Source organism: Adlercreutzia shanghongiae (genome assembly GCF_035830635.1).
GTDB lineage: Bacteria > Actinomycetota > Coriobacteriia > Coriobacteriales > Eggerthellaceae > Adlercreutzia > Adlercreutzia shanghongiae.
Genome location: NZ_JAYMFI010000015.1, coordinates 57672 through 110066, shown reverse-complemented (window position 1 = coordinate 110066; position 52395 = coordinate 57672). Strand labels below are relative to the sequence as shown.

Genomic DNA, 52395 nt, shown 5'->3' with positions numbered 1-52395 from the left:
AGCACTGAAAGCCCCCCAGCCACCATTGAGCGAGAACGAGAAAGGAACCGCCATGCGAAAGGCATTCAAGCTAGAGAACCTGGACTGCGCCAACTGCGCCGCGAAGATGGAAGCCGGCATCAGCCAGCTGCCTGGCGTGAACAAGGCCACTATCAGCTTCATGACGAGCAAGCTCGTGATCGACGCCGATGTCGACGATGCCGAGGCCTTCGCCGCCATCGTCGACGCCGCCCAGCAGGTATGCACCAGCTACGAGAAGGATTGCGTCATCAAGCGCTAGCACTCCCTCAACCCCGTAAGAGCAGTCGGCGGGCGCGGGGCGTGCCTCCGCGCGCAGTTCCGCAGCGCCCCCAGCCTACTGTTCTCTCAACCCCGTAAGAGTAGCTTCCGATCAGGGGGCGATGCTCGACGCGCAGTTCCGCAGCGAACGAAACAGCCCAGTGGGCTGTTTCGCCGAGCGAGGACTGTCTGAGCATCGAGTATTGCCCCCTGGTCAGAAGCGGACAACGAAGGACCCCACCATGAGCCCCAAACAAAAGCGACTCCTCACCCGCATTATCGTCGCCCTCGTCATCTTCTTCGCCATCATCGTCGTGGAGAACATGGGCATCTTGCGCGCCGCCTTCGGCACCCCCGGCGACGTGTACGCCGAGTTCGCGCTCTTCCTCATCCCCTACCTTATCGCCGGCTACGATGTCATCGCCGGCGCCTTCCGAGGGCTCGCGCGCGGACACGCGCTCGACGAGGACTTCCTCATGACCGTGGCCACCTTCGGCGCGTTCGCGCTGGTGCTGTTCCCGCACACCGAGCCGCACATGGCCGAAGGCGCTGCTGTGATGCTGTTCTTCCAGGTGGGCGAGCTGTTCCAGAGCTACGCCGTGGACAAGTCGCGCAAGTCCATCGCCGACATGATGGATATCGCACCCGAGTTCGCCAACGTGATAGAAGAAGGGAAGCTCAAGCAGGTGGATCCCTTCGAGCTGGCCCCCGACGACGAGTTCATCGTCATGCCCGGCGAGCGCATTCCGCTGGACGGCGTCATCGTGTCGGGCGACAGCCAGGTGGACACCGCAGCGCTCACCGGCGAGTCAGTGCCCCGCACGGCGCGCCCGGGCGACGAGGTCATCTCGGGCTGCGTGAACCTCACGGGCAAGATCGTCGTGCGCGCCACCAAGCCCTTCGAGGACTCCACCGTCAGCCGCATTCTGGAGCTGGTGGAGAACGCCGCCGAGAAGAAGGCCCGCACCGAGAACTTCATCACGCGCTTCGCCCGCGTGTACACCCCCATCGTCGTGGGCGTGGCGGCGCTTCTGGCCGTGGTGCCCCCACTGCTGTTCGGCGGCGACTGGGCCGACTGGGTGTTGCGCGGCCTGACCTTCCTCGTGGTGTCGTGCCCCTGCGCGCTCGTCATCTCGGTGCCGCTGTCGTTCTTCGGCGGCATCGGCGGCGCCTCGCGTTTGGGCATCTTGGTGAAGGGCTCGAACTACCTGGAGGCTTTGGGCTCCACCGAGGTCGTGGTGTTCGACAAGACCGGCACGCTAACCGACGGCACCTTCGCCGTAACCGAGATTGCCCCGGCCGCCGACTTCACCGAGGACGAGCTCATCGCCACCGCGGCGCTGGCCGAGTCCTTCTCGACCCACCCCATCGCCGCCTCGGTGCGCGAGGCCTGCAGCACCCCTCTGGACGCGGCCCGCGTGAGCGACGTGGAGGAGATCAGCGGCCAAGGCGTGGCGGCGCTTGTGGACGGCAAGCCCGTGCTCGTGGGCAACGGGAAGCTCATGGGTGCCCGCAACGTGGCCTTCCAGGCGACCGACGCCGCCGGAACCGTGCTTTACGTGGCCATAGACGGCCGCTTCGCCGGGCACGTAGTCATCGCCGACACCGTGAAGCCTGAGGCCAAGCGCGCTATTGCCGATCTGCACGCGGCCGGCGTGAAGCGCACGGTCATGCTCACCGGCGACCGCGCCGCCGTGGCCCAGGCCGTGGCAGCCGACCTCGGCATCGACGAGGTGCACGCCGAGCTGCTGCCCCAGGACAAGGTGTCCCAGGTAGAAGCGCTGCTGGCCGCCACCGAGCGCGACACGCGCGGCAAGGGCAAGCTGGCCTTCGTGGGAGACGGCATCAACGACGCGCCGGTGCTCACCCGCGCCGACATCGGCATCGCCATGGGCGCCATGGGGTCGGACGCCGCCATCGAGGCCGCCGACATCGTGCTCATGAACGACAACCCCGACGACATCGCGAAAGCCATCGACCTGGCTCGCCACACCATGCGCATCGTGTGGCAGAACATCGTGTTCGCGCTCGGCATCAAGTTCGCCGTGCTCATCCTGGCGGCCTTCGGCATCGCGAACATGTGGATGGCCGTGTTCGCCGACGTGGGCGTGGCCGTCATCGCCATCTTGAACGCCATGCGCGCCATGAACGTGAGAGAGTAAATCAGCATTTCGGCAACCAGAAGTTCACAGACTTACCCATAGCCCTCCGAATCAGCCTCGGGGGGCTATGCTCTTTTTACGCGCCGACGAGCTTTACCGAGCACGGCCTTCTGCAAGGCGGCCCCGCGGGCCCTGGCGACGCGTCGCAACACCGCACCCGACCACTATGGAGGTTTCGCCATGAAAGACGAGAAGGAGACACAGCGCAAGACCCACGAGAGCATTCACGTGATGGAGAGCTTCGACCCCTCCATTCTCTCCAACGTGCCTGCGCCGGTCGTGTCGCTGTATATTCCCGTGCACCACACCGAGCGTGAAGAGCGCCGCGACATCTGGGACCGCGACATGTTCAAGGACCTGATGAAGGATGCCGAGCGCACCCTGGCCGAAAGCTACGACAAGAATGCCTATGCGGGCATCGTGAAGCGCGCCGACTACCTGCTGGAACATCCCGACATGCCGCTGTGGCTGCACGCTGGCGAAGGTCTGGGCTTCCTCATGAGCAACGACGACGTGTACGTATACAACCTGTTCTTCGCCCCCGATCCCATGGTGGCCGCCGGCGACACCTACTTCGTGAAGCCGCTGCTGCGCAACTTCCAGTACGGCACCGAGTACTACGTGCTGGAGCTTTCCAACGACCGCTTCAGCTGGGTGAAGGGCGACCGCACCCACGTGGAGCGTCAGCAGCTGCCGCAGGAGGTGCACGACTTCTTCAGCGAGCTGTTCGCCAACAGCGACGACACCGCCGCCGACATGAAGAAGGACGAGCTGGGCGCGCTGGACTATATCACGCTCGAGGGCCACATGGGCCAGTACCACGACCATCAATCGCGCAACGACGTGAAGAAGGAAGACGCCGCCCAGTGGTTCCGCTACGTGAACAAGACCGTGAATGACTACCTGGTGCGCGACGACACCACGCCCATCATCCTGTGCTGCGATCCGGAGTACGTGAACGACTTCCGCAAGATCTGCACCCTGCGCCACCTGCTGCCCGTCGGCATCAAGAAGGACCCGGCCGGCCTTGACGGCAAGGCGCTCTTGGAAGAATCGCTGGCCGTGATGGACGGCATCCGCGACGCGAATATCAAGGAGACTGCCGAGAAGTTCGGCGCTGACGCGGCCCACGGCAAGGCGTCGGACGACTTCGACGCCATCGGCATGGCGCTCGCCGAGCGTCGCGTGGGGGCCCTGTTCATGGTGAAGGGCAAGATTCTGCCCGGCGGCTTCGACATCAACACCGGCACCGTCACTTTCGATCCGAACCCGAATCCCACCGATGACGGCTACATCGACCCGGCCGCGCCCGACATCACCGACGCCTTCGCCCAGGCGGCGTTGGCGCAGGACGCTCACATCTACATCGTGGAACAGGACCAGATGCCCACCGACAAGTCCGTCGCCGCCCTCTTCCGCTACGCGGAATAGTCGGCCCGGCCCGCTAGGGCAAACCGCTATACTGAAAGGGAGCTCACTTTTGGGCTCCCTTTTTTCGTGGAGAGAAAGCCGCCGTCATGTCCGATATGTCCCCCACCGCTTCCCGTGTCGACCGCGCCGCCATGGCCATCAACCAGCCCGATGTGGCGCTTATCTTCGAAGGCGGCGGGATGCGCAACAGCTACACGGCCCCCATGGTGGTGGAACTGCTCGCGCGCAACGTGAACTTCGGACGCGTCTACGGCATCTCGGCGGGCTCGAGCCACACGGTGAACTATTTGGTACGCGACCCTCAGCGCGCCCGGGCCAGCTTCGTGGAGCTGGTGCAATACCCGCGCTTCGGCGGCTGGGGCAGCTTCCTTGCCGGGCACGGCTACTTCAACGGACCCTATCTGTACGAGGAGCTCATCGAAACCGCGCCTGCGGGCGACCCCATGGCCTTCGACTGGGACACCTTCCGCGCGAACCCCGCCGAGGTGCACATCGAGGCTCTGGACTGGGATACCGGCGAGACGGTGGCCTGGACGAAAGCCGACATGAAGACCGCCCACGACGTGGGCCTTATGGTACGCGCGTCGTCCACCATGCCCATCTTCATGCCCCCTACCACCATCGGCGAGCGCACCTACGTGGACGGCGGCATGGGCGATAGCTGGGGCATTCTGCTGAACGCCGCCCGCGCCGACGGCTTCGAGCGCTTCTGCATCATCCGCACCCAGCCCCGCGGCTACCGCAAGCGCCCCATGGGGCGCGGCGCCCAGACGCTCTTCCGCGCGGCCTTTCGGTCGCACCCCGTGGTGGCCGAGCGCACCATCGCCCGCTGGCAGCCCTACAACGCGCTCTGCGACGAAATTGAGGCGCTGGAGAAATCGGGGACGGCCTGGGTATTCTATCCCGACGTCATGGAGGTCAGCAACAAGACCACCGACTACGACGCCCTCGTCCGCTCCTACGAGACCGGCAGCTCCCAAGCCCGCCGCGACATCGCCTCCCTGCTGGAGTGGCTCGGCTAGATTCCCGGGGTCGCTCTTTTGCTTTCGAAACGACGGGTAGCGTAGTCTCGCGAGCGGATCACGCAAGCTCACATAGGAGTTTTCCCAGGTCGCGATTTTCGCGACCGCGCTTCTTCGCCCCGAAAACTACGCTACCCGTCGTTTCGAAAGCAATCCGCGACGACTCACCCCCCTCCCGCAAAAAAAGAACCCCGCTCGTAGGCGGGGTTCTTGGCAGTCCCTTGAGGGGAGAAGTGTTCGCGAAAACGAATTTACTTCAGGGTCACAGCGGCGCCAGCTTCCTCCAGCTTGCCCTTGATCTCCTCGGCCTTGTCCTTGGCAACGCCCTCGGCCACCGGCTTCGGAGCGCCCTCGACGACCTCCTTGGCCTCCTTCAGGCCCAGGCCGGTGATCTCGCGGACAACCTTGATGACGGCGATCTTGTTGTCGCCGAAGCCCTCGAGCACGACGTCGAAGTCGGACTTCTCCTCGGCAGCGCCACCCTCAGCCGGAGCAGCACCAGCGGCGGCCACGGCCACCGGAGCGGCGGCGGACACGCCGAAGGTCTCCTCGATGTCCTTCACGAGCTCGGAAGCCTCGAGCAGGGACATCTCCTTCAGAGCCTCAAGAATCTCTTCACGAGTAACAGCCATGTTAGTTTCCTTTCAAAGGGGGCCGGCGCCTCTTCGTGCCGGCCAAGTTTCTTTTTGCGTTACGCGGCCCGTCTCAGGCCGCCCGAGCTGTTAGGCAGCTTCCTTCTGATCGGCCACGGCCTTGACGACCTGGGCCATACCGCGCGGCACACCGTTGATGGTGGTGGCCAGACCACGAGCGACGCCAGAGATGGCACCGGCGATCTGAGCCATGAGCTGCTCGCGAGAGGGCAGAGAAGCGATAGCCTCCACCTCCGCTGCAGACACGGCAGCGCCTTCCATCAGGCCGCCCTTGATCTCAAGGTTCTCGTTGGCCTTGGCGAAGGTCTTCAGGGCCTTCGCGGAAGCGGCCACGTCGTTGCCGGAGAACACGAACGCGCTGGGGCCGGCGAGCATGTCGTCGAGCGTCGGCAGCTCGGCCTCGGACAGCGCCAGGTGAACCAGCGTGTTCTTGTAGACCTTCAGCACCGAGCCAGTCTCGCGAATGTCGCGACGCAGCTGCTGCATCTCCTTCACGGTCAGGCCGCGGTAGTCCACGACCCACATGGCGGAAACGCCGTCGAGATCCTCCTTGATGCTGGTGAGCATCTCCTTGTTCTGAGCGTTGGGCATCTTTGTCGTACACCTCCTTCTCAAAGCTTTCCGGGTTCCGCACCTGGTTGGGTGGGCCGCAAGCCTTAAGAAGGAAAACGACCCCCGCCCATAAGACGGAGGCCGCAGAAATTCACGGTTGCGAATCTTCGACCACCTCGGCGGGCCGCTTGCGCGATTAAACGGTTGCCCTGCGGGCCCCGTACCTGCTGTCTTAAGTAGCGGAACATATCTGTTCGTTGCACTGCTCTTTTGAGCAGCTTGTCTAGTTTAATGCGCCCGCGCCCGCTGTCAATGGGAAATTCCCAAAAGGTCGAAAAGTTCCTTGCGGGAGTTGATGCCCATCTTCTCGTAGATGTGCCGGGTGTGGGCCTTGAAGGTGCCCTCGGCGATGAAGAGCTCCTGCTGAATGACGCGGCCGGTCTTCCCCGCGGCCAGAAGCGCCAGCACCTCCTGCTCGCGCGGGCTCAGGCGGTAGGTGCGCGAGAGCTCGTCCACGCGCTCGGCTGCGCGCTCCTCCTCGGCCGTGCGCTCGATGAGGCCGCCCGTATCCAGGATGGACACGCCCCATTTGCTGGCGAGCTCCTTCTCGGAGAACAGCAGAGCCGTGGCCGCCAGAATGAGCACCGACACGATGACGGTAACCGTCAGCGCCTCGGTGGACGCGGGCAGGCCGAGGGCACCCAGCAAGCCCGTCGCTTCGCCGCCGGCCACCTGCAGCAGCTGCTCGGCGTTCTTGATGGCCATGAACGCCACAATGGCCACGCCCAGGCGCTTCGAAATATCGAAGAGCAGAAACATCACGAGGAACGACATGAGCGAATAGCTGATGGCGATAAGGTAGCCGGACACCGCCGCACCGAACAGACTTTCCGCCGGCACCAGCAGGAAACCGCACACCATGAGCACCACCGGCGACCGGTACAGAAGCCCAATGTTGAACCGCTTCGACGCGAAATAGGCCGTGGCGAACAGCACCGCCATGAGGATGAACGTCGATACCGACGAGTGTCGCCCGGCACCGGCCACCAACTGGTTGGCCCGCATGCCGTAGGCGAAAGCGTACAGGCCGTACAGCGCAAACAGCTTCCACGGGTAAGAGAACTTCGGCACACCGCGCTTGGGTCGGTCGGCTGTCGGAACGTGGTAGTAAGCGCCTCGCAGATAGGCGCCCGCGAGCACGGGCAGAAGCACCAGCATGGCCTGAGCCTGAACGCCAGCAAGCCCCTCGCAGAAGAACGTGATAACCGAGCCCAGCACCATAGCGCCCGACAGAAACAGGAAGATGCGCAACAAGCTGAAAGTCGCGAGCACTTCGGCGGCCAGTAGCAGGAAGAGCCCGTAGCCCACGCCCGCCGCCAGCGAGCCGCCCACCATCAGCGCAAACGACGCCTCGGGCACCCACGCCGCCGCCACACACAAAAGCGACGCCGCAACCATGCACCCAAAGGACGCGGCTTTCACCGCACGATTCTCATTCAACGGCACGAACCGTCGGAACAGCAGCACGAGCAGGATGCTCACGGCAATGTAGGCCACATCGAAGGTGAAATGCGGCTCGAACGACCACGGCGCCGCATCCAACACGCCCGCGCCTGCAGTCGCACCCGTGAACGTGAGCGTCGCCCAAGCCCGGGCGCACCCATACGCGCAAATATAGCGTCGCCCGCCCTTCAAAAGCGCACGGCGATCTTCTTGCATTTCGCTTCCCAAAGGCCATCCCCTCTCAAAAACAGCAAGCGTCATATATTGTCTTCTTTTTTACCAAAAAGTCGAGTTGGTAGAGTCTGCAAGAGCTGGGGAGGCCCAAAATGGGTCTTTCTTACTCAAATGGGACGCTTTTTTCAGTCGATATCCCTTGTTCAGACTCTACTAACTCGGGTTTTTAGAATTGACGCCTATTGCGGTGAAAAAGGTGCAGGCGCAGCAAAGCCGGCGCCCCATACGGAGCGCCGGCTTGAGGGAGGGTATCAGTTGGCGGCTTTCCGCGGCAGGCCAAGCCCGCACTTCAGTGCCGAGCGCGAACCCGCGCGGCTTCTACAGCCCGGCCACGTAGCGGCCCGTGGCAAAGCCGGTGGTGATGGCACGGCCCACCGACAGGCCCTCGATGTCCATCGGGTAGTTGCTGTTGCCGAAGAAGGGGCCCGAGGCGTTACCCACGGCGAACAGGCCGGGGATGGGCTGCATGTCGGCGTCCAGGCACTGGAAGTTGTCGTCGCACCACAGGCCGTCCACCAAAGCGTCGATGTTGTTCGCACCGCGCGGCACCGCGTAGCAGGGGGCCTCGATGGGCACCATGTACTCGTCGCGCTTGCCGAAGTCGGCGTCGCCCTCGCCGGCAGCCACCAGCTCGTTGTAGCGGTTGATGGACTCCACAATGGCCTCCACGGTGTAGTCGTGGGCCCAGCCCTCCTCGTCGGCATAGGCGATCATGTTCGCGGCCAGCTCCTCCAGGGTGTCGCCTTTGATCCAGGCCTCCGGATCCACATTGCGGTAGGCGTTGTGGATGGAGATGTCGGAGAAGGGCTTCCAGGCCTCGTAGTGCTCCTCCCAGTTCGTGGGCACGATAGAGAAGAACTTCGCGGCGGTGGACTCGGCGAAATCGACCTCGGCCAGGTACTTGTTGGTGAACTCGTTCAGGTAGCCCATGCGGCAGCAGCCCTCATCCATGAAGCGCTTGCCGTGGCGGTCCAGGAACAGGTACGGCATCTCGAAGCGCACCTTCGGGCCCTCGCCGTGCACCATCTTGGTGTGCGAGGCCGGGCACATCTGGGCGCCGACCCACATGGCGGCCTTGAGGCCGGTGCCGTTGCGGAAGTCCACGGCCTGATGCAGGCCCTTGGCGTCGGGGGTGTAGTAGTACAGCATCTCGGAGTCGCCCACGTAGTCGCCCGAGGCCATGATGACGCCCTTGGCGGCGCGCAGCAGCACGTGGCTGCCGTCCTTGGCCTCGCCGATGGCACCGGCCACGCGGCCGTCCTCCATGTACAGCTGCACGCAGGGGGTCTCGAAGAAGATCTCGGCGCCCTCTTCCTGCACGGCGTCGCCGATGATGAGCGCGCCCTTCTGGTGGCCCTCGTCATGGAAGTAGGTGTTGGCGTGGAAGTACACGTCGTGGCCGTTGCAGTTCACCACGTAGTCGTAGGGCTTCGACTCGCTGCCGCCCTTGGCCGCGGCCTCGGCCCACCAGGCCAGCGCCTCCTGGGAGTTGCGGGCCCAGGTTTCCACCTGGCCCATGTTGGCGCGGTAGTCGCTCTTGTAGTTGATGAAGGACAGCGCCGCCTTGATGCCAGCCTCGCTCGTCTTGGTCAGGTCGATAGAGGCGCCCATGTTGCCGGCGGTCTGCACGATAGACAGGCTCTGGAGCACGCCCACAGTAGCACCGGTCTCCAGGGCCGCGTGAATGGCGGCCAGGCCCGACTCGCCGGCACCGACCACCACGACGTCGAAGTCGTGGGTCTCGGCGAAATCGGTGATCTCGGCGGGCTTCTGCAGGAAGCTCGGGCCCACATAGGCGGAGCCGTCGCCGGCGGCAGCGGCATCGCCCGTGCCGGCGAGCTTGGGCTGCCCGCAACCGGCAAGCGCTCCGGCGGCGGCCACGCCCATGGCGGCCACGCCACCGAACTTGAACAAATCGCGACGAGAAACATTCATAGCGTTCTTCATGATGGGTTCCCTTTCCCTCTCTCGTGGCGCCGAGCCCTTGACAAGGCTCGGCCGCAGCCTCCGTGCTGCCTTGGTTCGCGGCGAAGCTCCCTCGCCCGCCGCTGCAGCTCGCTGGCTGCACCACGCACTATGGACGCGGCGGAAAAACCGTGCATCGACCACCGAGGAAAAAGAAGTTTAAAGCTTTAAACCACCCTATAAACCTAGTGATTGATCTGGGAAAACGAAAAACGGACGAGATTGATCCCGTCCGCTTTAAACCGTTGCCGTTGTTGCGAGAACCTACGCCACCTGCTTGGTGTCGTCGCCGGCGGCCACCTCCTCGGGCGTCTGCGCGGCGCCGTTTTGCTGAACGACGTCGTCCTCGGGCTCGCCGGAGGCGTTCTCGTCGCCGGCGGCAGCCTGCGCAGGGGCAGCGTTGCCAGCCGAGCCTTCGCCCGCAGCCGCGTCGATGCCGGCCGCCTCAGTACCGTCGCCCGCGGCATCCTCCGCCGCCGGAGCCTTGCCGCCCTCGCCCAGAATCTCGTAGGCCGGGCTCACATTGGAACCGGCGGCTTCCACGTAGGTGAAGCTGATCTCGTCGCCCACCTTGTAGCCGACGATATCCAGCAGGCCGGGCAACGCGAAGTCGAAGATGGCGCCGTCCTCCCCTTCCACGGTCACGTAGAAGTGGGTGTTGCCCTCGATAACCGCCTGGTTCAGCGAGCGAATGACGCCCTTCACCGTGACGACGTCGGTGGTGCCGCCCTCGCCCTCGGCCACCACGCCGTTGGTGGCGAGCAGCGCCTCGTAGGCCTTCTGGGTGTCGGCCACGGTATCGCCCACGGCCACGTTCTGGTAGCGCTGGATGTCGATCATGGCGAACTTCTTCACCAGGCCCGCGCCGTCCTTCAGGGCCATGAAGTAGGTGGGCTGGTTCCCCACGTTGATGAGCAGCGGGAACGTGGAGGTGTAGCGCAAGTTCTGCACCTGGCCCTCGGCCGATTCCATGGCCGAGTCCTCGGTGGCGCCGGCCACGGAGTAGAAGTGCGATTCCTGGGTGCGCTGGTTCACCAGCACGAAACCGATGATGGAGTTGTCGGCCGTGGCGGAGGTGACGCCGGTGTACACCCACACGTCGTCGTCCTTCGCGATGTAGTTGTAGCCGAGCGTGCCGTCGGTGCCGGGGGTCGTGCGCACCACGCCCTCCTGACCGAGGAACGAGTTCAGCCAGCCGTTGTTGTAGGCGCCCCACCAGTTGTACTGCTGGATGAGCAGCTCGGCCGGGAACACGCGGTCCACCCACTCGGGGCACTCCTCCAGCGACAGATCCTGCGTCTCGCCCGTAGTGGCGTCGCACAGCACCACGCGGCTGATGGTCTCGCCGCCGAAGAGCCCGATGGTGAAGTCGCGCACGGGGCAGATCCACCAGGGATGGCCGTCCTCGTCAATCTCGAAGGACTTCTCGCCGAACATGTAGAAGGGGTACTTCAACTGCACGTGGCGGTCTATGTTGCGGGCGAGCGGCTCGGAAGCCGAGTAGTAGATGGGCGAATCGCCCAGGCGCACGATCTCGGCGTCCTGGGTGGTCATGTTCACGAGCGCGTAGGCCGGAATGCCGCCGTCGCGGTTGGTGAACCACTTGAACAGGTCGGCGTAACCCAGCGGGCTCACGCGCACCGGCGTGCCCTGGTAGTTGATCTGCGAGTACAGGTTCGACACCTCGAACTGGCTCACGTACTCGGGGATGGAGCCCATCTCGCGGTTGCCCAGCAGAATGGCCGAGTCACGGTCGATGACGGGAATCTCGGAGTAGTTCACTTCCTTAATGTCCTGGGCGAACTCCAGCGTGTCGGTCTTCAGCACGTTGGAGTACTTCTCGGCGTTGCCCGGAAAGATGGCCATGGACATGACGGCGCCGATGGCCACGAGCGCCACCACCGCCACCGGCACGAAAGACAGCACGCGGAACGTCTTGGCCTTGCCCTCGTTCTTCACCACTTCTTTGGTGCCGTTTCTGTATTGGCGCGAGCGCGTCCAGAGCACAAGGAACACCGGCAGCAGGACGACGATGAAGACGATGCTCCAGAAGTCCGTCGAGTGGATATTGATAGCCGGATGGAACCACCAGTAGGCGCCCGCGATGACGAGCAGCGCCACCACGATGATGAGCGCGAGCCACTTTTTGGAGGGCAGGTGGAAATCGTTAGCGAGAAACTCGAAGTTCACCGGCGTGGCCCCATCGCCGCCCGAGCCGCCATGGCCCTTGCCGCCACCGCCGCCGACACCGCCGCCGAAGCCTCCAAACCCGCTGAAGGGGAACCCGCCGAAACCGCCCACGCCGCCGCGCGAGCCCGACGCGCCGGAGCCGCCGGCCGAGCCTGCGCCCGAGCCTGCGCCCGAACCGCCCGGCGTCTGCGGACCAGCCGAGCCGGCGCCGCCGCCCGCACCCACGTTGTCGGTGTTCACGCCCGATTGGCGCAACGCCTCCAGCAGGGAATCCAGACCAGATTGTGCCACTGAAATCATCCTCTCCAAACGCTGCCCGCCGCACGGCCCCTCGCCGTGCCCAAGCTGGCAGCCCCTTCATTTCCCAGGGGCGACTTCCCGCCCCGCCATAGGTTTCGTGCCACTATACAGGAACGGCCCCCGCTTACGCGGAGGCCGTCAAATACCCGAAAGAAAACCGCAAGGGCAAGAGGTGCCGATCGTTACAGGATCGCGCGGCCCAGCTCGCCGACGACTTCTTCCAAGCGCACCTTGGCCTCGGTGTGGGTGCCCATGTCGCGCAGGGTCACCTCACCAGCCGCCAGCTCGTCGGGACCGAGCACGGCCACGCGGGCCGCGCCCAGCTTGTCGGCCAGCTTGAACTGGCTCTTCAGGCTGCGCTTCTGGTGATCCATCTCGGTGGTAAAGCCGGCGTCGCGGCATTCCTGCACCAGCGCGAAGGCCCGGGCGCGCACCGACTCATCGACGCAGGCCACGAACAGGTCGCACTTCTGGGCACGCGGGAACTGAACGCCCGCCGCCTCCAGGGCCAGCACGCAGCGCTCGAAGCCGAGGGCGAAGCCCAGGCCCGGCGTGGGACGACCGCCCACCTCCTCGGCCAGCCTGTCGTAACGTCCGCCGCCGCCGATGGCGTTCTGGCTTCCCATGCCGTTGTCCACCTGCACCTCGAACACCGTGCGGGTGTAGTAGTCGAGCCCGCGCACGAGCTTGTAGTCTTCCTCGTAGGCCACCCCCGCGCCATCGAGCAGCTCCTTCACCGCGCCGTAGTGCTCCAGGCATTCATCGCACAGATGGTCGGTGATCTTCGGGGCCTCGGCCATCACGGATGCGCACTGGGGGTTCTTGCAATCGAAGGCGCGCAGCGGATTCACCTCGGCGCGCGTGAGGCAGGTCTCGCACAGCTCGTCGGCGTGCTCATCCATGTACGCCTTCACCAGATTGCGGTAGGCCGGGCGGCATTTCTCGCAGCCCATGGAGTTCAGCAGCAGGCGCATGGATTCGCGCGGGATGCCCACCTTCTCGTAGAAGCGCATGAGCATGATAATGGCCTCGGCATCGATCGTCGGCTCCTCGGCGCCCAGGCACTCCACGCCCACCTGGTTGAACTGGCGCTGGCGGCCCTTCTGCGGACGCTCGGCGCGGAACATCGGGCCTGCGTACATGAGCTTCGCCGGCGCCGCCCCCTGGGGCACCAGATCGTGCTGCACCACGGCGCGCACCACGCCGGCCGTGCCCTCGGGGCGCAAGCTCAGACGGCTCTTCGCCTTCGGGGCCTTCCCCTCCTCTACCCAACGACGCAGGTTTTCACCGGAGATGGCCGTGAACATCTCCTTGGACACCACGTCGGTGGCCTCGCCGATGCCGCGGATGAAGAGCTCCGTCTGCTCCATGATGGGGGTGTCGATGGGCAGGTAGCCGTAGGCGCCGAACACCTCGACCGCCGTCTGCTTGAACCGGTTCCAGAACAGCGCCTCGTCGGGCAGAAGATCGCGGGTTCCCTCGGGAGCGTTAATGGCCATGATGGTGTCCTTCGTCGTCGGCGGGGCGCAGCTCTTCGGGCACAGGGCGCGTCCCCGTAAGCGCGGGGCGCACGGCCCGGTCGGCCCGCCGCATATCCCCGCTTTCGGTAAACTTCGGGTATTGTAACGCAGAAAGGACGACCCTGCGGGCCGTCCTTTCCCAATGGCTTTGCAGCCGGTTCCTAGTGATGGTGCTGGCAGGCCTGGGAGGGGTCCATGATGGGGGCCTCGCCAGCGGCCACGGCAGCTGCGGCGTCGCCCACCACCGGGTGCACGTTGTCGAAGTACACGGTGATGCCCGCTTGGTTGAAGCCCATGAGCGGACGACCGCCCATGCCCGCGGCCACAATGGCGTCCACGCCCGCGTCGGACAAGAGGCCCACCGGGCGCAGGCAGCCGCCGGCCTCGTGCGGCGGATTCTCCACCACGGCGGTCTCTTCGGCCACCGCGCCGTCCTCGATGGTCACGATGGTGAAGCGGTCGCAATGGCCGAAATGGCCCGCGCGCTGGGCGGAAAGCCCCGCCTCGCCCATAGTGGGAACGGCCAGCTTAATCGTCGTCATACGCATCCTCTTTCTCTCGAAGTGTGTTTCACTCGTTATTCAACGAGAAGTTGGAAACAACGTCAAGCTCAACCACACAAACGGCACCACCTCAGTGAAGAAGGGCGCCTCCCGCACGTGCCGGGAAGCGCCCTCCTGCTTGAACGATGTTTAGCGCGACACTCTACAGGCGCTCTACCACCAAATCGCCCATGCGCGCGGTGCCGACCACCTGGTCGGCCGGGGTATCGGCGCCCTTGATGTCGCCGGTACGCCAGCCGGCGTCCAGCACCTCGGTCACGGCGCGGCGGATATCGTCGGCCGCCTCGGCCATGTTAAAGCTATAGCGCAGCATCATCTCCACCGACAGGATTTGGGCGAGCGGGTTGGCGATGCCGCGACCGGCGATGTCGGGCGCGCTGCCGTGGCTCGGCTCGTACAGGGCCACGCCGTCCCCCAAGCTGGCGCTCGCCAGCATGCCGAGAGAGCCCGTGATCTGGGCGGCCTCGTCGGAGAGGATGTCGCCGAACATGTTCTCGGTCACCACCACGTCGAAGTCGGCGGGGCGGTTGATGAGCTGCATGGCGGTGTTGTCCACGAGCAGGTCCTCAAGCTCCACGTCGGCGTAGGCCTCCTCGTGCACGCGATGCACGATCTCGCGCCACAAACGGCTCGTCTCCAGCACGTTGGCCTTATCCACGCTCGTCACCTTGTTGCGGCGCTTGCGGGCAATTTCGAAGGCCTGGCGAGCGATGCGCTCGATCTCGTACTCGGAGTACTCAAGCGTATCGTAGGCGCGCTGGCCCGGGGCGCCGTTCACACCGGCCTCCGGCTCGTCGTAGAAGCGCTCGCGGCGGCCGAAGTACAAGCCGCCCGTCAGCTCGCGCACGATCATCATGTCCACGCCGTCCACAATCTCGGGGCGCAGGGTACTCGCATCGGCCAGGGCGTTGAAGATCTGCACGGGACGCAGATTCGTGTACAGCCCGAGCTCCTTGCGGATGCCCAGCAGACCCTGCTCCGGGCGCGGAGCGGCCGGGTCGGTGGTATCCCACTTCGGGCCGCCCACCGCGGCCAGCAGCACCGCGTCGGAGGCGCGGGCCGCGTCCAGCGTCGCTGTCGGCAAGGGCTCACCGGTCTCGTCGATGGCCGCGCCGCCGATGAGCGCGTCGGTGTACTCGAAGGCCGTGTCGTACTTCGCGCCCACCGCGTTCAGCACCTTCACGCCCTCGGCAATAATCTCCGGTCCGATGCCGTCACCAGCCAGCAGACAGATCTTGTACGTGTTCATTTCTTCCTTCTTCCGTGCTATAATGCAGAAGGCCAGCAAAGCCCGCCAGTTGCTAAACTGTGGGGCGGGCGGCGCAGGTTCAAGTGATTAGGTTAGAGTCGGTTGCCGCCGGCTCTTTCCTTTTCTCCCTTCGTCATCCGTCGTTGCTTATATTCTCTCCAGACCTCGAGTATAAACCCGGCAACCGTGGCAAGGGCTGCGCAGCCATTCAAGATTTCAAGGACAATACCCATAGGAAGTGCCTCCTTTCAGAAGCACCACCCGCAAGCGGACTTTGCTGGCCCTCTCAGTATACCAGCTCTTACAAACTAATAATACGAATAAATGTTCCTATTTCCCAAGCTTCTTCTGCCAGCGCGGCACAAGGCCGCCGGCGTTGATGATCTCCATGAGGAACGGCGGGAAGGGCTGGGCCGTGAAGGTCTCGCCCGTGGTCTCGTCGGTGATGATGCCGGCATCGGCGTCCACGGACACGATGTCGCCGTTGCTGATGGCGTCCACGGCCTCGGGGCATTCCATAATGGCCAGGCCCGTGTTGATGGCGTTGCGGTAGAAGATGCGCGCGAAGCTCTTGGCGATGACCACATCCACGCCGGCCGCCTTGATGGCGATGGGCGCGTGCTCCCGCGAGCTGCCGCAGCCGAAGTTCTCGTCGGCCACGATGATGTCGCCGGCCTGCACGTTGTTCACGAATTCCGTGTCCAAGTCCTCCAGGCAGTGCTTCGCCAGCTCCGCCGGGTCGGAGGTGTTCAGATAGCGGGCCGGAATGATGACGTCGGTGTCGATGTCGCGCCCGTAGCGGTGCACGGTTCCCTTGAATTGCATGGGGGCTCCTCCCTACTCCGCCGCGCTGGCGACGGGCTCCAAATCTTCCGGAAGGCCGATGTGGCCGAGCACGGCCGAGGCGGCGGCCACGGCCGGCGAGGACAGGTACACCTCGCTCGTGGGGTCGCCCATGCGGCCGACGAAGTTGCGGTTCGTGGTGGCGATGGCGCGCTCGCCGGCGGCGAGGATGCCCATGTAGCCTCCCAGGCACGGCCCGCAGGTGGGGGTGGACACGGCGCAGTGGGCGTTGATGAAGATGTCCATGAGCCCCTCGGCGATGCACTGCTGGTACACCTGCTGGGTGGCGGGAATCACGATGCAGCGCACGTCCGGATGCACCGTGCGGCCCTTCAGCACCGCGGCGGCCTGACGCATGTCGTCCAAGCGGCCGTTGGTGCAGCTGCCGATGACCGCCTGGTCGATTTTCACGTCGCGGGCCTCGGCCACCGGGCGCGTGTTGCTCGGCAGGTGCGGGAAGGCCACCGTCGGCACAATATCGACAGCGTCAATCTCGATGACCTGCGCGAACTCCGCATCGTCGTCGGAATAGTAGGCGGTGTAGGGGCGCTCGGCGCGTCCATCCATGTAGGCGCGGGTCACGTCGTCCACCGGGATGAGGCCCGCCTTGCCGCCGGCCTCGATGGCCATGTTCGAGATGGACAGACGCTCGTCCATGGGCATGGTCGCAATGGCGCTGCCCGTGAACTCCATGGCCTTGTACAGGGCGCCGTCCACGCCGATCATGCCGATGATGTGCAGGATGACGTCTTTGCCCGTCACGCCCGGGGCCAGCTCGCCATTGATGACGAACTTGATGGTCTCGGGCACCTTGAACCAAGCTTTGCCCGTGGCCATGCCCACGCCGGCGTCGGTAGAGCCCACGCCCGTGGAGAACGCACCCAGCGCGCCGTAGGTGCAGGTGTGGCTGTCGGCGCCGATGATAAGGTCGCCCGCGCCCACCACGCCCTGCTCGGGCAGCAGCGCGTGCTCAACGCCCATGCAGCCCACCTCGTAGTAGTGGGAGATGCCCTGCTCGCGCACGAAATCACGCACGATCTTGGCCTGCTCGGCGCTCTTGATGTCCTTGTTGGGCACGTAGTGGTCGGGCACGAGGATCACGCGGTCGGCGTCGAACACTGCATCGGTGATCTCGCGGACGGTCTTGATGGCAATGGGGGCCGTGACGTCGTTGGCGAGCACCAGGTCCAGATTGCATTCGATCAGCTGGCCGGGCACCACCTCGTCGAGCCCCGCATGGGCGGCGAGAATCTTCTCCGCCATAGTCATGGGACGAGTCATGGACATTCCTCCTGCAAACGCATAAGGCTTACTCTTAAACTCAGTTATTCTAGCACCACCATGTTTCCAATTCGTTTTCTTCGTCCCAAACGCAAAATGCCGCCCCGAGGGGCGGCATTTGAGGGAGGGTAAAGATAGTTGGACGCGGGGCACGAGGCGCGGGGCACGAGGCTCGGGGCGCGGGGACGCCTACTTCTCGGCGAGCATCTTGCCCACCATGCGGCCGAAGGTGGCGCAGCGGCCGGCGTTGATGCCGGCGGCCAGGTTCGGGTAGGTGCCGGCGTAGAAGCTGCCCTGGTCGTTGCCGACGACGTAGACGCCCTCGATGGGGTTGCCGTCCTCGCCGTAGGGCTGCAGGTCGTCGTTCACCTGGATGCCGTCCAGCGTGCACAGGGTAAGGCCGCAGTTCTTCACCGAGCCGTAGAACGGCGGGGTCTTCAGCGCGCTCAGGCGGAATGCCTCCTTGCCGAACTGCAGGTCCTCGCCCTTCTCGTAGTTCTCGGTCTGCTGAGCGCACGTATCGAGGAACACCTGCTTGTCATCGCCGGTAAAGCCCAGCTTGTCGGCAAGCTCCTCCAGCGTGTCGGCCTTCTGGATGAAGCCGGCCTCGACGAAGGCCTCCATCTCCGGCTCGATCCACTCGTCCAGCATGCCCGGGAAGGCGTCGTGGTCGGAGCCGCCCTCGGGCTGCATGTAGATGGTGGAGCAGCCCACGGTGTGGAAGATCGGCACGTAGGTCTTCCAATCACCGTCCCAGATCTGGTGCCAGTAGCGCTCGGCCGCCGGACGCTTGGAGGTGGCGCCGAACACGTAGTCGTAGGGCGCGCTCTCGTTGTGGAAGCGGGCGCCGTGGGGGTCGACGCGCAGGAAGGGCTGGGAGGCGAAGAAGAAGTAGCCGTAGGAGTCGCCGCCGATCTCGTAGGGCGTGGCGATGTCCTGATCGGCCGTGAGCAGGCAGCGGTTGAAGGTGAGCGAGGTGTGCACGGCGTCCATCTGAGCGCCGGCCCACATGAGGGCCTTGATGCCGTCGCCGGTGCAGGACGGGAAGGCGTCGAGGGTGCCCAGGCACGAATAGCGCGTCGGCTGCAGCGCCTGGTACATGTCCTGGTTGTAGGCGTAGCCGCCCGTGGCCACCACAACGCCCTTGGCCGCGTTGATGCGGATCATGCCATCCTTGCCCTCGGCGTAGACGCCCACGACCTTGCCATCCTCCATGATAAGGCTGCGCATGGGGGTCTCGAAACGGATCTCGCAGCCGTCGAAGGAGGTAAGGTAGTTGTTCAGGCACTCGGAGACCTGAGGCTCGCGCTCGGTATAGCCGGCGCCATCGCGGCCGTTGGTGCCATGGCCGGTGGGCCAGTCCTTGTAGAAGGTGCCCTTGGGCATGTTCCACTCGAGCTGCACCTCGAGGCCGTCCTTGGCGATGACATCGGCATACCAGTCGATGGCCTCGCCGGAGTTCTCGGCCCACTTGCGGTAGAGCGCCGAGTGGATCTGGCCGTCGGCATAGCGGTCCATGTCGTTCATGATTTCCATGGGGTTGATGGCGGCCGCCTCGCCCACCTCCTGCTGGAAGCGGGAGTTCACCGCGCCCAAGGCCGAGGAGCGCACGCCGTTGCCGTTGCCGGCCTTCTCGATGAGCAGCGTCTTGGCGCCGTTCTCGGCCGCAGCGCAGGCGGCGAAGTAGCCGGACGTGCCCGCGCCGACGACGAGCACGTCGACGTCGACGGTCTCGACGCAGTCGGCATCGGAAATCTCGGGGGCCTTGCCGAGCCACGCATCGTCGGCGGCAGAGCCAGCGGTGCCGGCGGGGCCATCCGCGGCGACGTCCTGCTCGGCCGCGCCAGGCTGCTTCGGCGAGCAGCCGGCCATGGCGCCCACCGCGGCGAGCGACCCCAAAGCCGCGGCGCCGGTCAGAAACGAGCGGCGGGAAAAGGTTGCATCTGTCATGGGTTCCTCCTTTTTCTGTTTCCCGCCAAAGACCGAAGGCGCTCGCGGAGGCCTGCCGCCGCCCGCCCGCACCTTCGCCTCGTTGCCGGGAAGTCCCTCCCTTGAGGTTTCAAGGTGGGCCCATCTTGGCAGCGCACGGCAGGAAAAACATCGCCTGAAAGCTGGGTTCTCCTTGTTTTTCACCTACAATAGGTGAGGGTGAGAAAGCGGGCTTGATCTAAGATGAGCGGGCTGTTTTCGCAGGCGAGGGAGGACTATGGCGAAATCGACGAACACGGCGCGCCAAGGGGCGATCGCCAAGCTGGAGGGAACGCTGAAGTTCCGCTACCTCGGCATCGGATTCATCTGGGCCTGGGTCTACGGTTCCTACGAGACCTCCGCCGTGTACCCCCTGCGCCTGGGCTCGGGCATCAATGCCGACGCCTCGTGGCTCGTTTCGGCTATCGCGGTAACGGTCGTGCTCTTCTTGGCGGGCGTCGTCTTGGGAAGGCGGCGCGGGGCACCGCCGGCATGGCTTGCCGCAGCATCTGCGGTCTGCGCCGGCGTGGGCACCCTCGCCTCGTCGCTAAGCGACAGCTTTGCCATAGGCGTCGTGGCGAGCGGACTGCTCACTGGCTTCGGAACCGCGCTGTTGAATATCTTATGGGGACAGGCCCTCGCGCAGCTTGACGAGGAAAGCGCCGAGCTGGCCATCCCGGCCGCCTCGATTATCATGGTGGCCGGCGCCCTTGTCTTCCCCTACCTTCCTCCGGGGCCGGGCACCGTCGCGACAGCCACGCTGCCCGTCGCTTCAGGTGCCCTTCTGCTGCTCACCTATCGAGACCAGGGGCTTTCCGAACAGAACGAGGAAGGCGGCGGGGAGACCGCACCGAGCCTCCTCGCCAAGACGAGTCGCACGAATACCCCTTCGACGTCCCCTGCCACCATCGTGCGCATCGCCCTGCTGTTGTTTGTCACCTACTTTGCTACCAGCTGCGTTGAGGCCATGCGCTTCAGTGACAACGAGCCCTTCTCGGCCCTCGGCGTCGACTGGCCCGCCCTTATCGGCTCGGCCTGCGGCATCGCGCTCATGGCGGCCTTCCTGCTATTCGCCAGGCGCCCGTCCTTCGACGAGCTGTTCAAGCTGCTGGCACCGCTTGTCACGCTCTCCCTCGCCCTGCTGCCGTGGGCCGATCTGTGGGCGGTGCTCATTTCCTCCACCGTCTCCTCGGTCACCAATACCATCCTGACCGTCGCGTCGTTTCTGTACGTGGTTACCGCCGCGCGGCGCGGCCTCATCAACGCCGCCCTCGGCATCGGCATCACCCAAGGCGCCCTGCAGCTCGGCGTGCTATGCGGCAACGTGCTGGGGCTTTACTTCGGAGGCCAAATCGGCGACCAGCCCTACTCGCTGTTCGCCGTCGCCTTCGGGCTCATGGTCGTCTTCTCGCTTGCCTGGGTCGCCTATCCCGCCGATCGTCGCGTCTGGCGACGTCCTCTCTCCGTTCCTCTTTCCGCAACAGACGGCGTGAGCGAGGCCTCCACCTCGTTCGGCGCTCAGGCAAAAGGCGCTTTGGAAAAGAGCACCGCCAACAGAAAGGATGCGGCCCGCACCGGCGACGAGACGCCAGGCGATGGCCGAACGCTCGACATCGACGACCGCTGCCGCATGCTCTCCGAGGCCCACGGGCTTTCCGGACGCGAGGCGGAGATCCTAGGATACCTCGCCCGCGGCCGCAGCCAACCCTACATCCGCGAAGAGCTCGTGCTTTCCAAGAACACCGTGGCCACCCACGTGAAGCACATCTACCAGAAGTTGAATGTGCACTCCCGCCAAGAGCTGCTGGATCTCTTCGAGGCGCGCTAGCCACACGCACACGCGCTTGCCGCACGCTCGATTGTCACGCGCACACGCGCTTGCCACATCAAACTGCATCAAACCGCACAAAAGTGCAGTTATCTTCCGGCAATCCATACATTTCTCGCCCCAAGTTCGGATTTCGGCGCAGAAAACTATACAAAAGTGCAGTTATCGTCAGACGGGCGGACCGGCGGCAGCGCCGAGAGGGCAGACCGCCATCATCGTCGGAAGGCAGACCAGCGGCGGCGTCAGACGGGCAGACCAGCGGCGGCGTCGGAAAGGCAAACCGCAACCATCGTCAGAAAGACAAACAACCGGTGCATCAAAAGGGCAGACCAAAGTCTGCCCGCTGAATCTTGCTGAATTGGGAGAGAAGACGTCGCTCGCTACTCCTGCAGCGCCGAGCACAGCGCATCCAGCAAGGTGATGGCATAGTGCTGGGCGGAACGCTCCGGGCCGGCCTCCAACCACACGGTGCCGGGAAGCAGCACCGACAGACGGGGCCACACGGCGTCGCGGGCCACGTCAACGGCCGAGGCCAGACGCAAGGAGAGCGTATCCTCCTCTTCGTAGGAAACCAGCGGCACCCCCGCATCGGCGTCCTTGGCGTCCAGCAGCACGTGCACGAGCATCATGGACGCATCGGGCGGCACCGAGAGGCTATCGGCGCTGATGATCTTCGAGGCAGGGTTGGTCGCTTGGGACAAATTCGACATACGTGAAGCCACCGAGCGGGAGAACTCGTCGGTGCCGAACAGGCACACGGCGTTGCGCTCGAGCACATCGGCCGCACGAGCGAAGCCCAAATGGCGTACCGAGCCGTGAGTGGCCTCCTTGCCGACCCACGAATGGGCCAGATTGCGCAAAGCGGCATAGGTGTAGGCGCCCGCAATGCCATCGGAGGGCAGACCGAGGTTCAGCTGGAAGCGGCGCAGGGCCTCTTCGGTGTGAGCGCCGAAGATGGCATCGCGCGCACCGTAGAAGAACCCGAGCGCGCCCAAGGCCTGCTGCAGCTCGAACACATCGTGGCCGTGGAAGTATGGCATGCGCAAATACAGCGTGCGATCGCCCAAGTTGTAGGAAGCGTCCACCAGGGCAGACCACACCTTCTCGGTGACTTCCTCGCTCACCGGCAAGGCCGACTCGGCCAGGAAGGCAGCCAGCGCTTCCACCGTGGCGTCATCGAAGGTGCCGGTAATGGCGTCCTCGGGCAAATGCCCGATGCGGGCCAGGCGCGCCTGAACGTCTTCTACGGCGGCGCCCGTGTCGTTTCTCTTGATAGGCTCCATTATTTCAACCTGTTCACGAACCAGTCGGCCATAGATACAAGCAGATCGCGGTACGGCGAGGGCGAAAGCGCCCCGGCCAGCCGCGCTTTGGCATTAAGCGTGAGATCCTCGGCGAAGGAGCGGGCGTAGTCGATCGACCCCGCCTCCTCCATGATTTCCACGGCCTCGGCCAGCACCTCCGGATCGCGCTCCTTCGCGGAGAGGATCTCGATGAGCCGCCCGCGGGCTTCGGGCGCGGCGTTTTGCAGGGCATGCACCACCACCAGCGTGCGCTTGCCCTCGGTGATGTCGCTGCGGAAGTCCTTTTTCTTCGCCTCGTCGGTGCCCACCAGGTTCAGAAGGTCGTCCTGGATCTGGAAGGCCAAGCCGGTGTCCAGCCCGTAGCTGCGCAGGGCCTCCACCTTCTCGTCGTCGGCACCACCCACGATGGCGCCCACGGCCAGCGGCACGGCGCCGGAGTAGTGGGCCGTCTTGTGGATGGCCATGGTGAGATAGTCCTCGGGAGCAATGTCGTAGCGACCGTCGCGAGCCCAGCCCAGATCGAGCGCCTGGCCCTCCACCGTGCGGCAGGTCATGGCGATGAGCTCGCTGATGACGCGCACCTTCGTGGCATCGTCCAGCAGAGGGTCGTTCACCACCGGGCCGTTCACCATGGAGAGCGCCAAATCGCCCATGTTGATGGCCAGTCCCAGTCCCTCGGTGAGGTGCAGGCAGGGCTCGCCGCGGCGCAGCTCGGCCTCGTCGGCGATGTCGTCGTGGATGAGGGCCGCGGAGTGGAAGTGCTCGATGGCCGCCGCCGAGGTGGTGGCGCAATCAGGGTTGCCGCCCACCGCCAGGCAGGCCGCGTAGCAGATGAGCGGGCGATGGCGCTTGCCGGCGTTCTCGCTGTACCGGTACAGGGGCGCGTACAGGTAGCGGTCCATGTCGCCGTGCGCGCCGTGGGGGATGTAGCTGTTGATGAGCTCCCCGACCGGGTCGGCGTAGCACTTCAGATAGGATTCGAACGTGGCGGGCGTCTCTTCGACGCAAGCGAGGATTTCGGTGATGTTCTTCATAGCGCTTTCTTGCCGTCGGTCGGTCGTTTCAGCATCGAATCATGATACCACGGCCCACGCCCGCAAGCGCGCACGCGCCGCACGCGAACGTGATTGTAAGATTGAACGGTAAAAGACACCGTAACCGGCAGCAGGATATTAGAAAGAACCCTTCCCCTCCAACTCCCCTTGCAGCAGAGAAACAATTTTAGAACCCACATCGGCGAAGCACTCGTAGCATTCCGCCCAAGGAAGAAATGCTTCGCTCCGAGCACACTCAGCTGTTCTGAGCATGAAGTCAGGGACCCACCGCTGAGCATGACTGGACCAAAATGTACGCGCACGCTCAATCCATTGGCCTGCGGACGCAACGTCCTCGGCGCACAACGCAGCGGCGGCACTGCCCAGGAGGAAAGATAGAAACGAAAACTCGCGCCAAATGCTGTCCGACGGCTCCTTGTTCCGATCGCACGGGAGAACGCCAGCCGCCGCCATTTGACGCTCGACGTCAAGCGTTATTTGCGATCTAAACAGCGACGGAACTCCCTCTCTTTGGTCTGCTACAAAGCGAAAGGGGCTTTCATAGGGAAATACAGGCACTTTTGATCCTGGAGCAAGATAAAGGAGGGAGTATCCCTTTCGTGCCGAATCCAGCAAGGAGTTCGGTGAGCTGGAAGAGAGAGCTTGGATGTTTTCGATAGCAGAATCGAGCTGAGAGGGTTCCGCGCCGGCATCTTCAACACTGTGAATACAATCTTCGAGGTAGGACCCATCCAGCAACGATGATATCAGCCGCTCTGTGGGGTATTTGAACGTCTCCGACAACAGCTCGCAGCAATCAGCTAGCCCTATGTAACGACGTATTGCGGCCTCGCGATTCACCATTTTAGGTCCTTTCACCCATGAGAATAGCGTTGCGACCGATGACGAGTCTCGGTCGCAACGCTTCTTCGCGTTGTCACAACTGCTAAGCAGTTGCGCTATTTCAGATAGAAGACACTCGGACTCGTGCCCGCCTCCTCGCGAAGAAAGAACGATTCCCGCCCAGCAATGGCCTTGGAGACCTCAGACTCCGGATCGTCCAAATCGCCCCAATAACGAGCGCGCCCCGGGCATAAAACCATGCAAGCAGGCTTTTCACCTCGATCGATCAGGTTCTTGCAGAAGGTGCACTTCTCAACCGAACCAACTTCATGCACCGGAGCATCATGCTCGCCCAATACCACATCGAGATAGTAGTCCACGTCATCGCTTATAGGAGTACGCACCCCCTCATAGGGGCAAGCCTGGATGCAAGACTCGCATCCGATACACAGCTCATCATCAATTGAAACAATTCCCGTATCGGGATCTTTCGCCGAAGCGCCCGTGGGACATACCTCCACACATGCAGGGTTAGCACAATGCTGGCATTGAACAGGAAGATAGCTCAACACACAGTCCGGAAAAGCTCCTCCAGCGTTGTCGTTTGCCCGCGCACCTCGCACAACCGCCGTGCCGAAATTTGAATAGTCACCATTGTTCTTTGTGTAAACGACGTTGTAGGCAATATCTTTCGGCAAATTATTTGCAGTCTTGCAGGCAGCAGCACAAGTCTGGCACCCGAAGCAACGCTTAAGATCAATCGCCATACCGTAATTCGTCATCATGCCTCCTCATTGATCTTCTCAATCGCAACAGCTACGTCGTAGAAAACCATGTTTTCACATGCTTGGTTAAACTCATGCGAAGTGATATCATTCCATCCGCCGTCGATATGCTCTTCGATTTGATATGCACGCGGACCTGTAACAATACCTTTTGGCAGTCCAGGGTTAATAACAACAGGAAGAACCAGAGCCCCACGGTCGTTGTAAAGCCTGACCATATCCCCCTCTGCAACATCGAGCTCTTTCGCATCATCGACGCTAACCCTTACAAAGGGACCGGGCTCATATTCCTTCAAGCTCTCAACATCCCACCATTCCGAATGAGTTCGCGTGCGCATGTTCTCCGTGATAACAACAAAGGGGTATTTTTCACGAATGGCACTGTTGATATCGGCTTCCTTGGCAGGCTCCCAATACGGCACCTTCTCTTTAGTCTCGTCGACTTCCTGCCCGATATCATAGCCCAGCGCAACAGCTTCCTGATAGAAAGAAGCTCGCCCCGTCGACGTAGCGAAAACCGCGCCTTCCATTGCGATGTGCTCCGACTGGCCGAAAACTCGAACCGCTCCATTCTCGCTCAGTGCTTCGACGGTAACGCCTCGCTCTCTGCATGTATCGTTGTCAAGCAGCATGGACATGTATTCTTCTTCCGTCATGTCCAAAAACTTCCCTAGATTAAGCTGTTCGAGGATCATTTTGTAAATTTCGAAGTCAGATTTCGACTCGTACATTCGCTCAAGCACAGGCTTTTGAAGGATGGCGTACGGATGCGTAATATATGTTCCAAACAACTCCGTGCATTCGAACCAGTGGCAAACCGGCAGCAAAATATCGGCGTATTTTGCCGTTTCCGTCATCGTAATATCTGCCACTACTACAAACTCGAGCTTCTTAATCCAGTCGATTGTATACGCCCGATTGGTATTCACGGACACCGGGTTTGTAAAGCAAATGTAACATCCCTTGAGCGGAACTTCCGTCCCCGTGATAACCCCCGAGTCCAAAATGGAGCCTATATTGTTGAGATTGACAATCGTCCCCGATCCGTAAAGAACCGTGCCATCATCGTCGACGGGGAACGCCCCTTGAGTGGCATTGACGATATTGCCAAGTTCCATAGACGACATAGCGCCAACCGCCGCACCCGGCTTTCCGATTTGTCCGGTCATAAGCGCGGGCAATGTCATGCACCAGTAATTGTAGGCACCATTATTGTAGTGGTCGGGCCCCACAGCCCAAAGGGTGTTGACAGGTCCTTCCTCGGCATAGATGCGGGCCAGCTCCTTGATTGTATCCACCGGCACGCCAGTCAATTCCTCCGTTCGCTCCAAAGTGTAGGAAGCCGTCAATTCCTTAAGCTGGTCGAATTGCGTTTTGACGGGAATCCCTTTTACGCTTTCCACACCTTCGATCGCGGGATCAACAGCATCTTCGAGCGCGACCGCAGAGCTGGTACTTTCATCCCAAACCACGAAGGGATCGACAATGACCGGCTCTCCGGTATCGGGGTCAACGCCATTCTGCTCAGGATCAACGCCCAAATCGCTCAGACGAAGCTGAGATCCGTCCTCCTTGATTAGAAATGCCGCTTCACTATGGTGCTTGAGGAAGTTGTCATCGTACGACTGCTCCGCAATAATGCGGCCCGTTATCCCCAAAGCCAAAGCGCCGTCCGTGGCCGGGTTGACATAGATGTACTGATCGGCCTTTGCAGCGTTGAAATTGAAAACGGGATCTATGACAATGTATTTGGTGCCTGCTTCCTTTGCTTCCAAAATAAAGTGTCCGACCTGCGGCATAGACATAAACGGATTTGAGCCCCAGCAAATAATCGTCTTCGAATTCTTCCAGTCAGTGGGCTCGTTTTGATACGCAAAACTCGAACCACTGCCAAGCGCTCGACCCATTCCATAGCCCATGGCCATATCAACGGCTTGCATCACCGTAGAGCACCCCGTAGCGGCGATAAAACGCGACAGGGCACTACCCCACATTCCGCCGCCAATCGATCCAGCGCAGCCTCCCCCATAAAATACCGCCATCGATTCTGCGCCGTACTCTTCGGCAAAGCCTCTCCAAGTAGTGGCAATGGTTTCTATGGCCTCATCCCAGCTAATTCGTTCAAACTTCCCTTCGCCTCTCTCGCCAATACGCTTCATGGGATACTGGAGACGCTTTGAGCTATAGACACGCTCGGGATGCGACAGGCCTTTTGAGCAAATCCGATTGTAGCTTGCATCGGGAAACTCCCTCATAGATGTTCGCACTAGCTTGCCGTCACGAACATGAAGGCTCAGAAAGCAGCCACCGAAACAATCGCCGCGGCACACGCCCGAGAAAATCTCATCGGGTGATTCCTGGAGCGAAGCCGCATCGCCAGTCTCGGCAAGATTGTCGGCTACCGGGGTACAGCCGGCAAGCGCGCCGGTGGCCGTCAGTGCGGCAGCCCCTTTGATGAAGCTTCTGCGCGTGAAGCGTGCCTCTGCCTTCGCTTGGGTCATGGATTTCTCCTCTCTCTCCCTCACGGGCTCGGCCGCGCGGCGGCGGGGAGGGGCGCGACGCCACGCTATCCGAGCAGGAAAAGTCTCTCCTCTTTGGACTTTTCGATAATCCCATTGTGCCCAAGCCCCAAATTAATAGCGATACGCCGCGTCTAAGCTTTGCGTTAAGTTGACCTTAACCAGAGATTAAGCGGTCAATCGACAGAGGTGATGAAGAGGGTGAACGGCAAAACTTGCATCAATTTCGGGCGTTTTGGCTGCAAAACTTGCAGCAAGGGCCCTAATGGCACAGGCAACCCAGGGGCACGACATGAACTCCATCGGGACGCGTGTAGGCATAGCTCGTCCCCGTCAGAACCATCAAAAACGACGGGGACCCGCTCTTCTTGCTGTCGACTTTCTCTTCCAACGCCTTCAAATGAGTGGACCCCTCTTCGATGCGCGCTTCGCCGCCGAGTTTCACCTCGATAGCCGCCCAACGGCCATCGCGCAGCCGGATGATCGCATCGGCCTCCAAGCCGCCCTTGTCGCGGTAATGGTACACATCCCCTCCCAAAAGCCGAGCATACACGCGCAAGTCGCGTACGCAGAGCGATTCGAAGAGGAAGCCCATGGTAGCCAGATCGCTCAACAACCCGTCGGGGCTCGTCTCAAGAGCCGCCGCCGCAATGGAGGGATCACATAGATGACGCACCGAGGTAGAGCGCAAAGGCGTCCGAGATCGCAAGGTGGGCGCCCAGGCCTTCACCTCTTCCAGCACGGACAAACGACGCAGTGCGTTGAGGTACGTGCGCAACGTCGGATCGCTCATACCCACGCCCGCGTTGCGCACATCCTCCAACAGCGTGGCATTGTTGGCCTCCTGGGCCGAATTGCGCGCCAGCGACCTGATGAGCGCTTGGGCGCGGACAGGATCGAGCTCCGCGCCCACCGCCTCTGTCATATCCGATTCGCAGAGGGCGTCGATGTAGTCTTGCGCCAGCTCGCCCGACGACCGTCCCGTTATCACGGCGGGCCATCCTCCGCGACAGATGAGCCGCGCGTAGTCCTCCACGGACAGCGAGCTTGCGCCCTCCGCCTTCGCCCCCTCGAAAAGAGCGGTGAGCGACACCTCCTTGCTGCTCTCGTTCGACTCCTCCAAGGTCATGGTCTCCATGGTGATGCGCGCAATTCTCCCCGTGCCCGTGTGCCTCAGCTGCGCCGTATCCACCGGCGTTGCCGACCCGGTAAGCAGAAACTGGGAAGCCTGGCCCTTGGCTTTGTCGGCCTCGCTAATCACGGCGTCCCACAGAGCCGGCGCTAATTGCCATTCGTCAATGAGGCGAGGGCGGTCCCCCCGCAAGAGCAGCGACGGCTGCACGGCCATGGCGTCCATGGAGCGCACATAGACATCCGGATCGCGAAGAAGCAGCGCGCTTTTCGCCAACTGCTCGCACGAGGACGTCTTTCCCGTCCACTTCGGTCCGCGAACGAGAACGGCCGAAATGCCGGCCAGCTTCTCCCGCAGCAAGCGGTCGGTCAATCGAGGGAGATAAGTATAGCTGTCGCCAGTCATTGCCGTCCTTTCTATTCTCCTCAATTATACAGGACGTTTTAGGATTTGGCGATGTCTCATTTTAGTATCTGGCTCTTATCTGTTTTAGGATTTGGCGATGTTTTATTTTATGATTTGGCGAAGACCATGGTCCTCGCCTATCCCAGCCCATCGGCCATCTTGTAGCCCACGCGCTGAACGGTGAGCAAGTACTTCGGTTCGCTGGGGTTCTCCTCTATCTTCTCGCGAATCTTGCGGACGAACACGGTGATGGAATTGCTGCGCACATCGGCCTCGCCCTCGCCCCAGATATACTCCTGAATTTGGCTGCGAGTGAACACTTTGCCCGGGCGCTGGGCTAAGAACGCCACAATCTCGAACTCCTTGGTAGTCAGGTTCGCCGGCTCACCGTGGACGAGCACCTGATACTCGCCAAAGCGCACCTCCAAATCCCCAATGGTCACCGCCCCGTCGCGGTTGATGCACCGCGCGAACTCCATAGTGTCCTTATTGCGACGGATGTGAGCCTCGATGCGCAGTAGCAGCTCGGTAGCCTCGAAGGGCTTGGTGACGTAGTCGTCGCCCCCCGCGCGAAACCCAATGGACTTGTCCACGATGTCGGTCTTTGCCGAGAGAAAGATGATGGGAACGCGTCGGCCCTCCGAGCGAATGCGCGTGCATAAATCGAAGCCGTTCATGCCGGGCAGCATGACGTCGAGCAGCACCAGATCGGGTTTTTCCGTCGCGAGCATCTCCAACCCGCTTTCTGCATCGCGAGCACCGCAGTACTCGTAGCCTGCGTGGGTCAACAGCTTCTCGATAGACACATGCAGGCTTTCCTCGTCATCGATGAGCATTACCTTGTACATGCTGCTCCTCCTTCGCGCCCTCTACTCGTCTTCCTCGCTGAAATCCACGGTATCCGCCTTGGGTATGCGCACGGTAAACGTGCTTCCCTCGCCTAACTCGCTTTCCACTGAAATGCCGAAACCCTGCGCCACAGCATACTCGCGCACAAGGGCAAGCCCCAAGCCGCTGCCGCCATAAATGCGTGTGGTCGAACTGTCGACCTGGAAGAAACGCTCGAAGATGCGCTCCTGGTCCTCTTCCGCGATACCGATGCCGTTGTCCGACACCTGCACGAGCACATCCTCCGTCTCTGCCTCTACCGAAACAGACAGCGCCACAACACCGCCCGAGGCAGTGAACTTCACCGCATTGGTACCGAGGTTCTCCAAAATACGCTGCATTTTCTCGAAATCGCCGTAGACGAGCGGCACGTCAGGGGCCACGCTGGTCTTAAGAGTCACGCGGGCGTTGATGGCCAACGGACCGAGCGTTCCCTGGGCTGTTGCGATGATATCTCCCAGATCCATGATTTCGCTACTGACCGCCATCGACCCGGCATCGGAGCGGGCGATATCGAGCATGTTGTTGATCATGCCGAGCAGTACCGAGCTGGACTTGCGCACCTCTTCCCAACTCTTGCGCTCTTCCACGTCGGCGTTGCCGGAATCGAGCGCGATTTGGGCCAAGGTGATGATGGAAGTGAGCGGCGTGCGCAACTCATGGTTCACCATAGACAGCAAGTCGGTCTTCACCTGCGACTCTTTGGCTAGCTGGGCGCTGAGTACCTCCAGACTGTCGCGCTGGGCGGCCAGCTCTTCGTTGGCACGACGCAAATCGAGCGTGCGCTCGGTCACTTGGTCCTCAAGCCCCTCATAGGTGACGCGCAGCTCCTGCGCCATGGCATTAAAGCGGTCGATAAGGCTTGCAACTTCGCGAGCCGTTCCCGCATTGTCCATGGACTGACTCAGTCGCCCCGCCCCCACTTCGCCAAACGCACGCTTCATCGACTCAAGCGGCCTGAGGACAAACACGGTCATAAGGCCGAAAACCACCACACCGATGAACGTCGCCAGCAGAAGGAAGAACGATACGTCGCGAATCACGTTATCCCTTAAAGCCTGATACTGCTGCTCCAGCGGAATGACGATGCTTATTGCTCCGCCAATAGAGTCAAGCGTCCACCCTTCTTTTTCGAATCCTGTGATATCGATTTCGCCCACCGGCTCTCCATGGCATTCCAAACAGCTCTCGTTGACGCTCAGCGCTTGAACATAACGGAACTGAGCGGCGCCGGTATCAGCGGATGTGCGCGCACGGTTGACGTCTTCGGGATCATTTCCCACGATACGCGATAGCTCGCGCACCTCTGAGCTCTCGTTGAACAGCGCAAGAGCCTCAGATTCGAAGGCATCGGGCTTGTCCTGAGCACGTCGAGGTTCAGAATTCGTATAGCGAATGGCATAGTTGTTACCCGCCGAAAAAATAGCACCCACGCTTTTGCCCACAATGGCACAGTGAAGACCTTTGAACTCGTAGGTTCCGTCCGTGGTGTTGTTGATGGTGTACTGGGAGTTATCCATGAACTGCCAGACGGCGTCCATCTCGCGAGCAAACGTGCGCGCCTCTTCGGTGAGGGAGTCTTCCATATTCTCGGTCTGGATACGAATGTCGAAGATCGTAAAGCCGATAGTGGCAACGACGAAAACAACGGTAAGCACGAGAATCAAGATGACCCGCAAGCTGATATTGCGAATTTTCACGACCGCCCCCTCTCGACGCCGCTCCGCCAGACCTCTCCAAGTTCCAATAGTAACCCCGAACCGGGCACAGAGACGCTAACTTTCGCCTAAGCTTTTGATTAACAGGAAATTAAGAGCCGCTTTATGAGAGCCGAGTTTTCGTAAACGCTAACCCCGTTTTACCTCCCCCAAACCGCTTTTCTGCCGCAATTGAGGGTGGATATTTTGACGGGAAGTCGATAAAGTAGGGGCACTATGATTCGGGCGCGCACTCAGTCTTATCGTCTTTGGCGCCCGTGGCGCAACACGCAAGAATGACCGGAAGGGGCCTTGGGAACGTGAACGTCCCCTCTTTCATCAAGTCGCGGAAAACGACCAGGATATCGGCCCTGGTTCTGGCGGCGTGCCTTCTGCTCTCGGCGCTTCTGGCCACGGAGCCGGCCGCCTATGCCGAGCCGGCCCCCGCGCCCGCCACGAACCGCTCTGTGTCCTCAGGCATTTGCGACGCGCTCTGGATTTTCTCTCACCGCATCAGCGAATCGAGCCAAGACATTCTCACGGAAAAGGCGCTGGAAGAGGCGCGCCGCAGCGACGCCGAGGCCGAGCAGCAGCTGCTGAGCACCCTGAACGAGGAAGGCGCGCGCTACGCCGAAGAGGTGGCCGCCAGCCGCGCGGCCCAGGAGGAGGCCGCCAAAGAGGCCGTCCGCACGGCCCCCGATGCCGAGCACGCCATCGCCGGTGATGTGGTGCCCACAACCGAGACAACAGCGGCCGCCAAGCCGGCACCCGCGAACTTGCTCTGCTTCCTTGGCGAGGAGGTCCCCTTCCAACAGGGCGGCCCTGCTGACATTACGGCGCCCAACGGCTACGCGAGCACCTGGGTCGGCACCGGGCGGGTGACCGACAACGCCAACACGTACTTCATCGGGCACAACCCCGGAGTGTTCGCCCGCGTGATGGACCTTGAGCTTGGCGACAAGATCACCGTTTTCGACGACTCCGGAGCTTCGCGCACTTACCACGTCTTCGACACGCTCATCCTGCCCAATGGCTCGAACTACTTCGTTTACGAGGGACGCATCGCTCCTATGGGCGAAACGATCACGCTGCAAACATGCTGCGCCGACAACCAGCACGTGCGCTGCGTCATGGCCCGCTAATCGCGCAATCGTGGTATCATGCTGAGACCGCGCAAGCGCGCGGTCTTCTTATTCGGGGGCGTGGCGGAATTGGCATACGCAGCGGACTTAAAATCCGCCTCTTCGGATTGTGGGTTCGAGTCCCACCGCCCCTACCATCTTTCTTTTCCCAGATAAGACGTCATCCTAATACGAGGCGAACGTCAAACGCGCGCAGCCTCGTAAATCATGCCATGGAGGATGTCGGATTCGCTGGCGGTGTAGCTGGTGGCCCGAGCCAGACCGAGCACCTCTTCCAGAATAACGAGCCCGGCCACAATGACGCCGGCGCGCTTCGGATCGAGGCCCACGGTGGCCTTGCGCTCCTCCAGCGTCTCGGCAGCCAGGCGCTCCTCGATGGCGCGCAGCTGCCCGTCGCTCACCTGCGCTCTGTGCACGCGTGAAGAATCGTAGCTCTCCATGGCTTCCCGGATGCTCACGACGCTGGTAGCCGTGCCGGCCACAGCCACTACCCGCTCGATGACGAAGCCCCGAGCGGCGAGGTTTTCGAAATACGGGGCCATGGTCTCGCGAATCCACTCGCGAGCGGCCGCCAGCTGCTGCAACGTCGGCGGGTCGCTGCGGAAGAAGCGCTCCGTCACGCGACGACAGCCGATGTTGAAAGAGTGGGAGGCAACAGGATCTTCGCCGAAACGGCCGGCCACCACTTCCGTAGAGCCCCCACCAATATCCACCACAAGCAGGTTCTCGCCGGGAAAATCGCTGGAAGCGCCCATAAAGGTGAGCTGGGCCTCGCGCTGGCCGGGAATGACGGCCAGCTCTACGCCGTGCTCGGCGAGCTGGCGCACGAAGTCCGGGCCGTTTTCCGCATCGCGCGACGCAGAGGTGGCCATGGCGGGAAGCCGCTTCACCGGACGATCTGCGGTATCGAAGCGAGCGAGCACTGCCAAGTAGCCGTCCACCGTGGAAAGCACGCGGTCGACGGCCTCTTGAGACAGGCGGCCCGTGGCATCCACGCCCACGCCGAGGTCGGTGATGGCGTACTCCTTGGCAAGGTCGACAATGCGCCCGTCTTCTACGTCGGCCACGAGCAGGCGGCAGGTAACCGTTCCGATATCGAGGGCCGCATAGCGACCGTCAGCGTAAGGCATCATTCCACTCCAAAGATGGGATCGAGCAGGTCGGAATACCAAGTGTCGGCGGCAACAATGTCCTCGGAGACGATGTTGCCGCGAAAGGCGGAGGCTTCCTCCGCCTCGGCAAGGCCGCCCACCGAGACGGCGTGCTCGCCCTCGCGCACCCAGCCGAGCTGCGTGCGGGCCGCATCCTCAATGCCGGCATCGGTGGAAAGCGCGTTCACCTGGGCTTCAATGGCAGCGTTGCGATCGACTACCGCGGCGTACTCGGCGGCCAGACGGTCGCGCTCGCGAATATCGATGTAGAGCTGCTGGGCCGGCGCGTACAGGAACACCGCGCCAAACGCCAGGCACAGCGCCGTGGCGCAGGCGACGACGAACGGGGCGCGCGTGAAGAAGGGGCGCTTGTCGCTCGGCGCCTTGAAGCGCTCGCTGCGAGCGGAGCTTTTCTGCTGCATGCGGGACGAGCGCTTGTGCGAGGCACCCATCTCGCCTTTGTACACCGCGGCGCGCGGACCGCCCTGCGAGGCCTCGGAGGGCTTGCCCGCCTCGTACTGCTGATAATAGGCGCGCCCGGCGCGCTCCTTGGCGCGCTGGCGGCGCTTCTTGCCGAACTTCGAGGTCAGGCGACCGACCGGGCCCAAGGGGGCGTCCAGCTCGGTATCATCGGGCTCGACCCCGCGCAGGGCCCCGCGCGATTCCAGGGAAGAGGGCCCGCGGTGGGCATCGCGCACGGAAAGCGGCGCATAGGGCGCCGCCGAGCGAGTCGAAGAGCGGCCGGCTGCCGCACGATTGCTTGCCGCGGCTCGGGAATTCGCCGTAGCACCGCCGCCTGCGCCCGCCGTGCGACCCGCGGGCGCCGTGCGCCGGGACCCGCGAGGCCGGCTCGTCACCGCCACTTCGAAATCGGGGTCATCGGCGAAGCGGCCGGCATGGGTCCGCCCGCCCGAAGCGCTCCCCTGCCGCGCGAAGCCCGCCCCGTCCATCGTATGGCGACGCGACGGGGCGGCCCCTGCGGACCCACGACGGCCCGAGGCGGCGCGGCGCGCTGCGTCGAAAGATACGATATTAGCCTGTCGTGGCACGGGAGTTCTCGGGTTCCTTTCGCTGCCGGGGTTCGTTTCTAGTGCAGGTAGTCAGTCGAAAGCGTTCAGTTCTGTCGGGCGCAAGCGCCCCTTGCTCATAAGTCGAGACTTCGGACGAAAGCGCCCCATTTCTCGAAGGAGGCATCGCTGATGGCGTGCTCCATCTGGCAGGCCTCGGCCTCCGCAACCTCGGGATCTATTCCGACGGCCTTGGTGAGGAAGTCGAACAGCATGCGGTGGCGGTCGAACACCGACCGACCGTAGGCATAGCCCGCCTCGGTCAGCGTGATATCGCCGTAGTGCGGCTGCACGACCAGCTCCTGCTCCTTGAGGGAGGAGATGGCCTTGTTCACCGACGCCTTGGAGACACCCAGCTTGTTGGCCACGTCCACCGAGCGCACGGGGACATCGGTCGTGCCTCCCAGCATGACGATGGCCTCGAGGTAATCCTCGTGGGACATGGATGTCTTAACCACAGCTTACTCCTTATCGAACAAGTTCGAACATCATAGCACGGCCCCGCCGACAAAAAGAGGCTCGGAGCCGAAAGTTCCGAGCCTCTTTCACATTGTCTTCGCCAAACGGTTTAAGAGCCGTTATGAGCCGCGGCGAGGGCGGCCCTCGTCATGCGCTGCGCCGCTTGGCAGCACGGCGGATCGCCCTGGCCGTCTTGGGACGGCTCCGCGCCATCATGCGCCGCCGCAGCGCAGTGCGAGCAGCCGGCGCAGCCTCGTTCTCCATCGCCGCAGTGGTCGCCGCAATCGCACAGGCCGCGGCGCGTCATGCGACGGATAGCAAGTGCGGCCAAACCGAGGATGACCAGCAGGATAACGACCGTTGGCGCGTTAAAGGCAAGCTCTTGCATGAGCCCTCCTATCGAACTTAAGCGCTCTTGCCCGCCGGCTTGAGCGCGGCAGCGGCCTTCGGCGCGGCGGCGGGACGGAACAGCAGGAAGAGCATGCCGGCGGCCACCACGATGGCGAGAACCGTGAAGGGGTTGAAGACGACCTCGCCGGTGGCCAGGCCGACGAACTGGTAAAGCATGAGGCCCACGCACCACGCGAAGGCGCACATGTAGCCGATGGCGGCCCAGGTCCACTTCGCGGACATCATCTGACGGCGGATGGTGCCGATGGCGGCGAAGCAGGGAGCGCACAGCAAGTTGAAGGCGCAGAAGGCCATGATCGCGGCGCTGCTGCCGCCGAGCATGGCGGCGAAGGACGCCCACAGGCTCGGGTCGGTCTCGCCCACTTCGCCGAGGCTCGTGATGACGCCCACGGTGGCCACGACGTTCTCCTTGGCCACGAGGCCCGTGATGGAGGTGACGGTAGACTCCCAATTCCCGAAGCCGAGCGGCACGAAGATCCAAGCGAGCAGATTGCCCAGACCGGCCATGAGGCTGTACTGGATGTAGTCGTCCATCTCGGGATCAAGCAGGCCGAAGGCGCCCTCGTAAAAGCCGAAGTTCAGCAGGAACCAGATGACCATGGAGGACAAAAAGATGATGGTGCCGGCCTTCACCACATAGCTGCGCACGCGCTCCCACATGGACAGCAGCACGTTCTTCACCGTGGGCAGATGGTACTGGGGCAGCTCCATGATGAAGGGGGCCACCTCGCCGGCGAAGGCGCGGAACTTCTTCAGGATGATGCAGGACAGGATGATGGCGGCCAGGCCCAGGAAGTAGAACACCGGAGCGACCCACCAGGTGGCCTCGTAGTCGCCGCCGGCAAGCGCGCCGAACACGAGCGCGATGATGGGCAGCTTGGCACCGCAGGGAATCATCGTGGCGGTCATGATAGTCATGCGGCGGTCCTTCTCGTTCTCGATGGTCTTGGTGGCCATGACCGCGGGCACGCCGCAGCCAGACGCGATGAGCATCGGGATGAAGGACTTGCCGGACAAGCCGAAGCGGCGGAAGATGCGGTCCATGATGAAGGCGACGCGGGCCATGTATCCGCAGCCCTCCAAAAAGCCGAGCAGGATGAACAGCACGATCAACTGCGGGATGAAGCCGATGACGGCGCCCACGCCGGCGATGATGCCGTCCAGGACGAGCGACTGCACCCAGGGCGCGGCGCCGGCGGCTTCGAGCCAGCCGCCCACCACGGCGGGCACGCCGGGCACGTAGACGCCGAAGGCGGCCGGGTCGGGCTCTTCCAGCTCGCCGGCCTCGAAGGCGGCCACGCCCTCGTCGGTCTCCAGGATACCCTCGAACTCCTCGACGGCCGCGTCGTACTGCTCGGTGCCGGTGTAGAGCCAGCCGTCGCCGAACAGGCCGTCGTTGGCCCAGTCGGTCACGAGCGTGCCCACGGTGGACACCGAGATGTAGTACACGAGGAACATGATGATGACGAAGATCGGAATGCCGAGGATGCGGTTGGTGACCACGCGGTCGATCTTCTGGGTGGTGGTCTCGGCCTTCGGCGACTTCTTCACGCAGGCATCGCACACGGCGGCGATGTTGTCGTAGCGCTCGTTGGTGATGATGGACTCGGCGTCGTCGTCCTCGGCGTTCTCCACGGCGTCGCGGATGGCGGCGATGTTCGAGAGCTCGGCGGCCGGCAGATCCAGCTTGTCCACGGTGAGCTGCTCACCTTCGAAGAGCTTGACGGCGTACCAACGGGCATAGCGGGCGGCGATGCGCTCACCGGCGATGTCGATGATGCGGGCGAGGCCCTCCTCCACGGGAGCGGAGAAGCGCAGGGTGGCTGCCGGGGCGCAGCCCTTCTCGGCGGCCTTCTTGGCGGCCTCGATGACCTCGGCGGTGCCGCGGCCCTTGAGGGCGGACGTCTCCACGATGGGGCAGCCCAGGCGCTTAGAGAGACCGGCCACGTCGATGGCGTCGCCGTTCTTCTCCACGAGGTCCATCATGTTCAAGGCGATGACCACCGGGATGCCCAAATCAATGATCTGGGTGGTGAGATACAGGTTGCGCTCGAGGTTGGTGGCGTCCACCAGGTTCACCACGACATCGGGCTTACCGCTCATGAGGTAGTCGCGCGTGACGATCTCCTCGGGGGTGTAGGGCGACAGCGAGTACACGCCGGGCAGGTCGGTGATGGTCACCGACCTGTCGTGCCGCCAGGGGCCTTCCTTCTTCTCAACGGTCACGCCGGGCCAGTTTCCCACGTACTGGTTCGCGCCGGTCAGATCGTTGAACATGGTCGTCTTGCCGCAATTGGGATTGCCGGCAAGGGCGATGTTGATTGCCATGATCAGCCTTTCCTTCTCCAAAACGCCGCCTTTCCCGAAGGCGGCTCTCATGCGCTCTCCCAAGCGCCCTTCGTTCTGCTTTAAAGTTAGTTTTGACTAACTGTAAGGGAGAAAAAATGCGCCCGCGGCGCACAGGACCATCCGCCTGCCGGCGGCGGGTCCCCTTGAAGCGTGCTCGCTTTAGGAGACGAGCACGTTCTCCGCTTCGTCCTTGCGAAGCGAGAGCTCAAACCCGCGAACGGTCACCTCGATGGGATCGCCCAAGGGGGCCACCTTGCGCACGAACACCTCGGTGCCCTTCGTGATGCCCATGTCCATGATGCGGCGCTTCACAGCGCCCTCGCCTACCAGGCGGCGCACGGTAGCCGACTGGCCCACGGCCACATCGCGCAGGGTCTTGTCCTCGGCCATAGTCCTTCCTTTCTGTGTTCCTCTGAAACGGACGCGACGGGAGACGCGGCCACCCGCCGCCTTCGGGCGGCGGGTGGCCGCTCTCGCCTCGTCAAGCAGGTTGCCTTAGGCGACGATGATCTTCGATGCCACGCTGCGATCGAGGGCCACGCTCGCCCCCTTGATCTGCACGATAATGTTCCCCGCCTGCTCGGAAAGGACAGACACGGGCGCACCCTCGACGAACCCCAGATTCTCGAGATGATGATGCACCTCGCCCTTCCCGCGCACGCGGACGACTTTCGCCGCGTCGCCGCTCCGCAGAAACGCGAGCGGCATCGGCTGGCACGTGGCTCCGACGCTGTCGGCGTGGCAGCGGGCGCCTCCTACAACCATTGCTTGGCTCATTGCGACTCCCATCAAAGTTAGATGCATGCAACAATGTATTGTAAGACAAAGTTAGCTTATGTAAACCCGTAGAAGTTAACTTTTTCATACTTTCTTGCGAACGGCTGCGCCACCGGGGCTTCGCTGGCGGGAACGAGGCGGGGCAGGCACACCCTTTTGCGCAAGGCGGGAGCGGAAGACCGCGGGGCTCTTTCCTCCCCCATTGCCCGTCGTTCGCCTCAACTACGGAACGAGTGCGGCAGCCGCCGTGGTATTCTTGGCCCGATAACGTCTTTCAGAGAAGGAGACCCATGGCACAGCGCACCGACCGGGCCGAAGCGTTCGGCCAGAACCTCTATATCGATACCCGCGGAGCCACTGGCGAGCCGATCCCCTTCACCGAGGCCGTGGTGGACGGACTGGCCGCAGGCGGCGGCCTGTACGTTCCTCAAGAGCTCCCCTCCCTCTCGCTCGAGGACATCGTCGCCCTCGCGAAGCTTCCCTATGCCGAACGCGCGGCCGCCGTGTACAAGGCCTTCAACATCGATTTGCCCGACGAGGTCATCGACGAGCTCATGGGGCGCGCCTACGGCGACAACTTCGATGATGCGGCCATCTGCCCCATCACCTCGCTGGACGAGAACACCCACATCCTGGAGCTGTGGCACGGGCCGACGAGCGCCTTCAAGGACATGGCCCTGCAGTGCCTGCCCCATTTCTTCTCCGCCAGCGCCGCCCAGCTGCGTAAGAAGGGCGAGCTCGACCACGAGTTCATGATTCTTGTAGCCACATCCGGCGACACCGGCAAGGCGGCCCTCGAGGGATTCAAGGGCGTCGACGGCGTCTCCATCGGCGTGCTGTTCCCCGACGGCGGCGTGAGCGACATCCAGCGCAAGCAGATGGTCACCACGACCGGCGATAACGTGCAGGTGTGGGCCGTGCGCGGCAACTTCGACGATTGCCAGACCGGCGTCAAGCGCACGTTTGCCGACGAGACCTTCGCCGAAAAGCTGCTCGGCGAACACGCCATCGCTCTGTCCAGCGCGAACTCCATCAACTGGGGACGCCTGCTTCCCCAGGTCGTCTACTACATCTCCAGCTATGCGGAGCTCGTGGCCACGGGCAAGATCGAGGCCGGCCGCGAGATTGACGTCTGCGTGCCCACGGGCAACTTCGGCAACATCCTCGCCGCCTGGTACGCCAAGCAGGTCGGCGTGCCCATCGACATGCTGCTGTGCGCGAGCAACGACAACCGCGTTCTCACCGACTTCATCAACACCGGCACCTACGACATCTCCGACCGGGAGTTTATTCTCACCTCCTCCCCTTCCATGGACATCCTCGTCTCTTCGAACCTCGAGCGTCAGCTGTTCGAGCTGACGGGCCGCAACGCCGAGGCTATCCGCCAGTGGATGGTCGATCTCAACGAGAGGCGCTGCTTCCGCGTCGACGAAGAGACGTTCTGTCGCGTACGCGAGAACTTCAGCGCCGATTCGGTGGACAACGTCACATGCCTGGCCACCATCCGCACGGTGCTGGACGAGTACGACTACCTGCTGGACCCGCACACCGCCGTGGCCTTCGCCGCTGCGCAGAACCTACGCGGCGAGAACCCCGTACTCGTCGCCTCCACGGCCCATTGGGCCAAATTCGGCGACAACGTCTACCGCGCCCTGCACGGCATCGAGCCCCACGAGGCCCTTCCCGCCGAGGTGGCGTCGCTCACCGGTTGCGAGCTCAACCGCCGCATCGCCGAGGAAACGGGAAAGCGCCATATTCCCGCCGGACTTGCCAACCTGGACGAGATGCAGGTACGATTTACCGAAGTAATCGACAACGACGTCGAGGCCATCGAGAGCGCCACCGAGGCGTTCCTTTCCCGCTAGGCCTCCCAGAACGGAACCGATGCCACCATGGGCCAGCTGCAGAAACTCTCCGTCACCGTCCGCCTTACCGTGGAGAACGCCTCGGCAGAGGAGAAATCCGCTTTCGGTCCGGGCATCGCAAAGCTGTGCCTCGGCGTTCGCGAGAACGGCTCGCTCAACGCTGCGGCAAAGGCCATGCGCATGGCCTACAGCAAGGCCTGGCGCATCATCAAGGACACCGAAGAGACCCTTGGGGTCCAGCTTCTGCTGCGCGATGGCGCGCACGGCTCCACGCTCACCGAGGACGGCAATCGCCTTCTCGACGCCTATCTGGCCATCGAGAAGCATCTCGCCACAGAGGCCGAGCGCCTCTTCGCCGAAATGACCCGTTAAGCACGCAGCTCCCCTTGACGCTCATGGGAGCCAGCTCCTCCGGGGGCCGGCTCTATTTCTATAGTCAGCGCGCCGGCCTGGCCCAGCGGGCCTTCGGCGCGAACGCGCAAGCGCCATCCCGGCACAACCATCTCCCGCGTATCGCGCCCGTCATCTCCTCCGCCTCCGTCGTCGCCCCCATCATCTCTCCCACCGTCACCAGCGCTATGGGCGCCGCCCGTACCGTCCGCACCGCCGAAGCGACCCCCGCCACCCGCATCGCCTCCGCCCGCGCCGCCGCTTGCTGACGGCGTCTCCGGACAGCATACGGGAGAGCACGAAGCGCCGGCTTCGCGCGTGTGCGGCCACAGCACCGCCGTCGATGCACGGGCCGCCTCAAGAGCCGGATCGCTTCCAAAACGGTACAGGCACCCGAAACAGGTCTCCATGTCATCGAACAGCGCACTTTCGCAAACGGGACAAACTTTCATGCTCTTCTCCTTTTCCGCCGAATCGGCCTTTTTGCGCTTGAACCTTCCATGCGGCACCTGTCGCCGCGGACGAACCATGGTCCCGGCTGATAGAAGCGCTCGACGACCCCCGAAGCCCGTCGGTTGCTCAGGCGCATACCGGGCAGCACGAAGCGACGCACCTCCACAACAATGCCCGCGCGGTCGAGAAAGGCCACATCCAGCGGGTAGCGCATCGTCATCGTGTGCACATCGCGGCAGCGGGGAAAGGCCATGACCGTCTTATCGGGCGCCCGCCCCGCCAAACCGCGCAATCGCGCAAGCGGCCGGTCGGCCACCACCCACACGCCTCCGAAAGGCGCGCTCGCCCCATCCTCTACGATGCAGGTGCGGGCACTTGCACTACTACGCACACCATTTCGCCCACCTCGGTGCAGCTTAAGGCCATCCATGGGCACCGGCCCCCTTCCTTTACTCCTGTGAGCACGCCTTCCTGGCCGCTCTCCATCAACATCCAACCTCGCGATTCCATATCGGCCGCAAGCGTCGAGGCAACCGCGCAGCGCTCTCCCTCGGCAACAAAGGAGACGACCGACCAGTCCCCATTGGCCCTCAGCTCCTGCGTCCCGCCCACATCCAGCACTTCTTCGACAAACCAGGCAGGCGCCTCTCCCTCTTGGCGAAGACACGCCTCGGCGGACAGCGGCTCTTCGCCGCCCTCAGGCTCGGCAATCGGGCCCCACAGCGCAATCGCCAAAAGCGGCACCACGACCAGCAGGCAAGCGCGTCCCAGCCGATGGCGGTCCACCGTATCTTCCAGGGTCATAAGAACAGCACCCCCGGTCGATAGGCGTCCACCGTCATATGCGCCTCGTGGGACAGGCGAGGCAGCATCACGCCGAACACCTCGTCGCGCAAGCCCAAGCCGAACAACGTCGGGGCATACTCGATGCGGGCGGTATAGCGCTGAAACCCCAGCGAGGTGCCTCGAACCGTCACGCTCACATCAACATTGCTCGTCTCGAAGGACCTTTGCAGCTCCGCCTCTACCGCACAGGCGACATCCGCTGGTCCCGCCGTATCGCCCGCAACCGCCGGAGCCGCGGCATAGGCGCAGACTGTCTGGCGGGCCACCCGGTCGAACGAGGCACACGTCCCGAAAAACGAGAGCGCGTTCACAACGATCACCGCCACGATGATGGCAACGGGCAGCACCACGGCGAGTTCGACGGTCGCCTGTCCCCGCCTCTCACGAAGCTTTCTCGCCCAGGCCATGGCTATTCCCACCTTTGCAGCGACTGTGACTCGCCCGTAGCCGCGCGAAGGGCGTCGAAAGCCCGATCCACCAACCCCGCCGCCCCCTCGGCTACCGCCGGCGGCAGCGTTATCGTCAGGGGAATCGAGGTTCCCGTTAGAGGGATGTCTATGACGGCAATGGTCACCTCGGCCTCGGAAAGCCGACGATAGGCCTCGTCGCTCACGCGATCGGCGAGCAGCCCCAAGACATCGCCCGAAGACGTGGGGTCGGCCAAAGCCTGACTGCGCAACGCGAGATAGCGCGACGCATACTCGCCGCCGCCAGCCCGGGCAACAGCCTCGGTGCTCGCAAGCACAGGCTTGAGCGGGGCGGTATCGGCGGGATCGAGGCCCACCGTCTCGAGGCCCGCGCGAAACGTATCCGCCGCCCAATCGCCCAAGCCCGTCGGTCCAACGAGGGGTACTCCCGCCAACAGAGACTCCAGTCCGCTCGCAAGCCCCTCGGCCCCTTGCCCGTAGGCATCAAGCATAGCGTCCCAGCCATCGAGCACCACCCCGCCCACGCCGGCCACAGACGCGCCTTCGGCGGCGAGCCCGTCGAGCAAGTCGGCAACAACCGATGCGTCTTCGTCCTCATCGCGCAGAAGCGTCGACGCCGAAACAGCGGCGCGCGTCCCCAAGGCGCCCGTCGGAGCAAAGGCGCTCTCGAAAGCACCTGGATTGCCCTCCCCCAGCGCCAAGGTCAGCACGATGCAGCCCGCAGCGCCAGGAGGATCGGCCGTGATGCGAAAATTCTTCGCCTCTCCAAGCGCTTTCAGCACCTTATCGAGCAAATCCTGGGCGCCTCGCTTCGCTGCACGGTTGAGGGGCGCTTTGTCGGCCCACGCCTTCTGATAGTCGGCCGCCGCTTGGGCGATGGCATCGTAGTGATACTCGAAGCCGTTGTCGATGGCGGTAGACGCCGAGGCCACGGCCCCTAACGCCTCAGCGGTGAAGCCGCAAGCGGAGCAGGTTTCGAAGACGCCGCTCTCGAGCGTCCGCACCGAGCCGTAGTAATCCACCAGTCCCGCCTCTGGGCAACCGTCCCAAGCGTGCATCACCGGCAGCTCGTCCTCGATGGTCACCGGGTAAGCGGGCTCGGTGTACAACCGCGTCGCCCGCATCTGCTCGGTGTTGCGCGGAAAGCGGGGGAACGAAGCCGAGAAGCTGTCCGCGGTCTCGTGGACATAGGCCTCCCGCAGCTCGCGGATGGCGTGGGCGTAGAACTGCTTGCGCAGCACGCAGCGCGCCTGGTCCTTGGCAGAATCCGACGCCGGACGCTCGCCGAGCAAGCGTTCCCGATAGTAGGCGCGCGCTCGCTCCAAAGGCACCGAGAACGACCAGCTGTCCACCGAGGTATACAGCGGATTGTCTCCGCCCTCGAGTCCCGCGAGGTGCGCGGCCCGCTCGTAGAGGCAGTAGGACGGATTATCGCCACAGTCGCGGGCGAAACCCCGGGCCTTGGCCTCCTCGGCAGCGCGAGCAGCCTCCTCGGCTCGAGAAGCCGCCTCGGCAAGCTCGTCCTTGCCGCTTTCCACAGCCTCCTCCATCGCGTCCTCGGCGGCGCTCGCACCCGTGCCAATGGGCGCGCCTTCGCCTGGAAGAAGCAGAGCGAGGGCAGCGTACTCACCCGCGCTTCTGCCGTTGGAGGCAGCCACGGCGGCGGCATTGGCCGCGGCGAGGAACGGCAGCGCCCTCTGCAATGCTTCCAGCCCCTCGCAGGCGCGCTCGGAAAACGCATCTCGCGCCTGGAGAATCTTCTGCCCAGCCGAGATCAGCTGAGCACCCAGCTCGGCCGCGGGCGGCACGCACAGCGTGACGACCCCCGCGCCATAGGCGACGTCCCCCAGAAGCGTTAACGAGAGCACGGCGGCATCGGCCACCCGCACAGCGACCATGAACTCGGCCACCGGATTCTCTGCGGCGAGCGCCGCCGCATCAGCCACTTCCTGCACTTCGGCGCAAGCAGAATGGACGCGGTAGATCTGGGCCGACGAGAAGAGAAGCGACAGAGCGACAAGGAGCGCTACCGCCATACCGGCCGTGGTGGACCCCCTCTCGTCCTTGAACACCGATTCAAGCATCATCACGCCATTCACCCGCCTTTCCGTTAGGACTCGCTCCGCCGAGCGAGCTCTGGGCCCACTCGGCGCGCGTCGGAGCAGATACCGATACCTCTACGGTCAAATTTCCTCGTTCATTCACCAAGCCGAGCAGCACGGCTCCCCCGTCCAGCAGGGGCAAGGGCCTCACCTCGGTGCGTATGGTCACCCTCGAGACATCGGAGGCGCCTCCTCCCTCGCAGAGCACCTCCCAGGTGCAGCCCGTGCTGTGCACATGGAAAAGGTCCGCCTGGGGCACCGCGCCCAAGCGACGGCGCACGTAGTCTTCGCACGCCGCCGCATCGCCATCGCCGGTCGCCAGAAGACGGCAGCCCTCGGCGGCGGCACCCGCCATAACCATGCGGTCGTAAAGCACAATGCCCGGCTGCACGAGCAGAAGCACGAGTAGAAAGACCACCGGCAATGCGACCGCCGCCTCCACCGTCGATTGCCCGCATTCGCCTCGATGCCGCCGCACGACCCCCAACCTCACGCCACTCACCCCTAGAACACGAGCACGTCGGCAATCCAGCCGACAGCTCCCGCCAGATGATGCGACGCCGAGGCAAGGCCGTGGGCGACGAACAGTTCCGAGGACAGGGCGCGCCAGAGTGCCGCCCCGGCAACAATGACACAGAGAAAAGCGGCTGTCACCACGGCATATTCCACAGTGCCCTGCCCTCGCTCGTCGCCTACAAGCTGTTGATTCCCGAAGCGATGGCATCCCAAAGCTCTTGCAATTTTGGCCGGAACAGGGTGATAGCGATGATGGCGATAACCACGAGCACGCCGACGAGAATGGCATACTCGGTGGTTCCCTGTCCGCTGGCGTCCGCCAGACGCGAGCGCATCGCAGCACACCAGGCCCGGCTCCTTCGGTCGAGGGCACCGCACCCCTCCCGCGCCTTTTCCATAAGTTCCTTGAATCGTTCCATGTCGTCCTTCCTTTCTTTTCACAACGGACATTAGAAGCCTCCTGCCAATTCCAAAAGCACCGGACCGAGCACTAGCATGAGCATGGCCGGCAAAATGAGTACCCCCGTCGGCACCATCATCTTTACGGGCGCCTTGGCCACCGCCTCTTCGCGGCGTGCCTTGTAGCCGAGCCGCGCCTCTCGAGCGGCGTCCTCCAAATTTCCCGCCATGGTGGAACCGAAGCGCAGCGAGCGCACCATGTTCTCGACGACCCGACCGAGCAACGGCGAAGCGTAGGAATCCGCCACCGCCCGAAGCGCCTCCGATCGCGTAGCCAGCCCGCAAGCCCATTGGCGATGGGCGCTGCAAAACTCGTCGGCCAAATGAGTGCGGAAGTGCCCTGTGTACAAATCGAGGCTGCCGTCGAAGGACATGCCGCTGCGCATACCGAGCGCCACCACATCGAGCATCTCCGCCAGATTGCACTCCATGGCCGACGCGCGCTCGCGGCTGCGCCGGTCGATCGCCCACGGCAGCGCCCGCCAGCCCGCAACGAGCCCCGCCCCCGAAAGCACCAGACCCAGCTCGAAGGTAAGCGCAAGGCCCAGCGCAAGGCCCAAGATCCCGCCCGCACAGGCGAGACGCAAGCGAGCCTCCCAATAACCCCCCGAAGAGACAGCCCCTCTCAGCCCGGCAGCCCTCAAGCGGCTTTCCGGACAGGGATGCCGCCTTAGCGCCCGGGGAGCGACCGGATGGAACAGCGGACTTCGTGCCCGCCGCGTCAGGTCCCTCGCGTATCCGACAATGCGCTCGTCGAGCCTTTTGTCCTCGCATTTCCCGAAGCGCCCCTCCGGCGACGCCGCAACGTTTTCCGCCACGACGGCACGGTGACGCAGACGCCGCCGCCAAGAGGCGTAAACGCCCCATGCAAAGGCGCCAAGGCCAGCAGAGAAGGCAAGCGAGAGCACCGCCGCAACGCCCTCCATCCAAGACGCCCCCATCACGATCGCCTCCCGCCGACATCGAGCATGCGATGAACGATGACCACGCCGGCGGCCTGCATGAGCAGCGCCGCTCCGAGCAGCGCCATGCCCGCCACGCTCTCGAAAAACGGCGAGAGGAAGCCGGGGCTTAGCAGCGAGAACAAGGCGATGAGCACGAAGGGCATCGCCGTGACGATGCGGGCCGAGAGCTGGGCCTGGGCCGTCTGCACCTTGAGGGAGCGCGCAAGCTCGATCTCGCTTTCCACCGACTGGCGCGCCGCATCGAGCACAGCGGAAAGACTGCCACCGCTACGATGCTGCACGTTAAGCGCCACAGCCACAAAGGCCAGCTCGGGCACGTCGGTCCGCTGGCGGAACAATGCGAGCGACTCGGAGGTCGTACCTCCCGCATCGAGCACAAGAGCCGACGAGAGAAAAAGACCGCCGAGCGGCCCTTTCATCTCCGAGGCCGTCTGTCGAAGCGTTTGCGCGAGAGACAGACCCGCCTTGAAGCACACGCCCAAGGAGCGCAGGGCATCGGGAATCTCGTCTCTCAAGGCCGCCTCGCGGCGCTCCACATCGCTTCTCACGGCAGCGCAAAGCACCACCAGAGCGCACCCGGCCACAGCTGCGCCGAACACCGGCGACCCGACGATGAGACAACCGAGCACCGCGACGGTCACCAGCGCCGCCAGAACCAGAGAAATCAGCGCATCGGGCGATGTTCCTATCCCTCGCTGCTCCAGCGACAGCTGGGCCCAGAGGGCATAGCGCCGCACAGCGGGACGCCGCATAAGGGCTTCGACCGCAGGTTGAAAAACCCTGACGCCGCGGCGAAGGCGCCACGCGAGCCAAGGAAGGGACGCAGCCGCACTGCCCTTGTCGACCAGGGACCGAATCCGACGGGCGCGAACTCGTCTGCCATTTAGGAACTTCGCGGCGAGATAGCCCGCCCCGCCGGACGATGCTACGCCGACAATCGCAAGTCCAAAGACCGTATCCATGCTCTCACCTCCTTCTTTTCCGCTAGTCCTCGAGCGACAAGCCCGTCAATCCAGCTCGGGTAATCGAGCCACAGGCCTCGCTTTTGGCCCAGGTCGCGTCTATAAATCGTCCCGATGACGCAGCGGCGATCCCTCCGATCGAAGGCCACCTCGGCGATTTCGGCTATGCAGCGCGTGCCATCGGGGCAACGTGCCGTCTGCACAATCAGATCGAAGGCGTTTCCAATTTGTGCCTCGATGGCGTCGAGCGGCAACTCCACGGCGAAACGCACCATGGTCACAAGGCGCTCTACCGCCTCTTGAGGCGAGTTCGCATGCAGGGTCGTCAGCGAGCCGTCGTGACCCGTATTCATGGCCTGCAGCATGTCCACAGCCTCATCGGAGCGGCACTCTCCAACGATGATGCGGTCGGGTCTCATGCGCAGGGCATTCACGACGAGCTCGCGAATAGTCACCTCGCCGGTACCCTCGGCGTTTGCCGGCCTGGCCTCCAGGCGCACCACATGGGGATGCTCGTTGAACTTGAGCTCGGCAGCGTCCTCGATGGTGATGATGCGCTCCTTGGGGGAGATATGGCAGGACAGGGCGTTCAGCAGCGTCGTCTTGCCGCTACCCGTGCCCCCGCACACCGCCACAGATTTTCGGGCGGCGACAGCCCACACGAGAAACCGCTCCACCGTCTCGTCAAAGGAGCCCCGAGCTCGCAGCTCGCTGAGCGACATTACGCGGCGCGTGAACGAGCGAATGGTGAGCAGGGGCCCATCGACCGCCAAAGGAGGAAGCACCGCATTCACGCGATGGCCTTGGGGCAAGCGGGCACTTACCATAGGAGAGGACTCGTCGATGCGCCGGCCCAAAGGACCCAAGATGCGATCGATGAGGGCACGCACCTGCTCATCGCTTTCAAAGCTCACATCGGCCGGGGTCAAACGTCCATCGCGCTCGATGTAGACGCTGGCGGTGCCATTGACCATGATCTCCGTCACCGACTCGTCGGCAATGAAATCCTCCAAAGGGCCCAAGCCGAACACCGTGCTGATGAGTCCCTCGACCAAATCGCGGAACACCGCAGCTTCCAAGGATCTCCATGGCTCGCGCGTCGAGAGGCGCCGGCAGGCGGCCCGTATTTCATTGCGCGCACGTTCCGGATTGTCCCCGGCGATAAGCGCTATCCTGTCGAGGGGAATGAGCTCCCCTACCGCCGACCGAAGAGACTCAATCCCCAGCGCCGTACGTTCCTTGTCGATTTGTTCGCGGGCGCCCTCCGCGACCCGCACACGTTCGAGAAGCGACATAGAGCACCTCCCTAGCGAGCTTTGACGGCCAAAACGCGGTCGCGACGAGACAACCGGCCCTTGCGCTTAGCGCGCTTGGAGCCCGCGCCCTCTGTCCTCGCCTTAAGCCCGATGCGCCCGAGGGAGACCTGCACGCCGCCTTCCGCCTCTTGATGAGGTAGAAAAAGCAGCTCGTCGAGCATCCTCTCAATGCTCGCGTACAAAGGATTCGCCTCGTCCGCTAAATCATGAGCCAAGCCTGACCCCAGCAGCTCCTCCACCTCGCGCCCGCCATCGGCAAGCTCCACCACGTGCGCCCCGTCGAGGGCGCTCGACACGTCGATGGACGTGAAGGGAGCATGGCGCGTGCATCGGTTCACGGCCAGGAGGAACGAGCTGGTTGCGATACCGCAGCGCAGGCACAAATCGAGCGCGTGACGGCATGCGCGAACCGACGAGGCCCGCTGGTCAACCAAAAAGAGGGTCGCTGCACTGCGCTCGAGCAGCTGAAGATGCTGCTCGCCCCAGCTGCCGCCGGTGTTCACGACAACAAAATCAAAAGCCTGGCACACAAGCTCAACCAACGCGCCCAGCGATTCCGAAATCGCCTCGGACCGCTCCAACGCTCGAGGCGCCCTGAGCAGCGCGAGGGGCGCCTCGCCAACCTCCTCGGGCACCGCTTGCTTCGCAACCACCTCCTCGATCGAAAGCGCCGGGCAAAATCCCGCCCGATCGCCAAGGTCCCCAAACTGTAGGTCGGCATCGAGAAGGGCCGCTCTCACTCCACGACGGGCGCCCGCCAAGGCCGCAAGCACTGCTACAGTGCTCTTGCCCGCACCTCCGCTGCCGCTCACCACCGTCAGAAGAAAGCCCGATCGCGCCTTGTCGCCCCTGTCGGATGGCGTCTCGGTCAGAGCAGGCGCCCTTTCCTCTCGATGGCCGCATTTCTCATCTCCCGCAAAGCGCAGCGCCGCTTCGCGCAGACGGTCGCACAAATCTGACGGATGAACGATCCCATCTAGATGCGCCGCGTTAGCCCGGGAAACAACCGACCCCGTGCGATCTGCGGCCACGAGAAACACCTCTGTGGCAGGATGGTCACTTTTGCAGGCAGCAGCGAGATTGATAGGCTCGATGCCTTCGCAAGATTCCACCCACAATGCCTTGAGGTCATCGTCTGCCGCCCTCTCTCGCACCGAGGCCGCCTCGGCGCACACTTCCACCGCAAGCCCTTCTATTGCCGAGGGGAAGCCTCCCGTTACATCGCCTGCCGGCAGCACCTCGGGATTGCAGCTGCAGAGCATCACGTATCCCCTGTTCGTCACGACGCCACCGCCTCTCCCGGGCCCGCCGTGCGGCCGGGCTCTTCAATGACGCCTGGCGCGGACGTCGCCGACGCATCACCTGAAGGGTCCTGCTGGACCGCCTGATCCTCCTCCACAGTCGTCTCTTGCCCCTGCTCGCCGGCGGTAGCCTCGCTGGCATCCGCCGAGCCCTCGACGCTCACGGCGGGAAGCGCGAAATACAGCTCGAGATTCTGCGCCGCAGCCACCACCTCCTGCACGCGCTCGGGCGCCACGGCCAACGTGATCCAATCGACCGTGGCGCCGCTCTCGGAAGTCGCGCTGGACGCCAAAACAAGCGCGGCGCTTACGAGCTTCGTCGTGGAAACCGGACCCGTCGCATACACGTCTACCTCCATGCCGGGCTCTATCGACCCGCCCACGGCCTGAATAGCCTGGGCCGGCACGCTGATGGCCGCCATGCCCTCGGGCACGCTCAGGGAGGAATCGCTCGCCTCCATACGGCGGGCGCAAATGACCTCTCCCTTGATGATGCTCGATCCCAAGCGCTGCCCGACAATCTGCGAAGCGTCAGTCACCGCTCCATCTGGCAAAAGGTCTGCTACCCACATTTTCGTAGCCAAAGACGAGGCGTCCACAACCTCGCCGGCCGCCAAATCTCTTTTGGCCACGCACACTTCAATCTGATCGCCCCCGTAGCGCTCAAGGGCCTCGGCGCGGGCGGCGTCCACTTCTCCGCGCACACTGCCCAAATAGAGCGCCACGCACAGGGCGCAGCACAGTCCGCAGGCCGCCGCTCCCCATTTCGTCTTGTTGATCGCCATTGCATCTCCTGCCTTTCGGATACAAGGCAATCATGCAAGCGCAGAGTCGCAAAAATGACGCGGGGATTTCCCGTTTCGCACCTCCCGCAATCCGCAGGACCGTCACGGGAAACACGCAAGACGCTCTCCCGCAATTCTCACTCATGCGACAAAATGAAATTTCTGCAGGCGCGCTTCACTGGGCATTCGTCTGCCAAAGTCTGCCAAAAATATAGCTAGATATAGCAGATTATCAAAAAGAAAACCCCGTATGAACTGGGGTTTTTCTTGTTATGACTATGGTGGTCGCGGAGGGATTTGAACCCCCGACCTTGTGCTTGTAAGGCACCTGCGCTCCCGCTGCGCCACGCGACCCTGTGCAAGCGCGAGCCTCTGTCGCGCAAGGCGGTATTGTGCCACAAACCTCCCCATCGAGCAACCATGAGCAAAAGTGAACCCTGCAATTTCCGACAAGACGCTCCTTCGCAAAGCGTTACCATGGGACCGTTATGGCTGAACCGC

Annotated in this window: 47 protein-coding genes and 2 tRNA genes; 9 read left to right on the top strand and 40 right to left on the bottom strand. The window is 63.3% G+C overall.

Annotated elements, in window-relative coordinates; all coding sequences use genetic code 11:
• Positions 1-52: 52 nt before the first annotated feature.
• From VJ923_RS08415 to VJ923_RS08400, 4 genes are all read left to right on the top strand, one after another.
• On the top strand, positions 53-280 hold the full coding sequence (locus VJ923_RS08415; RefSeq protein WP_326440472.1) for a cation transporter: 228 nt from the start codon (positions 53-55) through the stop codon (positions 278-280).
• A gap of 241 nt (positions 281-521) precedes the next feature.
• Complete coding sequence (locus VJ923_RS08410; protein WP_326440470.1) at positions 522-2441, top strand: heavy metal translocating P-type ATPase; 1920 nt, start codon at positions 522-524, stop codon at positions 2439-2441.
• Positions 2442-2621: 180 nt separating this feature from the next.
• Positions 2622-3872 (top strand): baeRF8 domain-containing protein, encoded by a 1251-nt coding sequence (locus VJ923_RS08405; RefSeq protein ID WP_326440468.1) that lies wholly within the window; start codon positions 2622-2624, stop codon positions 3870-3872.
• An 86-nt stretch (positions 3873-3958) separates the two neighbouring features.
• A complete protein-coding gene (locus tag VJ923_RS08400; protein ID WP_326440466.1) occupies positions 3959-4894 on the top strand; it encodes a patatin-like phospholipase family protein in 936 nt (311 codons plus the stop codon).
• 251 nt (positions 4895-5145) lie between these two features.
• Here the strand turns inward: VJ923_RS08400 and rplL are convergent, their stop codons facing one another.
• The 11 genes from rplL to VJ923_RS08345 all read right to left on the bottom strand — a co-directional run bounded on the left by rplL (position 5146) and on the right by VJ923_RS08345 (position 19697).
• Entirely contained in the window at positions 5146-5526 is a 381-nt protein-coding gene (rplL, locus tag VJ923_RS08395; RefSeq protein WP_326440464.1) for a 50S ribosomal protein L7/L12, read from the bottom strand.
• A 90-nt stretch (positions 5527-5616) separates the two neighbouring features.
• Complete coding sequence (gene rplJ, locus VJ923_RS08390) at positions 5617-6138, bottom strand: 50S ribosomal protein L10 (protein WP_326426093.1); 522 nt, start codon at positions 6136-6138, stop codon at positions 5617-5619.
• A 270-nt stretch (positions 6139-6408) separates the two neighbouring features.
• Entirely contained in the window at positions 6409-7818 is a 1410-nt protein-coding gene (locus VJ923_RS08385) for a helix-turn-helix transcriptional regulator (protein ID WP_326440462.1), read from the bottom strand.
• 336 nt (positions 7819-8154) lie between these two features.
• Positions 8155-9783, bottom strand: coding sequence for an FAD-binding protein (locus VJ923_RS08380; protein WP_326440460.1), 1629 nt, complete (start codon positions 9781-9783; stop codon positions 8155-8157).
• A gap of 282 nt (positions 9784-10065) precedes the next feature.
• Positions 10066-12282: a Tat pathway signal sequence gene (locus VJ923_RS08375; protein ID WP_326440458.1), complete on the bottom strand. Its 2217-nt coding sequence runs from the start codon at positions 12280-12282 to the stop codon at positions 10066-10068.
• A gap of 191 nt (positions 12283-12473) precedes the next feature.
• Positions 12474-13790, bottom strand: coding sequence for a histidine--tRNA ligase (hisS, locus tag VJ923_RS08370; protein WP_326440456.1), 1317 nt, complete (start codon positions 13788-13790; stop codon positions 12474-12476).
• A 182-nt stretch (positions 13791-13972) separates the two neighbouring features.
• Positions 13973-14353 carry a NifB/NifX family molybdenum-iron cluster-binding protein gene (locus VJ923_RS08365; protein WP_326440454.1) on the bottom strand — a complete coding sequence of 127 codons (381 nt, stop codon included), beginning with the start codon at positions 14351-14353 and terminating at the stop codon, positions 13973-13975.
• 163 nt (positions 14354-14516) lie between these two features.
• A complete protein-coding gene (gene leuB, locus VJ923_RS08360) occupies positions 14517-15623 on the bottom strand; it encodes a 3-isopropylmalate dehydrogenase (protein WP_326440452.1) in 1107 nt (368 codons plus the stop codon).
• Between the two features lie 330 nt (positions 15624-15953).
• Complete coding sequence (gene leuD, locus VJ923_RS08355; RefSeq protein ID WP_326440450.1) at positions 15954-16448, bottom strand: 3-isopropylmalate dehydratase small subunit; 495 nt, start codon at positions 16446-16448, stop codon at positions 15954-15956.
• A 12-nt stretch (positions 16449-16460) separates the two neighbouring features.
• The gene (gene leuC, locus VJ923_RS08350; protein WP_326440448.1) at positions 16461-17747 is read right to left on the bottom strand and encodes a 3-isopropylmalate dehydratase large subunit; all 1287 of its coding nucleotides are present in this window, start codon (positions 17745-17747) and stop codon (positions 16461-16463) included.
• A gap of 189 nt (positions 17748-17936) precedes the next feature.
• On the bottom strand, positions 17937-19697 hold the full coding sequence (locus tag VJ923_RS08345; RefSeq protein WP_326440446.1) for an FAD-dependent oxidoreductase: 1761 nt from the start codon (positions 19695-19697) through the stop codon (positions 17937-17939).
• A 256-nt stretch (positions 19698-19953) separates the two neighbouring features.
• On the opposite strand from VJ923_RS08345, the gene VJ923_RS08340 reads away from it, so the two are divergent.
• Positions 19954-21543: a helix-turn-helix transcriptional regulator gene (locus VJ923_RS08340; protein WP_326440444.1), complete on the top strand. Its 1590-nt coding sequence runs from the start codon at positions 19954-19956 to the stop codon at positions 21541-21543.
• Positions 21544-21923: 380 nt separating this feature from the next.
• Here the strand turns inward: VJ923_RS08340 and VJ923_RS08335 are convergent, their stop codons facing one another.
• The 8 genes from VJ923_RS08335 to VJ923_RS08300 form a co-directional block, all read right to left on the bottom strand.
• Complete coding sequence (locus VJ923_RS08335) at positions 21924-22826, bottom strand: peptidoglycan-binding domain-containing protein (protein ID WP_326440442.1); 903 nt, start codon at positions 22824-22826, stop codon at positions 21924-21926.
• The gene (locus VJ923_RS08330; protein ID WP_326440440.1) at positions 22826-23881 is read right to left on the bottom strand and encodes a polyprenyl synthetase family protein; all 1056 of its coding nucleotides are present in this window, start codon (positions 23879-23881) and stop codon (positions 22826-22828) included. Before VJ923_RS08330 ends, VJ923_RS08335 begins: the two co-directional genes overlap by 1 nt.
• A 138-nt stretch (positions 23882-24019) precedes the next feature.
• Positions 24020-24745 carry a molecular chaperone TorD family protein gene (locus VJ923_RS08325; RefSeq protein WP_326440438.1) on the bottom strand — a complete coding sequence of 242 codons (726 nt, stop codon included), beginning with the start codon at positions 24743-24745 and terminating at the stop codon, positions 24020-24022.
• A gap of 95 nt (positions 24746-24840) precedes the next feature.
• Positions 24841-25506, bottom strand: coding sequence for a 4Fe-4S dicluster domain-containing protein (locus VJ923_RS08320; RefSeq protein ID WP_326440474.1), 666 nt, complete (start codon positions 25504-25506; stop codon positions 24841-24843).
• Positions 25506-28010 carry a molybdopterin-dependent oxidoreductase gene (locus VJ923_RS08315; RefSeq protein WP_326440436.1) on the bottom strand — a complete coding sequence of 835 codons (2505 nt, stop codon included), beginning with the start codon at positions 28008-28010 and terminating at the stop codon, positions 25506-25508. Before VJ923_RS08315 ends, VJ923_RS08320 begins: the two co-directional genes overlap by 1 nt.
• A gap of 280 nt (positions 28011-28290) precedes the next feature.
• Positions 28291-29565: an ATP-binding protein gene (locus VJ923_RS08310; protein ID WP_326440434.1), complete on the bottom strand. Its 1275-nt coding sequence runs from the start codon at positions 29563-29565 to the stop codon at positions 28291-28293.
• A gap of 137 nt (positions 29566-29702) precedes the next feature.
• Positions 29703-30413 (bottom strand): response regulator transcription factor, encoded by a 711-nt coding sequence (locus VJ923_RS08305; RefSeq protein ID WP_326440432.1) that lies wholly within the window; start codon positions 30411-30413, stop codon positions 29703-29705.
• Positions 30414-30434: 21 nt separating this feature from the next.
• Positions 30435-32153 carry a c-type heme family protein gene (locus tag VJ923_RS08300; RefSeq protein ID WP_326440430.1) on the bottom strand — a complete coding sequence of 573 codons (1719 nt, stop codon included), beginning with the start codon at positions 32151-32153 and terminating at the stop codon, positions 30435-30437.
• A gap of 317 nt (positions 32154-32470) precedes the next feature.
• Here VJ923_RS08300 and VJ923_RS08295 point away from each other — a divergent pair, with 317 nt between their 5' ends.
• Positions 32471-33292 (top strand): sortase domain-containing protein, encoded by an 822-nt coding sequence (locus tag VJ923_RS08295; RefSeq protein ID WP_326440428.1) that lies wholly within the window; start codon positions 32471-32473, stop codon positions 33290-33292.
• Between the two features lie 54 nt (positions 33293-33346).
• Positions 33347-33429 (top strand) — tRNA-Leu (locus tag VJ923_RS08290).
• Positions 33430-33474: 45 nt separating this feature from the next.
• On the opposite strand, the gene VJ923_RS08285 is transcribed toward VJ923_RS08290, so the two are convergent.
• From VJ923_RS08285 to VJ923_RS08255, 7 genes are all read right to left on the bottom strand, one after another.
• A complete protein-coding gene (locus VJ923_RS08285) occupies positions 33475-34425 on the bottom strand; it encodes a Ppx/GppA phosphatase family protein (protein ID WP_326440426.1) in 951 nt (316 codons plus the stop codon).
• Positions 34422-35492 (bottom strand): FtsB family cell division protein, encoded by a 1071-nt coding sequence (locus tag VJ923_RS08280; protein WP_326440424.1) that lies wholly within the window; start codon positions 35490-35492, stop codon positions 34422-34424. Before VJ923_RS08280 ends, VJ923_RS08285 begins: the two co-directional genes overlap by 4 nt.
• 95 nt (positions 35493-35587) lie before the next feature.
• Positions 35588-35968, bottom strand: coding sequence for a metal-dependent transcriptional regulator (locus VJ923_RS08275; protein ID WP_326440422.1), 381 nt, complete (start codon positions 35966-35968; stop codon positions 35588-35590).
• A 110-nt stretch (positions 35969-36078) separates the two neighbouring features.
• On the bottom strand, positions 36079-36357 hold the full coding sequence (locus VJ923_RS08270; protein ID WP_326440420.1) for a hypothetical protein: 279 nt from the start codon (positions 36355-36357) through the stop codon (positions 36079-36081).
• 17 nt (positions 36358-36374) lie between these two features.
• On the bottom strand, positions 36375-38708 hold the full coding sequence (gene feoB / locus VJ923_RS08265; RefSeq protein ID WP_326440418.1) for a ferrous iron transporter B: 2334 nt from the start codon (positions 38706-38708) through the stop codon (positions 36375-36377).
• A 180-nt stretch (positions 38709-38888) separates the two neighbouring features.
• Entirely contained in the window at positions 38889-39119 is a 231-nt protein-coding gene (locus VJ923_RS08260) for a FeoA family protein (protein WP_326440416.1), read from the bottom strand.
• 105 nt (positions 39120-39224) lie between these two features.
• Positions 39225-39506, bottom strand: a complete 282-nt coding sequence (locus VJ923_RS08255; RefSeq protein ID WP_326440414.1) for a FeoA family protein — start codon at positions 39504-39506, stop codon at positions 39225-39227.
• Between the two features lie 290 nt (positions 39507-39796).
• On the opposite strand from VJ923_RS08255, the gene thrC reads away from it, so the two are divergent.
• Complete coding sequence (thrC, locus tag VJ923_RS08250; protein ID WP_326440413.1) at positions 39797-41371, top strand: threonine synthase; 1575 nt, start codon at positions 39797-39799, stop codon at positions 41369-41371.
• Positions 41372-41398: 27 nt separating this feature from the next.
• The gene (locus tag VJ923_RS08245; protein WP_326440411.1) at positions 41399-41743 is read left to right on the top strand and encodes a winged helix-turn-helix domain-containing protein; all 345 of its coding nucleotides are present in this window, start codon (positions 41399-41401) and stop codon (positions 41741-41743) included.
• Here VJ923_RS08245 and VJ923_RS08240 read toward each other — a convergent pair.
• From VJ923_RS08240 to VJ923_RS08175, 14 genes are all read right to left on the bottom strand, one after another.
• The gene (locus VJ923_RS08240; protein WP_326440409.1) at positions 41740-42213 is read right to left on the bottom strand and encodes a hypothetical protein; all 474 of its coding nucleotides are present in this window, start codon (positions 42211-42213) and stop codon (positions 41740-41742) included. The genes VJ923_RS08245 and VJ923_RS08240 overlap by 4 nt on opposite strands.
• Complete coding sequence (locus tag VJ923_RS08235) at positions 42210-42605, bottom strand: DUF192 domain-containing protein (RefSeq protein ID WP_326440407.1); 396 nt, start codon at positions 42603-42605, stop codon at positions 42210-42212. The genes VJ923_RS08240 and VJ923_RS08235 overlap by 4 nt, the downstream gene beginning before the upstream one ends.
• Entirely contained in the window at positions 42569-43018 is a 450-nt protein-coding gene (locus tag VJ923_RS08230) for a hypothetical protein (RefSeq protein ID WP_326440405.1), read from the bottom strand. Before VJ923_RS08230 ends, VJ923_RS08235 begins: the two co-directional genes overlap by 37 nt.
• Complete coding sequence (locus VJ923_RS08225; RefSeq protein WP_326440403.1) at positions 43015-43467, bottom strand: hypothetical protein; 453 nt, start codon at positions 43465-43467, stop codon at positions 43015-43017. Before VJ923_RS08225 ends, VJ923_RS08230 begins: the two co-directional genes overlap by 4 nt.
• Before the next feature lie 2 nt (positions 43468-43469).
• On the bottom strand, positions 43470-45578 hold the full coding sequence (locus VJ923_RS08220; protein ID WP_326440401.1) for a molybdenum cofactor biosynthesis enzyme: 2109 nt from the start codon (positions 45576-45578) through the stop codon (positions 43470-43472).
• Complete coding sequence (locus VJ923_RS08215; RefSeq protein WP_326440399.1) at positions 45565-46068, bottom strand: TadE/TadG family type IV pilus assembly protein; 504 nt, start codon at positions 46066-46068, stop codon at positions 45565-45567. Before VJ923_RS08215 ends, VJ923_RS08220 begins: the two co-directional genes overlap by 14 nt.
• Positions 46069-46094: 26 nt before the next feature.
• Entirely contained in the window at positions 46095-46247 is a 153-nt protein-coding gene (locus tag VJ923_RS08210) for a hypothetical protein (protein WP_326440397.1), read from the bottom strand.
• A gap of 35 nt (positions 46248-46282) precedes the next feature.
• On the bottom strand, positions 46283-46525 hold the full coding sequence (locus VJ923_RS08205) for a hypothetical protein (protein WP_326440395.1): 243 nt from the start codon (positions 46523-46525) through the stop codon (positions 46283-46285).
• A 30-nt stretch (positions 46526-46555) separates the two neighbouring features.
• Positions 46556-47152: a type II secretion system F family protein gene (locus VJ923_RS08200; protein WP_326440393.1), complete on the bottom strand. Its 597-nt coding sequence runs from the start codon at positions 47150-47152 to the stop codon at positions 46556-46558.
• Between the two features lie 353 nt (positions 47153-47505).
• The gene (locus VJ923_RS08195) at positions 47506-48282 is read right to left on the bottom strand and encodes a type II secretion system F family protein (protein WP_326440391.1); all 777 of its coding nucleotides are present in this window, start codon (positions 48280-48282) and stop codon (positions 47506-47508) included.
• Positions 48283-48455: 173 nt separating this feature from the next.
• Complete coding sequence (locus VJ923_RS08190; protein ID WP_326440389.1) at positions 48456-49787, bottom strand: CpaF family protein; 1332 nt, start codon at positions 49785-49787, stop codon at positions 48456-48458.
• Between the two features lie 11 nt (positions 49788-49798).
• Positions 49799-51091 carry an AAA family ATPase gene (locus VJ923_RS08185; protein WP_326440387.1) on the bottom strand — a complete coding sequence of 431 codons (1293 nt, stop codon included), beginning with the start codon at positions 51089-51091 and terminating at the stop codon, positions 49799-49801.
• Positions 51088-51894, bottom strand: coding sequence for a Flp pilus assembly protein CpaB (gene cpaB, locus VJ923_RS08180; RefSeq protein ID WP_326440385.1), 807 nt, complete (start codon positions 51892-51894; stop codon positions 51088-51090). Before cpaB ends, VJ923_RS08185 begins: the two co-directional genes overlap by 4 nt.
• Before the next feature lie 279 nt (positions 51895-52173).
• A tRNA-Val gene (locus VJ923_RS08175) sits at positions 52174-52248 on the bottom strand.
• Positions 52249-52395 lie beyond the last annotated feature (147 nt).

Excerpts from the sequence above, each read along its gene's own strand:
- VJ923_RS08415 (WP_326440472.1), top strand. The coding sequence starts at position 53 with ATGCGAAAGGCATTCAAGCTAGAGAACCTGGACTGCGCCAACTGCGCC.
- VJ923_RS08410 (WP_326440470.1), top strand. The coding sequence starts at position 522 with ATGAGCCCCAAACAAAAGCGACTCCTCACCCGCATTATCGTCGCCCTC.
- VJ923_RS08405 (WP_326440468.1), top strand. The coding sequence starts at position 2,622 with ATGAAAGACGAGAAGGAGACACAGCGCAAGACCCACGAGAGCATTCAC.
- VJ923_RS08400 (WP_326440466.1), top strand. The coding sequence starts at position 3,959 with ATGTCCGATATGTCCCCCACCGCTTCCCGTGTCGACCGCGCCGCCATG.
- rplL (WP_326440464.1), bottom strand. The coding sequence starts at position 5,526 with ATGGCTGTTACTCGTGAAGAGATTCTTGAGGCTCTGAAGGAGATGTCC.
- rplJ (WP_326426093.1), bottom strand. The coding sequence starts at position 6,138 with ATGCCCAACGCTCAGAACAAGGAGATGCTCACCAGCATCAAGGAGGAT.
- VJ923_RS08385 (WP_326440462.1), bottom strand. The coding sequence starts at position 7,818 with ATGCAAGAAGATCGCCGTGCGCTTTTGAAGGGCGGGCGACGCTATATT.
- VJ923_RS08380 (WP_326440460.1), bottom strand. The coding sequence starts at position 9,783 with ATGAAGAACGCTATGAATGTTTCTCGTCGCGATTTGTTCAAGTTCGGT.
- hisS (WP_326440456.1), bottom strand. The coding sequence starts at position 13,790 with ATGGCCATTAACGCTCCCGAGGGAACCCGCGATCTTCTGCCCGACGAG.
- VJ923_RS08365 (WP_326440454.1), bottom strand. The coding sequence starts at position 14,353 with ATGACGACGATTAAGCTGGCCGTTCCCACTATGGGCGAGGCGGGGCTT.
- leuB (WP_326440452.1), bottom strand. The coding sequence starts at position 15,623 with ATGAACACGTACAAGATCTGTCTGCTGGCTGGTGACGGCATCGGACCG.
- leuD (WP_326440450.1), bottom strand. The coding sequence starts at position 16,448 with ATGCAATTCAAGGGAACCGTGCACCGCTACGGGCGCGACATCGACACC.
- leuC (WP_326440448.1), bottom strand. The coding sequence starts at position 17,747 with ATGACTCGTCCCATGACTATGGCGGAGAAGATTCTCGCCGCCCATGCG.
- VJ923_RS08345 (WP_326440446.1), bottom strand. The coding sequence starts at position 19,697 with ATGACAGATGCAACCTTTTCCCGCCGCTCGTTTCTGACCGGCGCCGCG.
- VJ923_RS08340 (WP_326440444.1), top strand. The coding sequence starts at position 19,954 with ATGGCGAAATCGACGAACACGGCGCGCCAAGGGGCGATCGCCAAGCTG.
- VJ923_RS08335 (WP_326440442.1), bottom strand. The coding sequence starts at position 22,826 with ATGGAGCCTATCAAGAGAAACGACACGGGCGCCGCCGTAGAAGACGTT.
- VJ923_RS08330 (WP_326440440.1), bottom strand. The coding sequence starts at position 23,881 with ATGAAGAACATCACCGAAATCCTCGCTTGCGTCGAAGAGACGCCCGCC.
- VJ923_RS08325 (WP_326440438.1), bottom strand. The coding sequence starts at position 24,745 with ATGGTGAATCGCGAGGCCGCAATACGTCGTTACATAGGGCTAGCTGAT.
- VJ923_RS08320 (WP_326440474.1), bottom strand. The coding sequence starts at position 25,506 with ATGACGAATTACGGTATGGCGATTGATCTTAAGCGTTGCTTCGGGTGC.
- VJ923_RS08315 (WP_326440436.1), bottom strand. The coding sequence starts at position 28,010 with ATGACCCAAGCGAAGGCAGAGGCACGCTTCACGCGCAGAAGCTTCATC.
- VJ923_RS08310 (WP_326440434.1), bottom strand. The coding sequence starts at position 29,565 with ATGACTGGCGACAGCTATACTTATCTCCCTCGATTGACCGACCGCTTG.
- VJ923_RS08305 (WP_326440432.1), bottom strand. The coding sequence starts at position 30,413 with ATGTACAAGGTAATGCTCATCGATGACGAGGAAAGCCTGCATGTGTCT.
- VJ923_RS08285 (WP_326440426.1), bottom strand. The coding sequence starts at position 34,425 with ATGATGCCTTACGCTGACGGTCGCTATGCGGCCCTCGATATCGGAACG.
- VJ923_RS08270 (WP_326440420.1), bottom strand. The coding sequence starts at position 36,357 with ATGCAAGAGCTTGCCTTTAACGCGCCAACGGTCGTTATCCTGCTGGTC.
- feoB (WP_326440418.1), bottom strand. The coding sequence starts at position 38,708 with ATGGCAATCAACATCGCCCTTGCCGGCAATCCCAATTGCGGCAAGACG.
- VJ923_RS08260 (WP_326440416.1), bottom strand. The coding sequence starts at position 39,119 with ATGGCCGAGGACAAGACCCTGCGCGATGTGGCCGTGGGCCAGTCGGCT.
- VJ923_RS08255 (WP_326440414.1), bottom strand. The coding sequence starts at position 39,506 with ATGAGCCAAGCAATGGTTGTAGGAGGCGCCCGCTGCCACGCCGACAGC.
- thrC (WP_326440413.1), top strand. The coding sequence starts at position 39,797 with ATGGCACAGCGCACCGACCGGGCCGAAGCGTTCGGCCAGAACCTCTAT.
- VJ923_RS08245 (WP_326440411.1), top strand. The coding sequence starts at position 41,399 with ATGGGCCAGCTGCAGAAACTCTCCGTCACCGTCCGCCTTACCGTGGAG.
- VJ923_RS08240 (WP_326440409.1), bottom strand. The coding sequence starts at position 42,213 with ATGAAAGTTTGTCCCGTTTGCGAAAGTGCGCTGTTCGATGACATGGAG.
- VJ923_RS08230 (WP_326440405.1), bottom strand. The coding sequence starts at position 43,018 with ATGACCCTGGAAGATACGGTGGACCGCCATCGGCTGGGACGCGCTTGC.
- VJ923_RS08225 (WP_326440403.1), bottom strand. The coding sequence starts at position 43,467 with ATGGCCTGGGCGAGAAAGCTTCGTGAGAGGCGGGGACAGGCGACCGTC.
- VJ923_RS08205 (WP_326440395.1), bottom strand. The coding sequence starts at position 46,525 with ATGGAACGATTCAAGGAACTTATGGAAAAGGCGCGGGAGGGGTGCGGT.
- VJ923_RS08195 (WP_326440391.1), bottom strand. The coding sequence starts at position 48,282 with ATGCGGCGTCCCGCTGTGCGGCGCTATGCCCTCTGGGCCCAGCTGTCG.
- VJ923_RS08190 (WP_326440389.1), bottom strand. The coding sequence starts at position 49,787 with ATGTCGCTTCTCGAACGTGTGCGGGTCGCGGAGGGCGCCCGCGAACAA.
- cpaB (WP_326440385.1), bottom strand. The coding sequence starts at position 51,894 with ATGGCGATCAACAAGACGAAATGGGGAGCGGCGGCCTGCGGACTGTGC.